Raw genomic sequence first — 49,588 nt, 5'->3', positions numbered from 1 at the left:
TAGATCGTGTCCACGATCGCCGATCGTGGACACGATCTCCCTTGATCTACACGGACTCCAACACGCCATCACCATCATGCCTTGCTCGCGCGCGCGTGAGGACACGGCCCAGCCGAGCCGCTTACTCCGCATGTCCGCTTCTCCTCAGTGCATTGCAGTAAAATCCATTAGTAATACGAATGGATTTTGGCGGGCGAGCGTTAGGCCATCCAGGTGCAATCAGCCAAGTTCGCGGTCGGCGAGTGCTCGTCTGGCGTCACCGACCACAGTCCGTGTCTTGTCCTCGAACGTGCGGATTCCATATCCTGCGCACCACTATCCCAAACGTAGTCGGCCTGTTCCGAATCGCCGGGATTGCTTTGCAACTCATAGACCTGACCGGATTGAGTCACGCCGCGCATCGTCAATAAGTCAAACTCGACGACGACAGAGCTGACGCGTCCCGCGAAGCCGGATGAGTCGGCACCTACGAAATGACACGTGTCTCCATCGACCTCAAAAAATCTCCAAAACATCAGGTCAACGCTTGGTTGCTCTTCTACTGACCCGATTGTCCGGAACGACATGCTCGCCTCCGCGGCTTTGTTTTCTCAGCCAAATCGCTTGGACACCGCCGGATGCGGGTCCAACGTAGTGCGGAAAACGGAAGCAAATACGTCTGTTTTCATTCTAGGGCAAACAGTCGAAATGGCAAGGCGATAGTTGCAGAACGCTCACTGCAAGCGTTCTGCAACCGCAGACCGACCGACCGCAATCAGGTCGTCGTAATCGATGTAGCGGTCAAGGCTCAAGCTGCCGAGCGCGAGGATGCTTTGGAGGAATTCAGGGAGGGAGATGTTTCCTTGGTCGATGTGCGAGGCCAGCGTCTTCTCGGTCAGGCTGGCGCCGAGTTGGACCATACGCAGCGTCAGGTCGTCGACCGCCACGGCAGGATGCCTAGATAACTCCGCTTCCAAAACCGCTGTAGCGCGGACCTCCCAGCTATCCGACCGGGAAATGGCTTCGAGCCATAGTCGGGGCATCTTGGAATGCGTAACATGCAGAATCTGCAGCAGCATCGACAGCTTCACTCGTCCACGCATCACACGAAGTGCAAGCGACCGCGCACTCTCAGTGACCCCCACGGTTTGCAGCGCCGTTGCGAGTTCAGCGTATCCAATCCCTTTTCGCGCGAGGATGACGCGTACGACACGCGCAGCCATATCCGCCCAACAGGTGTCGACGTGACTCACAGGGCTCCTTGCAATCGCACAATGTTGGACTAAACTAAAACGAAGTAAAAATCGCCGAATTCTTTCTACGCAGTAGATGCTTTTTACTAGCCAATCTCGGAAAAGAAGGGCGGCAACAAAACAATTCTACTGTGTTCCAGAGTCGGGACGAAAGCGAGGATGCGGTGTGAGGGTGACCCTAAGAACGTGCAGCGTCTCAGACGGCGGGACGACACTTCGGGAGACAAGAAAAGCAGGAAAATCGAGAAAGCCAAAGTGCGCGAACGAAGAGCGAGGACGAGCGAAAACTCGCGCAGAACTTGCTGAACGAAAAATGTCAGTGTACAATGTGCCCCTATTTTACCCTTAAATGCGCGTTTGTCAACAGAGGCAAGACCGGACGAAGCGCCGCGTGCACTGTCGTGTTTCCAGACCAGAAAAATGGGGTGGCGTCGCAGTCGAGATTTTGGAGGTAGTAGCGCTGAACCAACTTCGCAAATAAAAACGGGGCAAAGAGAGTACCAGTCCCTTTGCCCCGCTTCCGGCAGACCCAATAAGAGCCTCTCCGTCACTTCTTGCGTGCGTAGGGTCTCACATTGGGTTCGCATTGTCAACTCGTGTCTGCTCGTTTTGCAGGCTCAGGGGGGAATTGCTCGCCCCTGATTTTGTGTGGGACCCGTATTATGAACACGCCCCTCAGCCGTGGCGCCGACCGCGCTTACCTGTCGCGCGGTGAGCTTTGCGCCCTCGATTCGTTGAGCCTCGATACCCTGCGTCGTCGATTGCCTCATCAGACCTGCTTCGCTGAACGCGCCAACGTATTTGCCGCGAACGTGGGCTACTGCGTTTTTGAGTGCGCTCCTTCACTCTTGTCCGTCCAAGACCGGTTCGGCGTCAATGGGGGACTCGTATGAGCACCGAAATCGTGAACTCGACCGAGAGCGTTGAGGCGCCACTGCAGTTGTCCACGTACTTAGCGCAGCCAGGCGAAAATCCGGCCCTCTCGCGCGCTCCGGCGCTGAAGACGAGCGCAGAGGCGGCTGCGGCCATTCAATTCCTGCCTGACTTCTTGCCCGACAGCGGAATCGAGCCCGACAACCGCATTCTGATACCGACGAACGTTCATCGCCGTCTCTTCATGGACGTTGCGCAGTCGGTCAGGGCGAGCGCCATCGAGCGTGACCTTTCCAATCCAGCATATCGCTCCAAGGTAATTGCCGCGCACCGCTTCATCAACCATCGGCGAGACACGCATGGGCACTCGGTGCTCGCCTCGGACGTGACCATCCCAAACGTATCGACGAAAGTCCATCTGGTCGTTGTGCCAAACGGCATTGGCCAGCATGCACTCATCAGCGCCTGCCAGCGTGTCTTTCAAACAGAGAACATGCTCTTCGAGGTTCCGCTTGAGGGGCGCCCAAAAGGCATCCGGTTCGCTCGAATGGACACTATCACCGCCCCCTTTCCACCTGACGGTAACCCCGCCAAGTTTGGCCGTACGCTCGTGAAGCAAGTCTCGCCCATCTTCGACGTAAGACACGCGTTAAAAGCCATACGAGAAGACGAAGTCGGCGCGGCGGTGCAGTCCCTGCTTCTATCGTTGAACGTCGGCATGGTCATCGTCGGTCCCGTGTCGCATCACATGTCCAAATCCCGGGTGGCCGCGGGCATGTGGTCGATGCTGGGACAAATTGCAGCGGCGACAGGCATTCCATTCGTCATCGTCGGAACCGCCGGGGCTGCAATCAATCTTCTCGAACAAGGCGACGCTGAAGCGGCGCTGACATCGCGCGGGGTCTACTGCATCGACCCGTTCCCGCTCAACTCTACCAAGTGGGAGCTTACGGCCGGCTCGGTCTGGCTGAAATACTTCCGCGCGGCAGGCGCAGAGCCGTTTGCGTGGTTCACATCTGCGCTGCATGCCGTGAGCCTCGGCCGGGTCGAGCTTGCATTTAAGGTCGGGGCCTTCGTCTCCGGGACGTGGTCAACAGGCGGCAAGGTCGAGCTTTCCAAGGCGCAGTTCATTGCATACGCCTATCAGGCGCTCCTGTTGCAGCAACCGATGCTGGAAGCGGTGCGTCGCGCACAGCGCGCTGGTACTTTCACGCTCGGTCGTATCCGGTGGTTCAGCGATTGGCTCCAACTCCCTGCGGTTGTGCAGTCTGTTCTTGCTCTTGACGGCGACAACGATTCTGAGAAGGCTCGCGCCATCATGACGGCAGCCGCACTCCTGGAGAAACTGGTGAAGGACGCGAACCGCGCAATTCAACCGACTTGCACGCCGTCTGCCAAAGAGCTTCAAAAGGCGGCTACATGAGCACGTACACTTTCTTCGCAGCCGCGGAAAGCGAGAGCGCCTGTTCCATACTCAAAATGGTCGCACAAACAACAGATTCTCGAGATGCGAAGGCAGCGTACGCGTCGTTTTATCGGCACGCGTGTCCTCTCGTCAACTCGCTGCCATGTAGAGCCAGTCGGTTCTGCGCGATAACCGAAAACTCCTATGGCCCCCCAGCCGTCGTCCTGGCCGCCAACAGCCTTGCCGAGTGGCATGCCGTTGGAATGACCGCTCTGTCGCGTGAAGCCCTCATGCAAGCGCTGACCGACGGCTGGGTCCGTACTCCATGTCCTTCGTTCGATGCGCTCTGTCAATGCGGTAACCGTACGGAGCTACTGTGCCCTGAATGTGCGCGTATTGATGCCCAAGTCCTCGGCCGAGTGGCGAACCACACCGCTCATTGCATCGATTACGTAACGCGATGCGTTCACCATGACACGCTTCTGGAGTGTGGCGGTGCTGGAAGCCGCCTTGAGGCGCTACTCATACATTCTGGTTCTGAGGCTGCGCACCGGAACTCGGCGCGGTACGCACAGTTCGCGACCGAACTCACGACGCACTCATTCGATAGTCAAACCGCTTGGTCGGAAGTGACACGACTTCTCGCCGAGCGCCGCTACCTCCTTGATTCCGGCCGTTGGAATCTGGCCAGCCTGCGGCGTGACTTCCAACGGTTCTTCTCCTCTGGCTTCGAAGACCCGCGGCTCTTTCATATCACCGAAGGCGGAGACTATGTCGAATCCGCTGTCCGCAAAGCAGCGCGAGGGCGCCCCATCCATCCGACCATGATTGTTCTGCTTGCCATGTTCGGGACCGGGGCGGACCGATTGCCCGTGCGGTTGCAAAGCGCTCGACCGGTTGCGCCGGAGACGACGAAGGAGCAGTGGGAGCTCGAGGAGCACCGGTCTCAGTGGCTTTCTACGTGCGCACAAAATCCGAACGTTTCTCGCTCATCGATTCGTCGTCTCGCTCCGGCGGCGTGGGCGTGGTTGTATCGCAATGACGAAGCGTGGTTAAAGCGCAACCAGGCACCGACGATTCGTCGGCATGGAGGGAGGAGGCAGAAGGTTGCGCCGACTGCTGTCGAGACTTTCGTCTCATCAACGCAAGAAGATTATCGGGCCTCGAAACATGGCAGGCCGCCGCTTCCGTCTGCGTATCAGACCCGACTCGCGTTCGGAATGCGCGACCACGCGTTCGCTCTGCTCTCGGAGCGGCTCGGCGGGGCTGGCCCCTTCGCCCAGACTCCTGGCCGGAAACGCGTTTTCATTGCGCGCAGAGAGGCGCATGCGTTGAACGTGGTCGCTCCGGGGTCTTTCGCTCAAGCGGACACCTCTGTCGCGCGCATCGCCAACCTTCGTCCGGAAACCCTCCCCGCGCACGCCAAACGCTAACGGGCCGCAGGCCCAGCAATCGATGACAAATTTGAAACTTCCCAGCGCCTACTTCCCGATTGAAGAGGGTGAACTACTGACGAAGTATTTTTCGAGAACCAGTGCCAATGCTCATCACGATGTCCTGACCGCTGCCTGGTATGCGCCGAGTGGCCTCGACCGCTACATCGAGCCGTTCAAAGACGTAATCGGAACGTTTGAGGACCTTCGCGGCCACCACACGTTCCTGCCTTTGCAACTGAGGACGACTACCCGGGAGCAAGCCGACACAATAATCAAACACACCCGGCACAAGTACGCGGGCGGAATACTGGCACCGCTGGGAATGAATGGTCCAAATGGCGGTCGGTTTCAGGTGCTCCCCACCATGTGCCCTGAATGCGCGCAGTCGAACATAGCCCTCTGCGGTACACCATTTTGGAACCGAGCCAACATGGTGCCGGGACTGTTGTTTTGCTCCGAGCATAAGCGCCCTTTCGAGGTCGGATGCGAAGGATGCGCGGTCACACAAGACCACAACAAGCTCGTTTGGCCCGGCCAGCACTGTGGCTGCGGCCTCAGGCCACTTGAGGAAGTATCGAAGATGTCGTCTTCCCAGCAGGAGCATGAGGTGGAGCTACATCGGGTCACGAAGCTGCTGCTCAATCCGGATTACATGCCAGGTTTCACCCGCGACGCCATTGCAGAAGTCGCCCGACGTCGCAGCCAAGAACTGGGACTTATCGAAGATGACGTGATGCAGACGGAACTGGCCCACGACCACCTTTCGCAACATTCGATGAAGAGACTCTTAGAAAGGTCCGGAATTCTGTCCACCGGGGGCCTTTCATGTGACCACGTCACGGGAAAGCTTGTTTACCTAAATCCGTTGCAAAGCACTGTGCTGCTGATGGCGCTTTTCGACGATTGGAGTGACGTCGAGAACGCCGTCGAGGAAATCAATGCAGGCGACATTCAACTCAAGCCCCTGAATCCAAAGCCGGGAAAAAAGCTCCTCGAGCCGGAGCCTCTCAACTATCACACGCTTCGACAGAGGATGTATATGGAAAGGAATCGCGGGTGGTTGAGAGCGAGGGAGCAACTCAAATACATCGCGGTTCGCGAAAAAAATCCGCATCTCAATCATGCGGGGATTCGGCTCGAGGTGGGATGCCCCAGACATTGGGCGCCTACGGTCGAATCGCTGAAGGCCGCTGGAGAGAGCGTGCCAACAATCATCTTTGACCCTGAAAAGAACGAGGTGATTGACCGGCTACTATCAGAGCGAGTAGTCAGTGTCGCGCTTGAACTTGCTTACAGTAAATGCGAGAAGCGAGTTTCGGTGGACAGGCTTCTTGCCGGCACCATCCTCTCCAAAAATACGCAATACCGTCATCTCTACCCGCTGACCGACGAAGCGCTGACGAGATACACCGAGAGCCATGATGACTGGTGCGCGCGGGTCGGTCGACCGCTCTCCAAGAACGCAGCAGGAAGAGCCCGCGCGCGCGAAAAGAGCAATAGGACGAGCCCGGGTCCACGGAAGAACCAACGGCATTCGGACCAGAGCTCGGTGTCGCCCCTTGTCGACTTTCTGTTGTCCAGCGATGGAGAGCAAGACGCGTCCGAGGCGGCGCTGGGGTTTGAATGATGGAGGCGTGTCATGCGAAAACTTCCGGATGAGCAACCAGCGTTCGACCCCGCCGTCGACGTTTACGAAGAGCGTCCCCGCAAGCCTCGGGCTTCGGGATATCGTCGTCAGCCTTATATCCGTGAGACTGCGAGCACCGCGACGAAGTCTGAGGCTGAGCAGACCAATTCTGGCTGCACTCCAGAACACGCCACGCTAATCGAGCAGACCGACTTCCATATCTTCGATTTGCCACGTCCCTTCGCGATGCCTCCAGGCCTTGAGGTCGAGCCGTTCGATGAATACTGCGGATTTCGGCGAACGTGACCGCCGATTTCGGGAACGTGACCGATTCGGCGCGTTTGGCGTTGCGCGGTATCGATTGTAGGTTTCCTTGTCAGTTCTGGTCGAGTTCGGGCTCCAGGGTGTTGGGTTTGGGTAAGGCTTTTCTGAGCGATTCGCCGGTGAGCGTGATCCGGTGATGACGCTGCATGAGACGATCGAGCATTGCATCGGCGATGGTTTCGTCGCCGATCCATCCATGCCAGTGTTCAATCGGTAGCTGGCTGGTGACGATAGTGGCCTTGCCCGCCGAGCGGTCATCGATCATCTCGAGCAGATCATTTCGAACCATCGCATCAAGGGGAGCCATTCCCCAGTCGTCCAGCAGGAGGACGTCAACGCGAGCGACCTGCAGCAGCCATTTCGTGAAGCCGCCGTTGCCGTGCAGAACGCGCAGTTCCTCACTCAGGCGCGGCACCCGCAGATACAACGCCGAATGCCCGCGCCGGCAGGCGTATTGCGCGAGCGCGCAGGCAAGCCATGATTTGCCGGCGCCGGTTGGGCCGCTGATCAGCAGGCTGTAGCCCGCTTCGACCCAGTCACCGAGAGCGAGGCTTGTGAGTGAGCGCTGGTCTACGCCGCGACCGGCGCGTGTGTCGAGGTCCTCGATTGCGGCCTGCGGATACTTGAGTCGAGCCAGCTTGAGCAGTCGGGTACGGCGCCGATCATCACGCCAGATGGCTTCCCGGTCAACCAGCAGCGACAGCCGTTCCTCGAAGCTCAGACTGGCCGCGCCGGGCTGCGTCAATTGTTCTTCCAGGCCGTCAGCGAAGCCGTCAAGCTTCAAGGTGCGCAGTTGTGTCAGTGTCTGTTGCATCATCATGGCGGGTTTTCTTTATTGGTAGTAGCCGGGGCCGCGCACATGCGCGTGGCTCGGGCTGATCCAGTCGGCAGGCGTTGCTGTGGTTGCCCGGTCGCGGTTGTTGATCAGGATGTCGCGCACATGGCGGTAACGGTGCACACCGAGTTCCAGTGCCAGCACACACGCTGCTTCGAGGCGCTCGCGGCCATAACGACGTGAGAGCGAGAGCAGTCCGAGGCACGCCCGATAGCCATGTTCCGGGTGACGTTGTTCCTGTAGCAGCCGGGTGACGAGCGCGCCGGTCGCCGCGCCGATCTGCTGGCCCCAGTGAATCAACCGCTGCGGCGTCCATTCGAGATGGGCGCGGTGTGCGGCCGGCATGTGTTCGACGACGGTCGTATAGCCGCCCGCGCGGTCATTGCGGGCGTGGCTCGCGACACGGCGACCACGATGCAGGAGTTCGACAGCGCCAGCGGTGATGCGCGCATCGAGCTTGAGTCCGACCAGAGCGTGCGGCACGCTGTAGCGGTGTTTGTCGATCTCGACGTGATAGTCAATGTGAACGGTCACCGTCTTGAAGCGCGCCAGTTCATAGGGCTGGGCTGGCAGCGACTGCAATGCCGGCGCGTCCAGTTGTGCGAATGCGCTGGCACGGCATCCCGGCAGCTTCTGGAACGGGCGCTCGTTCAGATTCCTGAGCAGCGGACCGATGGCCTCATTGACCGAGTGGACCGACGCAAACCGGTGATGACGCAGGCGCGCCATGATCCAGCGTTCGACCACCTGGACCGCAACTTCTACTTTCGGTTTGTCCCTCGGGCGATATACGCGAGCAGGAAGGAATGAGGTGCCGTAATGACGCGCAAAGTCCAGCACGGTGTCGCCGGCACGAGGTTCATAGCGGTCCGGATCGGCAATCATCGCGCGCGGGTTGTCCGGCACGATGAGCTGCGGCACACCCCCATAGAAGGTCAGCGCGCGTGCGATGCCGCCCAGCCAGTCCTCCATCGTTTCGGCCGGCGTCGCGCACGCGAACGTGTAGCTCGAGGCGCCCATGGCAGCCACGAAGATATGCGCGCGGCGTCCGGTGGTCAGCGGCAAAGTGGGACCGGCAAAGTCGACAAACAGCTTCTCGCCAGCGCGGTGGATCTGACGCATCGAGCGCTTCAGTCGTTTCGTGAACGCCTTGTAATGCTCGCAGAACTGCGTGTAGCGGTAGGTCTGCCGGTCGGCGAATTCGGCCTGGTACTCCTCCCACAGCAACGTCAGTGTCACGCCCTTGCGGCGCAGTTCCTGATGGATGCGTCCGTAGTCGGGCTGGGCGTAGGCTGCCGGTCCCGCAGGCTTGCCGAGAAGCCGCCGCTCGAGTTCGGCTTCATCCATGTCGCAGGCACTCGCCCAGTCCAGCCCGGCGGCACCCGCCAGTCCGACGTACTTCGTGACCACGCCCTTGGAAATGCCCAGCGACGCGGCGATCCGGTCGTGCGAGAAGCCGCCGTCGAATTTAAGTCGTAAAACGTCCTTGATCATGCGCATGTTCATCCGGTGCGCGGGCATGCTCTCTCCGGCAAAAGCCGGCGAGCATAGCCCGCGTGGTTGATGTCATGCGCAACGCCTATCCTGCCTTCCGGTCCGCTCGGTCACGTTCCCGAAATGCCCGGTCACGTTCCCGAAATCGCCGGTCACGATCCCGAAAAGGCCGGTCACGTTCGTCCGAAATACGCAAATACGGCTGGGAGACTGGGGAGAGGTACGAATCGATACTGGAAGCACGGACGCCATCACTAGCCACGCGCGGGGTGTTGCCAAGCTTGAAAGAAAACCGGGTACTCCAGGCCCTTTCGATGGGCGAATTCACAATCCAGCTCGCGTTGATGTTCCACCCATATGTGGTCGATATTCGTGAGCAGTATCCGTACTACACCGACGAAGCGTATCTACGGGCGCTGGCCGGTGGCAAGAAGATGAACCGCTCGGACCTGCTCACGTTTGACTTGGTGCTTACGTATTGGCATCCAAAGCTTCGCACGCTGCGCTACCACGTCGTCAGCGTTAAACATGCCCGTCACGTCCTTGAGAAGAAGGATGAGGACCGGACAATCAAGGAACGTACGCTTTCCGCTGGCCGGCACTGGACGTGGGAGATGCTGCGTTCGAACGCGATTCCGAGCCGAGAACTCGGGAACTTCGCCGCGCTGTGGTCAATGGCAAAGAGCCAGAAGGTCCGCCACCTGTACGAGCCTTCTCGAAGTTTTGCAGACAACCTGATGTCCCACAGCGTTCGCGGAACCTTACACGCAGTGCTGGAGCGCCGCGCAAGCAGCATGGGCGTCAGCATGAACACGGCCGTTCATCTTTTCGTGTCGGCCGTGTCGCACGGATTCGTCACGTTGGACCACTCCAAGCGCGTTGACGCGCGACTCTCGATTCCGCTCGCTTAAACCTCTTCATTCAGGCCGGCGCTTCAGCCGGCCGTGCTTCAAGGAGAAACTCATGCGCTCGCATATCATGCCTCCCGCGGCGAAGGAGAGCTCGCCCGTTCCTCCGCCTCGCATCATTACGGACGAAGCTTTCGCAGCGCGCATCATTGAAAGCTACCATCGGCGAGCTTGGCCCTCCGGGCTGGTTCCGATGAAACTGTTTGCCCGCAGACGAGATAACGGGGGTTTCTTCTATCGGGCGGTAACGTGGGACGCGCACAATCGCCACCTCTACGTGCTCCGACTGGTGGCCGGAAGCGGAAGCAGCACGCTCTATGGCGGTGGGCATTGGGAACGCTGGAATCTCGATGACGCTGATGACCCATTGAGCGACGTCTATTCCATCTCCGACATCTTCACGCCAGATGAAATCCAAAAAGAGTCCATTCCTGTCTCCGAGGCGAGCTTGGTTGGCCTTGAGCGTCGGAAGTCTATCGTCAAGGCTTATTCGGATGTCACGGTCGACTACAACGGTGCGCCGAAGGACATGTTCAATCCGTTCATCTTGAGCGACCCGACCGCCAGGGCGGAGGCGCTGCGTCACGTCTGGCAGAACATGGGACAGCAACCAGGTTATCAGACCACAATCCTCGAGTATTTCCACAGACACTGCGCTTACGGTGGCGTACCGCGCGCACTGATTAAACGAACCTCGCTTAGAGGTGGGGGAGGCAAACAGCGCACAGCGGTAAACACCCGTCGCCCCGGCCCGAGAACGCGGTTGGAAAAAATCGCTGACGACAAGACCGAGTATTTGGGGCATCCACGGATGATGCGCAAAACACATGTGCGTCCGGCAGACTTCGCCAAGTTCGTCGTGGCTATCGAAAAATACTACATCGGCGAAAGGATGACGCTCATCAATACGTACAGCGCGATGGTGAGCGACCAGTATGGGAAGTATCCCGAGCGCTTGATTCCCCGTTGGAAGCAGTTCCTCTACCACGTCAACACATACATCCTCGCAGCGACCGACGCCAAGCGAAGACAACTCGGCCGTCGGCTTTCGCGAAAGTATCTATCCTCGAAGTCTGGGCAGGCGACACACCTGACTCTGGACATGAGTCTCGAAATCGTTGACGTTGATGGCTTCGTTGCCAAGGTACCTGTTGCTGCGCTTGTTGCCGGCAAGATTGAACCCATCTTCGTGACCATCATTTTCGCGGTTTCCCGGCGAACGGGAGCTGTGGTCGGGTATGAAATCGCGATGGAAGGAGAGGACAATGAATCATTCCGGCGATGCATAGCCTCCATCTATATTGACAAAGCCAAACGTGCACGCGAACTCGGCCTTCGCGACGTCAATGACTTGGTGCACGGTTCAATCGATGGTGTCTTCGTCGATAACGGCGCGGGTGCAAGCGACGCTGTTATCGCCACGGCGTGCAAGGAGATGCATCTCATCATGTATTTGGCGCCCCCGGCAGCAGGCGAAAAAAAGGGAACCGGTGAGAGCCTGAACGGCATCATGTTGCGGTTGATGTCAGAAGCTCCCGGTGCCTACACGCGGCAACAAGCCTTGCTTTCGAAAGACCTTCGAGACCGCGCAAGAAAGGAAAAGCCCATCACGGTCGAGCAATTGGAAGAGTTGGTCTTGGTGGCTATCCAGCACGTCAACCGCTTTTCGAAGAAGCGCCATCTGCGAAGCGAAACCATGCGCATGAACGGCTGCCACCATATCAATCCGACTACTCTCTGGGGGTACCACCAGGCCGCACGCATCGGCGACCAAAAGGTCGAACTGACCGAGCAGGAGGCTTGGGAAAAGTTTATCCCGTGGTGTCCCGGTACAGTTCGCGGCGGGAAGGTTGGTTACCTCTCGAAACGGTGGAGGTCTGATGAACTCGATGACCACTACGATGACTTTATGGCTTCTCGGGCTAGCAAGTCAGAGCAGATGAAAATCGAGTACAAGCGTGTCGGAGTTCATGCAGCGACGCTACAGTGGCGGGACAATCGCGGCAACCGCGGGGAGTTGGGACTTGTGCGGGAAGACGAGTTCATGGTCGAAAAAGTCACTTGGAAAGCTCTTGAGCTTCGTAACTGGGATGACGCTGCACTCGCGGTAGAGGATGAGGTTGAGCAAGGTAGGCATCGCCACAAGGCAAACACTCTCACCAACAAGGCGCAGAAGAAGGTGGACGACCACCAGCGGCGCTCGAACAAGGCGCTCGATACGGTCCTCGAAGCCGAGACGATTCGCGGAGCTCGCAAGAACGCGAAGGTGAGGCAGGATAGGAAGCGCTTTGCTAGAGCGGAGGGTTCGACAGCGAATGTTGACGAGGCACAGGAGCAGTTCGAGGCTGTGAAGTCGGAAGTGTTCCTCACCGAAGATGGCACGGTCGTCGTCGACGCTGATTTCGACGATGAATACGATGCAATTTTGGCCGCACATTTGCGCGCCGCGTCGCAGCGCCTTGGCGCGTAGGCGTCGCGCCCTGCTTCTCTAAGCGGGGCCGCGCGCCCGTACTCCAGTGAGCTTCTCAACGCTTACCGCAGGGCCGGGGCCGTTCGACCGCACGCTTCCGACGCGGCCGGCGGGCTTCCGGGGAGGCACCGTTGGGCCCCTACCGATAAGTCGTCGCCTGAACTGTGACGGCATTTTGGGCAGTCCTTCGCCTCGCGATGTCAAAAATATTTAGCAAGCAATTGTTTTTAAACGATATTTTTCATCTCGAACAAAAAAATTTGCGCGCCGAAGTCACGCCGCCCTATAATTATAAATAGCGCTCTGTGACAAGGAATGAGCAATGCGTGACCACGTACTTGAACTGCTGTCTAGTGAGGGGCCGCAGTTGAGCGGCCAGCTTGCTGTCGGCCTTGAAAAATGGCTGGGCATCACGCCGGCGGCAGCGAGAAAGAAAGTCGAACGACGAAGCAAGTCGGTACGCGAGCTGAAACTGCCGTTCGCGCGCAAGGCAAAGTTCCTGTATACGGCGGCGCAATACGGGAGCGATAAATTCTGGAGGCGATTAGCCGAGGCGCTCGAGGAAGGTAACGGTGCATATGCGCGAGTGATTCGAGCTCTCAGAGCGCGTGGCGGCCTTCTTCCGCTGGCACACCTCGCATCTGCGGCAGGTATCTCGTCCGGCGACCGCCAAATCTCCTTCGAACGTGTTTGGCAGGACCTTGTGGCCACTGAGCTGTTTCAGACCATCGAGGTACCTGGTTTAGGCGAGTGCTTTGCTTTCGCGAAGAAGGACGCCTCTCTTGAAGAACTGCTCCCTGAAGTCCGCGCTCGACTGATTGCTGAGACCGTGCTGCTCCAGTCTGTTCAGGACTGGGCGGCAAGACTTGCGTTCGGTAGCTACGGGACATTTAAGCAGCGGAGCAACCAACAGGGTGCCGCACCTACTGTCTCCATTTTTCAGTGGGATTTGACGGCGCCGTCATATGTCAGTGCACTGGCAACTTGGAGTAACGGTCGCCCGAATCCCGGTTTCATGGTTTTGGACGTGCTCTTGAGGGAGGAGGTCGGGTTGAGCGACCTCCTGCCGTTCATCTACAAGTGCAAAACGCTACGCCAGGTGCATAAAACTCGCACCCTGCAATTCTTCGTCGCCCACCAATACAGCCGCGAAGCCCTCGACGCAATCCGCCGCGAAGGAATCATCCCCGCGACAACAGAGTCGTTGTTCGGTACCGACGTGGCCCGTGCGCTGATGGAATTGACCGCCACGCTTGCGCAAGTAGCAACACAAGCAATCGACCCCGAGAAGTTCTCTAGGTTGTTCGAAAAGCTCGGCAAGGTCGAGGGTGCAGCCGGCACGCTCCGCGGGGCGCTGTTCGAATTCGTCGTCGCAGATGTTATGCGAAGGTCGGTGGCCGGCGCTAGCATCGACATGAACAAGATTTATCGCAAGGACGGCAAAGACATTGCGGAAGTCGACGTCCGGGTAGTTGTGCCACGCCAGGAGATTCGATTCATTGAATGCAAAGGGCTAATACCTGGCAACCTATTGCCAGACAACGAAATTGAGGCCTGGCTGACCAAGCGCATCCCGAACGTCCGGAAACAGACGAACGATAATCCGGAGTTCCAGAATCTCAAGCTCACCTTCGAACTCTGGCTCACTGGAGAGCTTTCTGCGGAAGCTCAAAGAAGAATCGCGGAAGTGCAGGCGACCGTGCGCCCGAACCTCTACACCGTTAAAGTCATGCTCGCTCGAGACATCGAAGAGTCGGTGAAGAGATTCCCGGACCTTCAAGGGGTCGTGAAGCAGCACTTCCTGGAGCATCCGACGGCGGCGCCGATTGATGTTATCAATCCGGTTTCGAAGCGGAAGATTTCTCAGGCCGCGGCCAGGTTTTCACACCTCGCGCATAGCGATTATGGAAGCGAGCCCACCGGCGCTGACCAAAGCGCAGCCTGACGAGCCCGTGCTTAAGCATAACTATTCGAACTGCGCCAACTGAGCGAATTTTTTCGGGTGCAACGTGGGCTCATTCTCGGTCGCGGTGTTGGAGGCGTGAAGTGCCATTGATTTATAAGGATTTTTCGAATCCTTAAGGACAATTAGCGCCTTTAAGGGCAATTGTTAGAACCTGCCACTTTTCACCGCTTTCACCAGCCTCGTCAATTCGCAGCCCGCGGCATCATCCTAAGCCGGCGCGAACACCACCGCCCCAACTCCGTCGATGTGCGTGAAGCTGCGAAAGAAGCGATACGTCTCCTCTCCCACCGTCATCTGATTCTTACCGGGATGCGTGGATTCGAGTATGCGGTCGGCCACGGTGGTGGCAATTGAACCGTGAACGGTCAACGGCGTTTCCTCATCGGACGGATCGCCGACGTAGATTGAACAGACGTCGCTGCCGTGCCGCATCATGACGAGGCATTTGCCCTTGTCGAGCGAAAGTTCGAGATAGCCGGCCAGGGCCTGCACCCACTCCTGGGCCATGTCCTGCGGTGGGTGATTCAAATTCGAAGCGGTAGCCATCGTGCGGTTCCCCCGTCAAAAGCGCTTGTCCTGAACCGAAGCTCGCCGCCGAGAGCGTCTCAAAGGCGTAGCCGTGTTTCCACTATAAGCGCCCGCGCCTCGATATGTTAGGTAGCACGCGATTCCCGTTCGGCCGCCGTTAAAAGCGGCTCAAAGCGCCTCGTGGCAAAGCGCCATCATCCGCTGCACCATGGTGCTGGCGCCGTTGAGTTCCATCTCATTGGTGAACAATGCGTTTACGCTGGATAACCGCACCGCGACGCCGGCTTCGAGCAAGTCCTGGCTGGCGATCTTCAGCGCGAGTTGACCGATCAGCACGCGGTCGAGCCAATGCATCCTCAGCCCGTTCTTGCCAAGCCATTGACGGCAGCATTGCACGACATGGTCGACGCGCCATTCCTGAGTCAGGGCATACGAAGCCGCTGCAATCGCGACGAGGAAACACAGCAGGTCGGGACGCGCGCTGTCGGGCTCGGTGAATTCAGGTTTGTTCATGGATCGGCCTGCCTGCTGTCGTGACTCAACGTCCACACGTATGGGCGCGAGCATGAGAATCAACACCGTTGCGGATCGGACCTGTGCTGCTGATCGGGCCCTGTCTGCATTAAACAAAGACGATACGTTACACGGGGAAACCTAAAGTTGCTCGCGCATGCATGCGGATTCTTGCCGCAGGCACGCTTTGGTAAACCGGCGTTACTGATCTGGCACTGCTGTTGCACCCGTCGCGCAAGGCGTCTTTTATACTGCGAACCGTCCTTGTCCGTCATCCGGCGTGTGGCGTGATCGTCACAGAGACATCGCCCGCGCCTTTTGCACACGAGTTACTTACACATGAAAGCAAGTCGCACCAGGTTCGCCCTCATCAGCGCCGCGTTGGCACTCGCCACCATCGGCAACGCCAATGCGGCGGGTTGTATCAAAGGCGCGGTGGTGGGCGGTGTCGCCGGTCATTACGCTGGACATCACGCGGTAGTGGGGGCGGTGGGCGGCTGCATCGTCGGCCGGCATCTGGCCAAACAGCACGCGCAACAAGCCCGGCAGGTCCAGCAGCAGGCAGCCATGCATCAGCAGATGCAGGCGCAGTAAGCGATTCGGCTCATGCACGACGCGGATTTGACAATGCTCTGAGGAATTTGTGCCGTTTTTTTAGGCATCGGTATAATGCGGGTCTTCTCCTCTCGATCGGTCATCGTTCCATGAGCCGCTTTCTCTGTCTGATCATGCTGTCGCTGGGCCTGGTGCAGATTGCAGCGGCGGATGAAAACGATCACGACCGCATCTCCAGTTATCTGACGCAGAAATTCGGCGTCGCCCGCGCGAAAGCAGAGCAGATCTCGGACGCCGTGCAGTCCGCCGCGGCCAAGTATTCGCTGCCGCCGGCGCTGCTGCTGGCCATCATTTCGATCGAATCGCGCTTCAAGGAAAAGGCCAAGGGGCCGCGCGGCGCGACCGGTCTGATGCAGGTGGTGCCCGCCGCTCATCGCGGCCTGCTGAGGAACGTCAAGGACCTCACCGAGCCCACCGCCAACATCGAAGCGGGCTCCGCCATTCTGCACGGGTATATGCAGTCGGCCGGCGGCGATCTGAATCTGGCGCTGAAGAGTTACGGCGGCTCGCTCGCTTACGCGCAAAAGGTGAGCATGCGGGTCGAGACCTTCACGCCGGTGGTGGCGAGGCCTGACAACGCGCCCTCCGCCGCCGCGCAAGCCGCAGCCTGTGACGACGCCCATGCCGCCACCGACTGCGCAGCGCCGGCCAACGGCGCTCGCTCGTTCTACGTGCCGGCGGCGAGTGCTGCGGCTGGCTCGGCCTCGCCTGGGTTGTCGGCGGCTACGGCGGCTACGGCGGCTGCGCCGGCACCCTGACGGCAGCGCGGCAGGCCGGCACCCATCGGGCCGCGCGTAGCCCTTTGCTCGGTTAGTCCATGTCACGCTGACAAAGACCCTACAAAGCTATTTGTTTCAAGGCGTTATGTCGCGCGCGCGGGTTTTCGCTCCAGCGTCGCAACCGCTCTACAATGCATGCCATTCGACGTTAAGTAGTTCGCCTCCCAGAATCATGCGTACCTCATTTTTTAAAGCCACGGCAGCGTCGCTGTCCGGATTGCTCGTGCTCGCCGCCTGTTCGAGCGCGCCCCAGCCCAAGTTTCAGCAGGAACAGTTCGATACCGGCGCGAGCCCCTTCGCCCGCAATTTCAACGCGAGCACCACCGACACCTGCGAAGCCGCCCGCCGCGCCCTGCTAAGCCAGGGCTACATGACGACGCTGACGCATTCGGACACGGTCGACGGCACGAAGAACTTCCAGCCCAGCGGCGATTCGCACGTGGTGGTGGAGTTTCACGTCGTCTGTACGCCGGGCGAAGAAACCGCCGACACGAGCATCGTCTACGTGAACGCGGTGCAGAACGGCTTTGCGCTGAAGAAGAGCGACACGTCGGCGAGTGTCGGTTTGAGCGTGCTCGGCTCGGTATCGTTGCCGATCCGTTCGAATAACGACGAAATGGTGAAAATCTCCAGCGAGACGATTCCGTCTGGCACCTTCTACGATCGATTCTTCGGGCTGGTCGATCATTATCTGCAAACCGTCGTGCGGACCATGCCGGTCAAGCCGACCGACGTCATCAGCACGCCGCTTCCCGTCCCCGCCGCGCCGGTGCCGGTGGCCGCGCCGATTCCCGTGGTGCCGGCGCCCAGGCTGGCGACCACGCCGGTGGTGGCGCCGCCGGCGAGCGCGTTGAGCGTGCCGGCGTTGATGCCGGCTGCGCCCGTTGCGCCGCTGGCGCCCGCCGCAGCGGACGAGCTGGGTCATCCGGCCATCGCGGCGCAGCCTGCCAGCGCGCCCAGCGTCAGCCCGTAACCGGACGCCGCCGCGTCATTCGCCCGTTTCCTGCCGGCTTCCCGCGCCACCCGCCTTAAAGTTATCCGCCGCGAGGCCGTTTAACAGATGTCGGAGAGGCGCGGTCGCGGCTTCATTGCGGCCCGTTGCGGTCGCCAGCGCACATACTGCATCGCGTCAATACGCGCACATTGGTATCCATCAGTGCGGGCATTTGGCGACGCGACTTTGAGCATTTGTGTTGCTATTTAGTCAAAAACTACCCAGCAGTGCGCCGGCGAGGCATAGAGTTAAAGTGATTTCTGAAGTTACTTGTGCGGTGCGGGGGTGTGCGATGAAACGCAGAACGGCTCGACAGCTTGTCCGTCTTCTCTCAGACATCAGACATTCGGCTCATTGCAGTACGTTGCGGGCCGCGGCGACCAACCGCGCCATGGAGCTGGCAGAAGACGAAGCCGACGAGGCGTCCGCTTCGGAAAGTACCGACGACACGCGTGACGTCGCTCAGGACGAACGCATGTGGAGAGGATCATGAGAACCGCCAGCGAGCAGTCTTTGCGCTTTCTCGTCGAAAAGTGGCTGGCGCCGGGGCCGTCGATTCCCGTTCGCGTCACCGAATTCAGCCGCACCCGGATGGGCCGCCGACGTTACGTGCGGGTCGAGACCGCGCTCGCCGCCGGCGCGCGCAGCCTGTTCTTCTTCCGCCACGACGACGGCTGCTGGTGCGTATTTCCGCCCACCGCGGATAGCCGCAGCGTGGTGCGGGAAAGCGTGAGCGCGGAGTTATCGATGGCGGGAATGCAGTAAGTCCCCACCACAATCACGCGCCTCTGGCATCCGAAGGCCGCGTCGCCCGCGGCATCAGGCGTTCGCCGCGAGGCCGCGCTTGATGACTTCGGTCAGCAGGCCGGTCATGCCGTCAGGGTGATCTGCTGCCTTTTCCTTCAGTTCGTTGACGAGATCGGCGTTGAGCTTGCAGGCAAACGGCACCAGGCCTTGCGCCTGATCGAGCTTGCGTTGTTCGCGGCGATCCAGCACCGGCGCGGCCGCCGAGGCCTTGCCGAAGCGGTCGGCGGTCGCCAGCTTCATCGAATTGGTCAGTTTCAGGGCCTTGTTCTTTTCAAGGTCGGTTTTTTTCATCGCCATACGGAATTGCCTCTGCTTGATAGGTAATCCCGCATTGTACGCATCGCGCCGCCTAGTCAGCCAAGGGCGCCCTCCGGCGGCTCGAAACGCCACTTCACGCTGTGTTTCGAGCGGCGCGGCGCCGTGTCCCGTGTCGCCATGACTGCACATGTCACAGGGCTGTGCTTTACTGCCGGTTTCCTGAAAGAGTGGAGCAAGAGATGGACATCGGTTTTATCGGTCTTGGCGAGATGGGCGCGGCGATGGTGCAGAACCTCCTGAAAGCCGGCCATTCGGTGCGGGTCTGGAACCGCTCGCTGCAACGCGCCGAGGCGCTGGCCGCGGCGGGAGCCAAGGTGGTGGAATCGCCGGCCGAAGCCTTCGCTGGCGACGCCGTCTTGTCGATGCTCGCCGACGACGCGGCGCTGCGCGCGGTCATCGACGCCTCGTTGCTCGAGCACGCGGCGCGCGGGCTGATTCACGTCAACATGGCGACGATCTCCGTTGCGCTGGCCGAGGAACTGGCCCACGCGCACGCCTTGCGCGGACTGCATTACGTGGCGGCGCCGGTGCTCGGTCGCCCGGATGTCGCGGCGGCGGGCAAGCTGACCATCGTGGCCGGCGGCCCGGCTGAGGCGATCGACCGCGTGCAGCCGCTGTTCGACGCCATTGGGCAGAAGACATGGCGTATCGGTTCGCTGCCGCAACAGGCGAACGTGATGAAGCTCGCGGCCAATTTCATGATCGGCTCGGCGGTGGAGACCTTCGGCGAGGCGGCGAGCCTTGTGACGGCGCATGGCGTCGCGGCGCAGGATTTCCTCGATGTGGTCACGGCCGGCCTGTTCCCGGGTCCGGTCTATCAGGGTTACGGCAAGATGATTGCGGATCAGCGCTATGAACCGGCGCTGTTCAAGGCGCGGCTGGGTCTCAAGGACGTGCGCCTCGCGCTGGCCGCCGCCGACGCGGTCTCGGCGCCGATGCCGGTAGCGAGCGTCGTGCGCGATAGCCTGATCGAAGCGATTGCCCACGGCGACGGCGAGAAAGACTTCGCGGTGCTGGGGCAGGTGTCGGCGCGCCGCGCCGGGCGCTGAGCATCAGCGCGAGAAAATGCGCCGTCAATCGTAGTGTCGCGTAAACGCAACATTGAGGGTCAACCCTAATTTCGATGTTGCGTCGCACCAAACGGTTTGCTAGTATTTGTCTTGTCTCCTCCATGTCTCCTCTGATATGGATTCAGCCCGCCCATATAGGCGGGCTTTTTTTCGTCCTGCGTTTCCTTTCCTGAACGCCGTCGCGACGCACGCGGCGTGTCATTCCCTCAGAACCGGTACGACACGGCGAGGAACGAGATGATCGGATCGGCCTTCAGTTCCGCCTTGCTCACGGCCAGCTCCGTGCCGTCGGCGGCCTTGACGATCACCGAAGAGGTGGTCTTCAGCGGGATATACGTCACCGAAGCAAGCAGGCCCCAGTGATTCGTGATGTTGTACTCCGCGCCCGCATTGAACACCGGTTGCCACGACGACGACGCCTTCGCGGACACCTGCGTCTTGCCCGGCTTGCCCGCGCCCGCCGCCAGCACGGAGCCGAGATTGTTCTGCGTCGAGCTGACGAAGTTCGGATTCAGCTGGATGTCGGAGAACCAGTTGTACGACACGCCGAGGCCGACGAAGGGCCTGAATTTCGCATCCGGCTTGTTGAAGTAATACTGCAGGATCGCCGCCGGGCTCCACTGGCGCACGCTCTTGATGATCGGATTGCTCGACGGATCGCCGAGATTCTGGCTGCCGAGCGCGCCGGCCGGGCCGGGCGGCATGATCGTGCCGTGCCCGTAGACCTTGAATACCGGCGGCACACCTGCAACCGACGTAATCGCGATGTGGTCGGTCAGGAAGTGGCTGAACACGAGACCGACCGTGTCGGCGTTGTTGGTCGAGAGTCCCGTGCCGCCGGAGGTGAACGAGTTCGGCAGACGCAGCGGCGTGTTGATCGGCGTCGGCGCGACATGGGTGGTCAGCGCCGAACTCGAGTCTTGCGGTGCGACGTGGAACCAGCCGAGCACGGCCACATTGTCGCCTGCCTGCTGCGCGTGGACGCTGAGCGGCAGGTACGCGGCCAGCGCCGCGATAAGTATTCTTTTCATGACGTTCCTCCTGGGCGGGTGCTCCTGCTACGCGCGGCGGCGGGGTGTCGTCCCGCGTGGCCGTCGCGCTCCGGGCGGACCCCGGCCGCTGCAAGTGCTGCAGCCGGGGAGCGGGCGCCTCGTTACGTGGTGATCAGCTCAGGTGAGTCCATTACTGGACGAACGCGCCGATCGTGAAGTAGGGCGATGCCGGCGTCGTCAGATCGAGGTAGCCGAACACGCCGCCGGTGAAGATCATCTTTCCGGTCGGTGTGGTCCCCGTCGATGCGCCCACGTGAGTCGTCGTCACTTCACCAGGGATCGCCTCGGTGAAGTCGAGATTCAGCGCCGTCGCGAGCGACGCCTGCGACGCGTTGAACGGATCGAGCAGCGTGGCCTGCGTGCCCTCGAGCGCCGTCGTGCGGTAGTCGAACTGGCTATCGACGCCGATGTACTCGCCGTTCTGCGAGTTCACCGCGACCGTCGACTGCGGCGCGAGAATCGAGATGCCCGATTCGTCGTCCGCGAGCAGCGCCGTCGGATTGGCGACGCCGGTGCGCACCAGGATCGGCACGAGCTGGCCGCGCAACTGGCCGACGATCATGAAGCCCTTCGCGGCCGGCGTGGTGGCGAGCGTCGCCTTGGCCTGTCCCTGGAAGTTGTCGGTTTCGAACGCGCCGCTGCCGTCGGCCGACTGCACGAGGTTGGTCCCCGGCTGCTGGCACTTGCCGGCGTTAATGCCGCTGTTGTCGCACTCGGTCCAGGTGCCGTCGGCGTTGATGGTGATCTTCGCGTCCACCGAAACCGGCAGGAAGTTCTGCGACGGTATCTGGTGATAGCCGAGCTGGTTATAGGTGCCCGCGAGGCTGGCAATGTTCGTTTCAATCGACGAGAAGCCGATGAACGGGTAGTACGGGAACGTCGTATCAGGCACGGCGCCCACGCCGAGCACGCCGCCGAACTGGATCTGCGCGCCGGGGATCGTGCCGCCCGCCACGCCTTCGCCGATAAAGACGCGCGCCGGCCGGCTCGGGTCGAGGCTCGCGCCGTTCAACCGGTACGCGCACTGATTGAGCTTGGCGGTCGGCAGTTCGGTCTCCTGAGTGATCGTGCCGCTGACGGTGGTGCCCGCGCGCGTCGGTGTCACCGTGCCGGTGGTGGCCGGAACCGGCGATTCGACATAGGTGATCTGCCAGGTCATTTTGGTGGTATCGAGTTGCAGCTTGGCGAGTTCGCCGTCGCCGCCGCCGCCCGTGTAGACCGTGCTGTAGTCAAGCGTCGTGGGACACAATGCCGTCGGCGGCGGGGCCGGCGGCGTGTTGCCGCCGCCACCGCATGCCGTCACCAGCGGCGCTGTCAAAACCAGTGCCGCAACGAATTTCCAATTCATACCGCCCCCTCCAGAATGTTCTCGTTTTCGATGGCCGGTTTCCCGCCGGCCATCCCTCGCTTTCGCTGTTGCCACTTTCCGATTCCGTCGCGATTCCGCTTCGAGCCGCTTACTTGCTGACCTGGGCGCCCACGCCGAAGTACGGGCTTTGCGCCGTCCCTGTGATGGCTGAAGTCGAGGCCACGCCGCTGTTTTCCTCACCCTGAATGAGGATCGCGTACAGGCCGCCCGTGGCGATCGCGAAGCCGGTAGCGGTGCCGCCGCTAGTCGTCTGGGCGGTGACGCCCACGAGGCCCGGCGTCGCCGTGAGACCGTAGGTCAGGCTGAAGCCGTCCTCGGCGCTCGAGGTTTGCGGATTGACGAACGTGCCGGTCCCGCCGTTGATCAGCGTGGCGGTGTAGTTGAAGTTCGAATCCGCGCCGACATAGCCGCCGTCGAAGCCGCCCGAGGCGAGCGCGGTGGCTTGCGCGAGCACGGCGATGCCGGATTCGTCGTCCACCTGCAGCGCGCCGATATCGACGTTGCCGGTGCGCACGACGATCGGGATGGTCGCGCCGTTCAACTGGCCGAGGATCATGTGCGCCACGCCCGATTTGCCGGTGGGCAAGGTCGGAGTAATGATCTGCGGCGGCGAGGTGCTGTCGAAATAGCCGTTGGCGTTGAGCGTGTACGGATTGCCCGTGGTCAGACAGCCGCCGCTGCTCGCCGAGAAGCCTGCGGTGCTTTGCGAGGACGTGCAGGCGCCGGTCGAGTCGAAGGTCTCGTAGGTGTTGGTGCCGGCCGTTGCATAGTTGCCCGAATTACCCGAAGGCGTCAGGTGGTAGAGCAGGCCGTTGTAAGTGCCGGGCAGTTTGCTGATGTCCGTGGTCGTGCTGGCGAAGCCGAGGAACGGGTAGAAGTCGAAGTGACGGTTATCCACCTTACCGATGCCGGTGCCGAGGCCAAGGATGGACACGCCACTGAACTGGATCGTCGCACCCGGAATGCCGCCGCCCGCGACGCCCTGGCCCACGAAGATGGTCGGCGGATTGGCGGAGTTGAAGTCGGCCGTGGTGCTGTAGGTGCCGTTAGGTCCGGAGCCGGTGCCGGGTGTCAGCACGAAGGCGCAGCGCGTTTGCTCGGCGGTCGGCAAAGTGCCCGCGGGCGGGTGCACGACCGCGCCCGTGATCTGCACGCCCGCGCGGCTCGGGCTCACCGTTCCTGTCGCAAGCGGAACCGGGGATTCGAGCCACGACAGCGTGTACGTCATCGCCGTGGCGTTGATGTTCAGGCTCACCACTTCGCCGCTGCCGGCGCCGCCCAGATAGGTGCTATTGCCGATGTCCGCCGTCGCCGGACAGAGCGAGGCCACCGTGCCCTGAGGCGGTGGACCTTCACCGGTGCAACTCGATCCCGAACATTGCGGCGCGCTGATCGGACCTGGATTGCTGGCATCGCCGCCGCCGCAGGCGATTAACAAAGGCGTCGCGATAAGGGCCAATGCGAGGCCCTTGTTTATGGCATCCCACATGCTGCTGTCTCCCTTTCGTGTAATTGTGCGAAGTAATTTCGCTGTACGCTTCAGGACTGTCAATTGATAGAACCGTCTAAAAAGAGCGATTCAAACAGCCGCAGAAACGCACGACTCTTGCCGCTGCGAGTTTCGCGAGTCTTTTAAACAAAAAACGATTTTTGGGCGCTGGGAGCGGTAGCGTTGCTTCGCCGCACACGCTTGCCAGTCAAGCCTTGGAGCAAAATGGCTCTATCATCTTGGAGCGACCGTTCGCTAAAGAATCGGGTGTTTCCCCAGGCGGAAATCTGTGCATGCCGCACCCCCGGCGCTGCACGATTTACCGATTTATGAATAACGGCGAGCGCGGGTTTAAAAGTAATCGGGATTAATACTAATTAGGTATGCGGAATGAAATTTTTGAATCGGGTATTTGAAACGAAAAAAAGCCGGTTTATGAAACTGGCTTTTTGTCTGGGTGGCGGCGCAACGCTGCCGGACGCAAGGAGTTTAGCGTTTTAATCCGCTTTCTTCGTCGGCGCCGATGGCGAGATTCATGCACTGAATGGCCGCGCCCGATGCGCCCTTGCCGAGATTGTCGAGACGCGCGACGGTGACGAAACGCTCTTCGTTGCCGAACACGAACAGGTCGACACGGTTGGTGTCGTTGTTCGCCTGGACGTCGAAGAAGCCGCCGTCGAGATTGGCCTCGGCGTCGAACGGCGCGACACGCACGAAGGCTTCGCCGGCGTAGTACTCGGAGAACAGCGCGAGCACGTCTTGCGGCGTGGCCTTCTTTGCGAGTTGGCTCGGCGAGAAGTACGTGGTGACGGCCAGACCCTTGTAGAAGTCGCCGACGATCGGCGTGAACAGCGGCGCTGACCGCAAGCCAGTGTGCGCCGCCATCTCGGGCAAATGCTTGTGCGTGAGACCGAGCGCGTAGGGACGCGGACTCTTCAGCCGCTCGTTGCCGCCGGCTTCGTAGTCGGCAATCATTTTCTTGCCGCCGCCGCTGTAGCCGGTGATGGAATAGCTGTGCGCGGCGAACTCCGGCGTCACCACGCCGGCTTCGACGAGCGGACGCATGGCCAGCACGAACGCCGATGCGTGGCAGCCCGGTACGGCGATGCGCTTCGCGGTGCGCAGACGTTCGCGCTGCGAGCGGGCCAGTTCCGGCAGGCCATACGCCCAGTCGGCGCTGGTGCGAAACGCGGTGCTCGCGTCGATCAGCACGGTGTGGTCGTTGGCGACGAGCGAGGCCGACTCGCGCGAGGCGACATCCGGCAGGCACAGGAACGTCACGTCCGACGCATTGATGAGACGACGACGCTCCTCGATGTCCTTACGCTTCGCCTCTTCGATACGCAGGATCTCTACGTCGGCGCGTTGCGACAGGTATTCGAAAATCTTCAGGCCGGTCGTACCTTCCTGTCCGTCGACAAATACTTTCGTGCTCATCTCAATCTCACTGGCTACGGGATTACGGAGGCGCCAGAGTGCGCCGGAACGTCATTTTAAGACCGGATGGCGGCACGCGTGCGCAAACATCGTCGAAAAACGACGTTGCGCCGCGTAAATGACATTGAGATGACGGTTTTATGCGGCAGAAGCCATCCGTTGACGGCGGGTTGCGGCGGCTTGGCCGCGGGTCGCTGGCGGCTTGGTGCCGCCAGAGGCCGGTTTTCAGCGTCCGGCGGTCCAGCGTGCCGTCACCGCCGCAATGCGCGCGCCGAACAGCTTCGCCGTTTCCAGATCGCCGGGCGGCGGCGCTTCATCCGGCGTGGCGTCCGCCGGCGATTGCGTGAGCAGGCCGGTGAAGCCGCCCACATAGTTCAGGTCGTTGCGCGTCGCCGCCTTGGTGTTGGACGGCATCATGCCGACGCCCGCCCAGATCATGCTGTGCTGCATGGCCAACGTCACCATGTACTGGATGGTGGAGAACTTGTCGCCGTTCATCGTCGCGGAATTGGTGAAACCGGCCGCGATCTTGTCCCTCCATTTCTGGCCGAACCACGGCTTCGAGCTCGCGTCCGCGAATTTCTTGAAGTCCGCGGAAGGACCGCCCATGTAGGTCGGCGCGCCGAAGACGATGGCGTCGGCGGCGTCGAGCTCGGCCCAGCCGGCATCGTCCAGCTCGCCCACGGCGATCAGTTGCGCCTGCGCGCCGGCTTCGAGCATGCCGGCGAGCACGGCTTCCGCTGCCTTCTTCGTATGGCCGTAGCCGCTGTGATACACGATGACGATCTTCGACATGACATCCTCCATGAGGGTTTGAGCACAGACGTGAGACGGGCGGCGGCGCCGCCAGGTGAACCCTAGCGCGCGTAGGTGACAACCATCCGCGCGCTGCCGAGCGTTGCGGTGCCGATTTCATGATCGAACATCAACGCGGGCCGCCCCTGGCCGAGCCGAAGATCGGTCGTGCCGAGGGCATACACGGTGACGACGTAGCGATGCGGTTTGCCGGCCGGCGGGCATGGGCCGCCATAGCCGTCGATGTCGAAGTCGTTGCGCGCCTCGACCGCGCCGATCTTCTTCAGATAACCCGAGGCGCTGGCATTTTCCGGCAAGTGGTCGACGCTCGCGGGGATCTGCGCCACCGCCCAGTGCCACCAGCCAGGGCCGGGCGCATCGGGATCGAAGATGGTGACGGCGAAACTGCGCGTGCCTTGCGGCGCGTCATGCCACGACAATTGCGGCGAGCGGTTGACGCCCTTGCAATCGTCCTGATCGAAGACCTGGGCGGCGTTGACGGGACCGCCGTCATGAAAGCTCGTGCTCGTCAGCGCGAAAGGGCCTTCGGCGAGTGCTCGCGGCCCGTGCGCGGCGACGAGCGCGAGGCTGAGCAGCGCCCAGGCGAGAGACGGTGTTCGGGAACGGGGTGAAGCAAGCGGAACGACCAGGCAACGCGAGCGCATGTGCCGATTCTCCAGTGTCATGAACGTTCATCCTCACGTTCATTATTGTCCCTAATTTGTGTCCCGAGGTCGAATCAAGTCTATCATTGGCTCCCCTCAGGCTCGCTCTGACGGGCCGAGGCGGTGTGAAATCAGCTATAGTCGGATGAGTTGCGCGCGTGGGCCGGGTCGCGTGCAAGTTCACAAATTTAAAACCTGGGGCCTAGAATTCAAGAATGATGCATGGCTGAAGTTTCGGAGAGCGTGTTATCAGGCAAAGGGAGAGCAATGCCAGGTCCAGTCAGGGTCGTCGTGGCCGATGATCATCCGGTGATACTGTTCGGCGCAGAGCATGCGCTGTTGAAGTTTCCCGGCATTCAGGTGGTCGCGCGCGCACGCCAGTCAACGGAGCTTATCAAGGTGTTGCAGACGGTCCCCTGCGACGTTTTGGTCACCGACCTCGCGATGCCGGGCGGCCAATATGGCGATGGTTTGCCATTGATCGGCTACCTGCGTCGTAATTTCCCCACTCTGCCGATCGTCGTATTGACGATGCTGGAGAATGCTGCATTGCTCAAGCGTCTGAGCGAGCTTGGCGTCATATCTGTCGTCAACAAATCGGACGACCTGAGCCATATCGGTCTCGCGGTTCAACACGTGAGCCGCAATCTCGAATACATGAGCCCGTCGGTCAAGGCCGCGCTCGACACGCTGCGTATGAACGCGGGCGGCAAGAGCGACGAGGTCATGCTGTCCAAGCGCGAACTGGAAGTAGTGAGGCTCTTCGTGTCGGGCATGACCATCAAGGAAATCGCAGAACAGTTGAACCGCAGCATCAAGACCATCAGCACACAGAAGAACACGGCAATGCGCAAGCTCGGGATCGAGCGCGATTCCGAACTGTTTCAGTACGCGCAAAGCAATGGCCTATTGAATCTGTCTTCGTATTCGGCAGAGGAGCCGGGCGAGTTGCCCTGACGTTGAGGCTGACATTGCCGGAGTAACTGCCGAATACAAAAAGGGCTGCCTGTCGTGAAGACAGGCAGCCCTTTTTAACGACTTTTCAGCCTGAGGCTTACTGCGGCGATGCCGTCGCGCCGCCGTGCGCCGCCGACCATTCGGCCGGTGCGTGCAGGAATTTTTCGACTTCGTCGAGCGTCTTGGTGTCGAAGTAGCCCTTTTCCTTGGCGATGCGCAGCACGTCCCACCAGGTGGCGAGCGCGTGCAGATCCACGTCGATGTCTTTCAGCACCGACACGCTTTCCTTGAAGATGTTGTAGTGGAACAGCACGAAGCAGTGGTTCACCGTCGCGCCGGCGGTGCGCAGCGCGTTGATGAAGTTGATCTTGCTGCGGCTGTCGGTGGTCAGGTCTTCCACCAGCAGCACGCGTTGGCCTTCCGTCAACAGACCTTCGATCTGCGCGTTGCGGCCGAAACCCTTCGGCTTCTTGCGCACGTACTGCATCGGCACCATCAGGCGGTCGGACAGCCACGCCGCGAAGGGTATGCCGGCGGTCTCACCGCCGGCAACCGCGTCGATCTGCTCGTAGCCGACGTCGCGCAGGATGGTGGCCTCGGCCATTTCCATCAGGCCGCGACGCACGCGCGGATACGAGATCAGCTTGCGGCAGTCGATATACACCGGGCTCGCCCAGCCGGACGTGAAGATGTACGGTTTTTCCGCGTTGAAGTGAACTGCTTGCACTTCCAGCAGCATCTTGGCGGTCGTGTCGGAGATCGTCTGGCGATCGAAGCCTGTCATGGGCGGATCCTTGGATGAGAGCGGGGAGGGCGCGGGCGCGGAGGCCCGGTGGCGCAGCAAGCGGGATGTTCCGCGCCCGATGGGCGGAACACGCGGCCGGTCAGTGGAGTACAGGCCGGTTTTGCTACGCGCGTAGGCCGACATTTTACCCGATTCGGACCTTTCCGAGGAGGCTGTCGTGCGTGGAACCCGTAACGACGGCTAAAGCGGCGGTGAAGGGGATGCCGCCGGCCCTCCGGTTCCGGGCCTCCGACTGACACGGCGACAGAGGCCGCCGCCGCGCAAGCCTTTTTGGCTGGCTTGTGGCGCGGGCGGGCGCCGATTACACTCACGCGAATTTTCAGGGCCGGGCGGCCCCGGCGCCGATCTCCTCAGCGTGGCCGCGCCCTACGGGATGCTTTCGATGACTGTCGCCTCTACTTCCCCATCCTCCCGCGCGAGCGCGCAGCGTGGCTATGCCGGCCGCGCCCTGCTGGCGGCGGTGCTCGGCTACGCGATGGACGGCTTCGATCTGCTGATCCTCGGCTTCATGCTGCCGGTGATCGCCGCCGACCTGCACCTGTCGTCCGCGCAGGCCGGCTCGCTGGTGACGTGGACGCTGATCGGCGCGGTGGCGGGCGGTATCGTCTTCGGCGTGTTGAGCGACTATTTCGGCCGGGTGCGGATGCTCACCTGGACGATCCTCGTCTTCGCGGTGTTCACCGGCCTGTGCGCGCTGGCGCAGGGCTATCCGGATCTGCTGGCTTACCGGACCGTCGCTGGCCTTGGACTGGGTGGGGAATTCGGCATTGGCATGACGCTCGTCGCCGAGGCCTGGCCGGCCGCGCAGCGGGCGCGCGTGTCGTCGTATGTGGGGCTCGGCTGGCAAGCGGGTGTTCTGGCCGCCGCGCTGTTGACGCCGCTGCTGCTGCCGGTGATCGGCTGGCGCGGCATGTTCGCGCTGGGGCTGGTGCCGGCGGTGGTGTCGTTCGTGGTGCGGCGGCGTGTCGAAGAACCGGCGCTGTTCGTCGAACGGGCGGAGCATGCGCGACACGCGCGGCACGCGGGACAACAAGACGCCGCACGCACCTCGCCGCTCAAACGCCTCATTGCGGATGCGCGCACCACGCGCTCGAGCATCGGCGTGGCGATTCTCTGCTCGGTGCAAAACTTCGGCTACTACGGCCTGATGATCTGGCTGCCCAGCTACCTGTCCAAGACCTTCGGCTATTCGCTGACCAGATCCGGTTTGTGGACTTCGGTGACCGTGCTGGGCATGGCGCTCGGCATCTGGCTCTTCGGCGTCGCGGCCGATCGTTTCGGCCGCAAGCCGACCTTCCTGTTCTATCAGATCGGCGCGGTGGTGATGGTGTTCGTCTACGCCCATCTGACGACGCCGTTCGCGCTCCTGATCGGCGGCGCGGTGATGGGCGTGTTCGTCAACGGCATGATCGGCGGATACGGCGCGCTGATTTCCGAGTTGTATCCCACCGAGGCGCGCGCCACCGCGCAAAACGTCCTGTTCAACATCGGCCGTGCAGTGGGCGGTTTCGGGCCGGTCGCGGTCGGCGCGCTGGCGGCGCGCTATTCGTTCGGCGCGGCGCTCGCGTTGCTTGCGTCCATCTATCTGCTCGACATCGTAGCCACGTTGTTTCTGATCCCCGAACGTCGCGGCGCCGCACTCGACTGAGTGATTCGCCGTCCGGTTTTATCGACCGCGGGCGCGAAGCAAAAATACTACGAATAAGCCCCGTCGCATGACGCGCCGCAGCACCCCGGCGACGCCCGCTTGCGCGCGATCAACCCATTGTTTCGCCGACGGTTCGCGGCGCCGAAGGGCACGCGTAACGGCCCATGCGGGGTGTACACTAAGTCCCCCCGTAAAAGCTCTGCATCGTCTTGCCAACCGCTCAGGTTCGACGCTGCGCCTAACCGGCGCGGGCGAAAACCGCTGCAGTCGATGACCCATTCGATCCATGCGAGCGAGGCACACGGCGAGCCGGGCCGGGCCCGATCACTCACGTCTCGCAGGCCAAAAAATGGACGAACAACTGAAGCAAAGCGCTCTCGCGTATCACCAGAATCCGAAGCCCGGCAAGATCTCGGTCACGCCGACCAAACCGCTGTCGAACCAGCTTGATTTGTCGCTCGCCTACTCGCCGGGCGTCGCCGCCGCCTGCATGGCGATCTACGACGAACCGCTCGACGCGCAGAAATACACCTCGCGCGGCAACCTCGTCGGCGTGGTCACCAACGGCACGGCGGTGCTCGGTCTCGGCAACATCGGGCCGCTCGCCGCCAAACCGGTGATGGAAGGCAAGGGGTGTCTGTTCAAGAAGTTCGCCGGCATCGACGTGTTCGACATCGAACTCGCCGGGACCGATCCGGACAAGCTGGTGGAAGCCATCGCGATGCTCGAACCCACGCTCGGCGGCATCAATCTCGAAGACATCAAGGCGCCGGAATGCTTCTACATTGAGAAGAAGCTGCGCGAGCGCATGAAAATTCCGGTCTTCCACGATGATCAGCACGGCACCGCGATCATCGCCTCGGCGGCGATTCTCAACGGCCTGAAGGTGGTCGGCAAAAAGCTCGAAGAAGTGAAGCTCGTCTGCTCGGGCGCGGGCGCGGCGGCGATTGCCTGTCTGGATCTGCTGGTGCACCTGGGGTTGTCGAAGAAGAATGTGCTCGTCACCGATTCGAAGGGCGTCATCTACGAAGGCCGTGGCAATCTCGATCCGTCGAAGCAACGTTACGCGGCGAATACCGATGCGCGCAGCCTGGGCGACGCGATTCGTGGCGCCGATGTGTTCCTCGGCTGTTCCAGCGCCGGCGTGCTGAAGGCGGAGATGGTGGCGGAAATGGGCACGCAGCCGCTGATTCTGGCTCTGGCCAATCCGGAGCCGGAGATCCGCCCGGAAGAAGCCAGGCGTGTGCGTCCGGACGCGATTATCGCGACGGGCCGTTCGGACTATCCGAACCAGGTCAACAACGTGCTGTGCTTCCCGTTCATCTTCCGTGGCGCGCTCGACGTGGGCGCGACCACCATCACGGAAGAGATGAATCTCGCGTGCGTGCGCGCCATCGCGGAACTGGCCGAGGAAACCGATCAGGGCGACGAGGTGGCGAAGGCCTACGAAGGCCACACGCTCGAATTCGGCCCGGAATATCTGATTCCGAAGCCGTTCGATCCGCGCCTGATCATCAAGATCGCGCCGGCCGTCGCGCAGGCCGCGATGGATTCGGGCGTGGCGACCCGTCCGATCAAGGACATGGACGCCTATCGCGAAGAGCTCGGCACCACGGTCTACCGCACCGGCATGGTGATGCGGCCGGTGTTCGCTGCGGCGAAATCGGCGCCGGCGCGCATCGTGTTTGCCGAAGGTGAAGACGAGCGTGTGCTGCGCGCCGCGCAATTCGTGCTGCTGGAGAAGATCGCGAGGCCGATTCTCGTCGGCCGGCCGTCTGTCATCGAGATGCGTCTGAAGAAGATGGGCTCGAAGCTGAAATGCGGCGAAGACTTCGAGATCGTCAATCCGGAAGACGATCCGCGCTATCAGAAGTGCTGGCAGGAATACCACGAGATCGGCGCGCGCGAAGGCGTCACGCCGGAAGTCGCGAAGGCGGCGCTGCGCAAGTTCAACACGCTGATCGGCGCGATCCTCGTGCGGCTGGGCGACGCGGATGGCATGATCTGCGGCATGATCGACACCTATCAGAGCCATCTGAAGTTCGTCGACCAGGTGCTCGGCAAGGCGGAAAACGTGCAGAACCTGGCGGCGATGAATCTGCTGATGCTGCCGGGCCGCAACCTGTTCATCTGCGACACGTATGTCAACGAGGTGCCGAGCGCCGTGCAACTCGCCGACATGACGGTGCTGGCCGCCCAGGAGATCGAGAAGTTCGGCATTACGCCGAAGGTCGCGCTGCTATCGAACTCGAACTTCGGCAGCGTGCCGTCGGCTTCGTCGCAACGCATGGCGCAGGCGCGTGCGTTGATCGTGCAGCGCGCGCCCGACCTCGAAATCGACGGCGAGATGCATGGCGATGCCGCGCTCTCGGAGATGGTCCGCAAGGCGGCTTTCCCCGGCACGAAGCTGACGGGCGAGGCGAATCTGCTGATCATGCCCAACGTGGAAGCCGCGAATATCACGTACAACCTGCTGAAGATGATCGGCGGCGAAGGCGTGACGGTAGGGCCGTTCCTGCTCGGTTCGGAAAAGCCGGTGCATATCCTGACGCCGGCGGCGACCGTGCGCCGCATCATCAACATGACGGCGGTGGCTTCGGCCAATGCGCGGGTGAAGGCTCGAGCGGAGTAAGCGCCGCGCGCAAAAAAGGCGGCTGTCCTTCTGGGCAGCCGCCTTTTCTATATGCGGAAGACGCCTCGCGAGGTCTTCCGCCGCCTCTCACTCAGGCCGCGTGTTGCGCCTCGCTGCCTTCCGGCGAGCGCCAGCGAGCCAGCAAGCCTTGCCACTTCACGCGCACGCCCTTCAGATTATTTTCCTTGACGTGCCCATAGCCGCGGATGCCGTCGGGCAAGTTCGCCAGTTCGAGCGCCAGCGCGTGGTTTTGCGCATTCAACCCGCCGATCAGCTCGCGCACCAGCGCCTCGTATTCGCCGATCAGCGCCCGTTCGGTGCGACGTTCTTCCGTCTTGCCGAACACGTCGAACGCGGTGCCGCGCAGGAACTTGAGCTTCGCCAGCACGCGCATGGCGCTGAGGATCCACGGTCCGTACTTCTTCTTGATCAGGTGACCGTGCGCGTCCTTCTTCGAGAAAGCCGGCGGCGCGAGATGGAGATTGACCTTCCAGTCGCCTTCGAAACTCGCCTTCAGCTTTTCGATGAATGCGGGATCGGCGTACAGGCGCGCCACCTCGTACTCGTCCTTGTAGGCCATCAGCTTGTGCAGGTTCTTCGCCACGGCTTCGGTCAACGGTAACTGGGCTTCGCCCGTGTCGAGCGCCGCTTCGGCAACCCGCACCTGCGCCACGAGTTCGCGGTAGCGGGCCGCATAGGCGTCGTTCTGCCACGCGCTGAGGTAGGCGGCGCGCTTGTCGATCAGCGTGTCGAGCGCCTTCGGCGTGTGCAGCGCGATGATCTTGCTGGTGGCGGTTTCGGCGGCCGAGGCGCCGCTGCGTCCCTGCGATTGCGCGAGCTTGCGCACCGACGCCAGATCATGCGCGGCGCGGCGGCCCCATTCGAAGGCCGCACGATTCTTCTCGACCTGTACCGCGTTCAGTTCGATGGCCCGCATCAGCGATTCGTACATCAGCGGCACCCAGCCCTTTTGCCACGCGTAGCCGAGCACGAACGGGTTCGTATAGATGGCGTCGCCGAGCAGCGCCACGGCGAAATGATTGGCGTCGATCGCGTCGACACCGGTATCGCCTGCGCCCAGCCGCACGTCCGATTCCGCGTCGGCGCCGGGGAATTGCCAGTTCGGGTTCTTGATGAAGGCGGCAGTCGGCGTATGCGCGCTGTTCAGCACGACGCGCGTGCGTCCGACCTGCATGCGCGAGACGCACTCGTCGCTGGCCGTGACGATGGCGTCGCAGCCGATCACGAGACTCGCCTCGCCCATGGCGATGCGGGTGGCGTGGATGTCGGCGGGCTGCTTCGCGATCTGCACGTGGCTCATTACCGCGCCGCCCTTCTGCGCGAGGCCGGTCACGTCCAGCACCGTCACGCCCTTGCTTTCCAGATGAGCGGCCATGCCGAGCAGCGCGCCGATCGTCACGACGCCCGTGCCGCCCACGCCGGTGACCAGCACGCCATACGGCCGCTCGATCGACGGCAGTTCCGGCGAAGGCACCGGCGGCAGCGCCTCGCTGCTCGCACCGGAGGACGCCTTGGGCTTCTTCAGTTGTCCGCCTTCAACCGAGACGAAACTCGGGCAGAAGCCGTTCACGCACGAAAAGTCCTTGTTGCAGGTGGACTGATTGATCTGGCGCTTGGTGCCGTACTCGGTATCCAGCGGTTCGACCGAAAGGCAATTGGACTTCACCGAGCAATCGCCGCAACCTTCGCAGACGGCTTCGTTGATCACCACGCGGCGCGCCGGGTCCGGATAGGTGCCGCGTTTGCGGCGACGGCGTTTTTCGGTGGCGCAGGTCTGGTCGTAGATCAGGATCGAAGTGCCGTTGATCTCACGCAGCACGCGCTGCACTTCGTCCAGCTGATCGCGGTGATGAATCGTGATGCCGGGCGCGAGGCCGACGTTGGCGTGGTACTTGTCCGGCTCGTCGGTGACGATGACGATTTTTGCCGCGCCTTCGGCGGCGAGCTGATGGGTGATCTGCGGCACGGTCAGCACGCCGTCGACCGGCTGGCCGCCCGTCATCGCGACCGCGTCGTTATAGAGAATCTTGTAGGTGATGTTGGCTTTCGAGGCGATCGCCGCCCGAATTGCCAGCAGTCCCGAGTGGAAATAGGTGCCGTCGCCGAGGTTGGCGAACACGTGCTTGTCGTTGGTGAACGGCGCCTGGCCGATCCATGCGACGCCTTCGCCGCCCATCTGGCTGAAGGTGCTGGTGCTGCGGTCCATCCACACGGTCATGTAGTGGCAGCCGATGCCGGCCATCGCCCGCGAGCCTTCCGGCACGTTGGTCGACGTGTTGTGCGGGCAGCCCGAGCAAAACCACGGCTTGCGTTCGACTTCCACGCGCGGCCGGGCCAGCGCTTTTTCCTTTGCTTCGATCACGGCGATCCGCGAGGCGATGCGCGCGCGCACGTCCGATGGCAGGTCGAACTTGTCGAGACGCGTGGCGATGGCCTTGGCGATGATCGCCGGCGACAACTCGTAATGCGCCGGCAGCAGCCAATTGCCCATCGGCACCGACCATTCGCCACCCGCGCCGTCTTTTTCGTCGAACTTGCCGAACACGCGCGGACGTTGCGCGTCCGGCCAGTTGTACAGTTCTTCCTTGATGGCGTATTCGAGAATCTGCCGTTTTTCCTCGACCACCAGAATTTCTTCGAGGCCGCGCGCAAAGGCATGCGCGCCTTGCGCTTCGAGCGGCCACACGCAGCCCACCTTGTAGAGGCGAATGCCGATGCGCGAGCAGGTTTCGTCGTCGAGGCCGAGATCGGTCAGCGCCTGGCGCACGTCGAGATAGGCCTTGCCGGCCGTCATGATGCCGAAGCGCGCGTGCGGCGCATCGATCTCGACGCGGTCCAGCTTGTTGGCGCGCACATAGGCGAGCGCGGCGTACCACTTGTAATCGAGCAGACGCGCTTCCTGAACCAGCGGCGGATCGGGCCAGCGGATATTCAGGCCGCCATCGGGCATGGCGAAATCGTCCGGCAGAATGATTTGCGTGCGATGCGGATCGATATCCACCGAGGCCGACGATTCCACCACGTCGGTCACGCATTTCATCGCCACCCACAGGCCGGAATAGCGGCTCATGGCCCAGCCGTGCAGGCCGAAATCGAGATATTCCTGCACGTTCGACGGGAACAGCACCGGCAGGCCACAGGCCTTGAACATGTGCTCGGACTGGTGCGCGAGGGTCGACGACTTGGCGGCGTGGTCATCGCCGGCCAGCACGAGGACGCCGCCATGCTGCGACGAACCGGCGGAATTGCCGTGCTTGAAGACGTCGCCGGAGCGGTCGACGCCCGGACCCTTGCCGTACCACATCGAGAACACGCCATCGAATTTGGCGTTCGGATACAGATTGACCTGCTGCGAGCCCCACACGGCGGTGGCGGCGAGGTCTTCGTTGACGCCCGGCTGGAACACGACCTGGCGTGCGGCGAGATGCTGCTTCGCCTTCCACAGCGACTGGTCGAGTCCGCCAAGCGGGGAGCCGCGATAGCCGGAAATGAAACCGGCGGTGTTCAGCCCTGCGGCTTTGTCACGTTCCTGCTGCAGCATCGGCAGACGGACGAGCGCCTGAATTCCGCTCATGTACGCGCGGCCGCGTTCGAGCGTGTACTTGTCGTCGAGCGTGACGGAATTTAGCGCGGCTTCGAGCGAGGCTCGCTGACCAGCGTCTAGCGGGGCATTCATTATGTGTACTCCTCCACCCTGTTTGGGATCACCAAAACTCGTTGGCCGCGGCATCTTGTGGTTGCCTCGGCCGGGGTCGCAATATTGACGTGTTTTAAGTGATGGTAGCACCGGGAGAAACCCGACGCATGGCGTCGAAAGTGCTGTCAGACAGCGCTTTTGGCTTTAAGACGCGTGACGCCGCTGTGACATCGCTGCATCAAATTGAAAACTTTGCATGTCTTGTGTAACAAGCTGTAAAAGATTCAAATGCGCGGAACCTGTCTTGAAAAGCCGGTCTAACCACCCACCTGTGCACGTGGCTACGTAACGCTCCGCGCTTGGCGGAGCTTCACGACAACAGGCAGCTAGAAAAGGAGTACGCATGAACAGCAGAAATATCCAGACCTTCCTGATGGTTTCGGCCGCCTTCTTTGCCATGAGCGCCCCGGTTCGCTCGGGCAACGGCGCGAGAACACTTGCCAACGCGGTCGCCCACACGTCGCAGATCGCACCGGTGAGTCTCGCTTCGGAACGCATCACCTTGTCCGGCGAGTCCGGCGAGTCCGACGAGGACGAGCAGGCTTCCTGATTTCCTGATTTCTGGACGGGTCGCTGAGGCGATGCGTTCGGGTATCTTCAATCATTATTTCTTGCCGTGGCCTGCGGATGGGGTGTGAGGGCGGCGGTGCAAACAACGAAGGGCGAGGATCTTGCGATCCCCGCCCTTTTTTATTGGATGCGTCTGGCGCGGCCCGCGCCGCGCTCGGCTTCCGGAATGTGCGACTTCCAGGTCGAGGCTTACGCCTTGTCCTGCACGACGCCCCGGCGAATCTGGTCCAGCTCGATCGATTCGAACAGCGCCTTGAAATTGCCTTCGCCGAAGCCCTGATTGCCCTTGCGCTGAATGATCTCGAAAAAGATCGGGCCAATCTGGTTTTCGGTGAAGATCTGCAGCAGCAGATCGTCGGGCGCGCCGTCGATCAGGATCTTGCGTTTGCGCAATTCGTCGAGCGGCTCGCCGTGATTCGGCACGCGGCGGTTGACCAGCTCGTAGTAAGTGTCGATGGTATCGAGCAGCGAGATGTTCGAGGCGCGCAGTCCGTCGACGGTGCGGTAGATGTCGTCGGTGCCGAGCGCGATGTGCTGAATGCCTTCACCGCGATACGCGTCGAGATATTCCTGGATCTGGCCGGCCGTCTCCGAGCCTTCCTCGTTGATCGGAATGCGGATCTTGCCGCAAGCCGAAGTCATCGCCTTCGACTTCACGCCCGTCACCTTGCCTTCAATGTCGAAGTAACGCACCTCGCGGAAGTTGAACAGGCGCTCGTAAAACTCCGCCCATTCCTGCATGCGGCCGCGATGGACGTTGTGCGTCAGGTGATCGATATAGGTGAGGCCGTGGCCGACCGGATTCGGGTTGGCGCCGGGAATCGGCACGAAGTCGACGTCATAGATGCTGATATCGCCGATGCTGTTCGGCTCCGCGCCGTTCTTGCCGCGCCAGCGGTCGACGAAATAGATCAGCGAATCGCCGATGCCTTTGATCGCCGGGATGTTCAGCTCCATCGGGCCGGTCTTGTTGTCGAAGCCCCAGGCGCCTTTTTCCAGCGCCTGCTGATAGGCCTTGGCGGCGTCCTGCACGCGAAAGGCGATCGCGCAGATCGACGGGCCATGCAGGCGCGTGAAGCGTTGCGCGAATGAATCCGGTTCGCCGTTGACGATAAAGTTGATCTCGCCCTGGCGATACAGCGTCACATCCTTATGGCGATGGCGCGCGATCGCGGTAAAGCCCATCTGTTCGAACAGCTTGCCGAGCGCCTTGGGATCGGGCGCGGTGTATTCGATGAACTCGAAGCCGTCGGTGCCGACGGGGTTGTCCCAGGTTTTGACCTGCATGGTGATGTCCTCGTGGGTCGCGCACGCTGCGCGATCGATCCGGCAAGTGTAAAGGCCGATCTGCGACGAAAACTTGCGAACTTAATCGCACGTGAGTAGGCTGGCGCTACTTTGTGGCGCAACCACCGGGATGAGTGGCAGAAAATGGCTAATATTGAGATGGATGCGATCGACCGGCGGATTCTTGCCATCCTGCAGGAGAACGGCAGGCTGTCGAATCAGGAGATTGCCGAGCGGGTGAACCTGTCGCCGAGTCCCTGTCTGCGGCGCATTCGGCGGCTGGAGGAAAGCGGGGTGATCCGCGGCTATGTTGCATTGCTCGATCCGCAGCAACTCGGGCTGGATCTATTGGCTTACGTGAATGTGCGGCTGGAAAAGCGTGGCGGTCCGTCGCTCAGCCCATCTGGCGATGTCACGCCGCTGCGCGCGGGCGCGACGCATGCCGATCTGTTTCGCGCCGCCGTGCAAACCTGGCCGGAGGTGGTCGCCTGCCACGCGATGACGGGCGAGATGGATTATCTGTTACGCGTGCAGGTGGAGGATATGGCGCACTTTTCGCGCTTTGTGCAGGACCGCCTGCTGCACCATCCGTCAGTGATCGACGTGAAGTCGAGCTTTTCGCTCGAGACCTTCAAGGAGACGACGGCGTTGCCGATCCTGTGAGCGCCGCAGACTGGCTGCGGTTTCGCTCAGGCTTCCTTCAGGCAGCCACGGGCGCCGGCATGAACGATTCGAAAATCTTCGATGCCTGACGCGCCTGGCGCTTCAAGGCGTAGTCGAACACGGCGGCCTGCTCCTGCAGCATTTCGGCAATGATGCTCGATTGATCGGCCGGCGGCAGCGTCAGATAGGCGTCGGCTTCGCCGTAAGCGTACTCGATCTTCATGCCGGCCTTCTTGGCGATGTGCATCATCGTGGAATTGCGCGACAGGCAATGCATATACAGCGTGCTGACGTGCGTATTGCGGCTGCGGATGGCGGCGCGCTCGAACAGCCGGCTGCCGATCCCTTGGCCACGCGCGGATTCCAGCACCGACACGCCGAATTCGGCGGTGCGCTTGTCGCCCTCCGCGGTCAGATAGGCGAGGTGGCCGACGCCCACCAGTTGCAGCTGGTTGTCGAACACGCCGAACACGGTGTCGCGGCTGAAGTCGATGGCGCGCACGTAGTTTTCGATGACGTGGTTCGGCACGATCTGGCCAAAGCGCAATAGACGGTCGTCCTCGCCGAGAGCGAGGAAGTGCGTCATGAGGCGTTCGCGGTCGATGGCGGTGAGTTCCCGGACCAGAGCGTGCGCGCGACCGCCCGCTTGCAACAGGCGATCGGATGTGACGATCGGCTCAGCGGCGCGAGTAGAGGGCGTGGTCATGGTTGGGTTCTCCTGTTGATCGGGCGGCATGGTGCGCCGCAAGATCAATTCTATCGGAAACGTTATCCCATAACTAGGGAAAACCCGTATGTCAATTCGACACGCTGCTCTAGTCTGTTGCGGACCTGTTTTTATGTAGCTGATTTTTAATGGTTATTTATCGCTAATATCGGGACAGCGCGCGTGTCGCTCGGAAGCAACTCCTTCTTCAGATGAATGCTGCCCCGCAATAAGTTGACGCCTATTCAGGCATCCTCAGCCCATGGTCGACCATCTGCACCACCTGTTCGGCGAACTCCCCGTAACCCATCCGGCCGCCGGGTTTCAGCCACGTAAAGGTCCAGTTGATCATGCCGAATACCATCATCGTCAGCGCTGTCTGGTTGTCGCGGGTGGCGCGTTCCGGATAGGCGCGCGTCAACTGGCGGGCAAACGCCGCTACCACGTCGCGCTGGCGGTTCAGGATAATTTCGCGCTGCGCGTCGACGAGGTATTTGACGTCGTTCAGCAGCGCGACGTGCCGGCTGTGCGAGTTCTCATACTCTGAGAGAAAGGCGCGGATCAGTTCGGCAAAGGTCTCGCGCTCGCTCAAGCCGCGCCGCTGGCTCGCGCCTTCCACCTCCGCGATGATCAGCATCAGCCGCTTGGTGTAGCGGTCGAGCAGGTCGAACAGGATCGCTTCCTTGCTGGCGTAATAGTGATACAGACGCGCCTTGGAGGTGCCGCTCGCGGCGGCCAGGTCGGCCATCGAGGTACTCGGATAGCTCGTCTGGGCGAACTTGGCGGCGGCCAGTTCGAGAATCTGATCGCGCTGGGTTTCGTGGTCGGGGGCGCGGGTGCGGGCCATGTCCTTGGAATCCTTCGCTTGATTTAGCTTGAGCAGGTGGAAAGGGCCGTGCGCAATTCGAGCGCCGGCCATCCTGAGCCGTCGCCGCGCAGGCTGACGCGGCCGCTCGCGGCCAGCTCGCGAAAGCGCCAGAGCACGAGGCTGTCGCTGACGAGAAAGCCCAGGTCCGTCATCATCAATTGCGCTGCGATGCGGCCGGCGGGTTGCCAGGCGTCGCTGGCGCGTTCGAGGATCAGCGCGTCGAGTTCGCCGAACGTGCCGCTGGTGAACGTGTTGTCGCGCCAGCGGCGGGTTTCGCCGTTCGCCTGCTTGACCTCCTGCCATTCGAGCGCGAGGCGGCTGATGCGTAACACCGAAATGGGCGCGACGTCCGGCAAGCGCGTCAGCAAGGCGCCCGGGGCGAACATCCCCACTGACGTCGCGCGGTCCGCGCGGTGATGGGCGGCGGCGTTCGGGTCGGTCAAGTCGCGAATCGACAGACGGACTTCGTTCAGGCGCTGCGGACTATTGCGCAGGTGGTAGCAGACCCGGCGCAAGGTCAGCTGGTCGGCCGAGCTTTCGCCGTGCCAGACGACGACTTGCGTGTCGGCCGCTTCGATCTGTTCCAGCATCGCCGCCTGATCGTTGAATTCGCGCAGCAAATCGCGCGGCGGGTCGTCGTGCGGGCTGCCGTCCATCACACGTTGCCAGAACTCGGCGCGCATTGCGGGCGTATCGTCGACGCCGCGCAACGGGCCCACCGCCAGGTCGTCGCGCAATGCCTCGACGGGTTCGGCGCGGCCGGCCTGTTGCAGGGCGGTGCGCAGGGAATCGGCGGCGACGTCGCCGTTGGTCAGGTGGATCGTGCTCATGGACAGCTCGCAGACAAATCAGTCACAAAAGGGCCGCTTGGCGAGCGGAACCGGTCCCGATCGCGAGCGGCCCTTAGTGTAAGCGGATCGCGGGTGAGCTGAAAGCGTTCAGGCGCGTATCGTGGCCGATGAATGCCCGGAGGTTGATCAACGTTCGTCGTAGCTGACCACAACCCGCTCGCTCACGGGGTGGCATTGGCAGGTCAGCACGAAACCGTCGCGAATCTCGTGTTCTTCGAGCGTGTAGTTCTTGTCCATCCGCACCTCGCCTTCCAGCACTTTGGCGCGGCAGGTGCAGCACACGCCGCCCTTGCACGCGTAGGGCAGCGCGAGGCCGGCCTTCAGGCCGACGTCCAACACGCTCACGCCCTGGTAAGGCAGGCGCAGCTTGCGCTTCTTGCCGTCAAGGACAATTTCCAGTTCCGCCGCCGGCGTGTCTTCGCTGATTTCGACCGGCGCCACGCCTGCCTGCGGCAGCGGCGAGCCGAAGCGTTCGACGTGCACGCTGGCCGGCGGCACGCCCGCGGCCTTGAGGGCGGCCTCGGCGGCGTCCATCATCGGCGCGGGGCCGCAGATGAAGGCTTCGTCGATGGTCTCGGCGGGCACTAGGCTCTCGATGAAAGCCGCGCACTTTTGCTGATCCAGCACGCCGTTGAACAACTCGACGTCCTGCAGATCGTCCGACAGCACGTGATACAGCGCGAAGCGGTTCATGAAGCGGTTTTTCAGGTCTTCCAGTTCTTCGGCGAACATGATCTGGTCGACGCTGCGATTGCCGTAGATCAGCGTGAACGTGCTGCGCGGCTCGACTTCGAGCGTGGTCTTGATGATGGCAAGTACCGGCGTGATGCCCGAACCGCCTGAAAAGGCGACGTATTGCTGGCCCTGCTCCGCGTTCAGATGGGTGAAGAAGCGGCCGTCGGGCGTCATGACGTCGATCGTATGACCGGGCTGCAGGGTGTCGAAGGCGAAATTCGAGAAGCGGCCGCCCCGCACGCGCTTGATGCCGACGCGCAGCTCGCCGTCGCGGTCGTAATCGGTGACGCCGACGCAGATCGAATAGGAGCGGCGTGTCTCCTCGCCGTCGATGTGCGTCTTTAGCGTCACGAACTGCCCTTGCGTGAAGCGATAGTGCTCGCGCAGCTCGGCAGGCACTTCGAAGGCGACCGAGACCGCGTCGGCCGTTTCGGGCCGGACTTCGCGGATGCGCAGAGAGTGGAATTGCGGCGTGGCCATATCAGTAAGGTTTGAAATAGTCGAAGGGTTCGCGGCAGTCGAGGCAGCGGTACAGCGCCTTGCAGGCCGTCGAGCCGAATTGCGCGAGACGTTCGGTATGGGCCGAGCCGCAATGCGGACAGCCCGGCGCCACAAGCGTCCGGGGCGCGAAGCGGATCACTTTTTCGCCGGGGCCGTCGCTCGCACAGTTGCCGGTGGGCGGCGCGATGCCGTAGGCGCGCAGCTTCTCGCGTGCGTCGGCGGTCATCCAGTCGGTGGTCCAGGCGGGCGCGAGCACGGTGATGACGCGATAGGGCGCGAGGCGCGCGGCTTCCAGGGCGTGCTCGACGTCTTCGGCAATTTGCGACATCGCCGGGCAGCCCGAATAGGTGGGCGTGATGACCACTTCGAGCACGCCATCGCCGGCGCGGCGGACGTCGCGCAGAATACCGAGTTCACGAATCGACACCACCGGAATCTCCGGATCGGGCACGCTTTCGAGCACGGACCACGCGCGTTCCAGCGCGGGATCCATGGCGGCGGGAAGGGTCGTGGTCATGGCGACGTGCGCCGCTTACCAGCTCGCGCCGGGATGTTGGCGCGCGAGGCTCTGCATTTCGGCGAGCACGTAGCCCATGTGCTCCGAATGCTCGCCGTGCTTGCCGGTGCTGACGTGCTTTACCGGTTCCGGCAACGTGAGCGTGGCTTCGTCGAGCGCGGCGCGCACATCTTCTTGCCAGGCGGCTTGCAGGCTGGCCGTCAACGGACCGATGCCCGCGGCGGCAATGCGTTCTTCCACGGCGTCCACGCTGAAGAACTCGCGGGTGTAGGGCATCAGATAGTCGAGCGCGGCTTGCGCGCGGCGATGCGATTCGTCCGTGCCGTCACCCATTCGCACCAGCCATTCTCCCGCGTGATGCACGTGATAGCGGGTTTCCTTGATCGACTTCGCGGCAATCGCGGCGAGTTGTTCGTCGGCGGAAGCGGTGAGGGCCGTCCACACATGCGCCATCAACGACGAGTACAGAAAGTTGCGCGTGATCGTGACCGCGTAGTCCTTGTCCGCCTGCGCGGTGCCGGCAAGCGGCCCGTAATGCGGCAACTCGGCCAGCGTGTAGTTGGAGAACTCGCGCTCGGTGCGGAAATAGGCGTAGTCGTCTTCGCTTCGGGTGACGCCCGTCAGCGCGTGTTCGAGCGTCGCGGCGTGCGTGTAGAGCAGACGCGCCTGGCCGATCAGGTCGAGGCTCATGTTGGCGAGCGCGATGTCCTCTTCGAGGATCGGGCCGTGGCCGCACCACTCGGCGTTGCGCTGCCCGAGGATCAGCGCGGTGTCGGCGAGGCGCAGGACGTAGGAGAGGTGTTGGGGCGTGATGTCCATGACGCGCTTACATGTGGTTGACTTCGTCGGGGAGCGTGTAGAACGTCGGATGGCGGTAGATCTTGTCGCCGGCCGGTTCGAACAGCTCGGCCTTGTCCTGCGGGTCGGACGCCGTGATTGCCGACGACGGCACTACCCAGATGCTCACGCCTTCCTGGCGGCGCGTGTAGACGTCGCGCGCCATACGCAGCGCCATGGGCGCGTCGGCCGCGTGCAGGCTGCCGCAATGCTTGTGGTCGAGGCCTTGCTTGCTGCGCACGAACACTTCCCAGATCGGCCATTCCTTGTTCACTGACTTATCCATTCCCGAATCTCCTGAATTTTTTGCGGCGGCGGCCGGCTGGCTTCTGTGGATGGCAGCCAGTTTCCGGCTTCGCACGCATTGGCGTGCGTGGGTTGAGCGGCGCGGCGCTTATGCCGCTTCCTGTTGCGCGCGTTGGCGCTGCTTTTCGGCGTGAGCGAGGGCGGCTTCGCGGACCCAGGCGCCGTCGTTATGGGCTTTCACGCGGGTGGCGAGACGCTCGCGGTTGCAGGGGCCGTCGCCGTTGACGACGCGCCAGAATTCTTCCCAGTCGATGTCGCCATAGTCGTAATGGCCGCGCGCCTCGTTCCACTTCAGGTCGACGTCCGGCAGCGTGACGCCGAGCACTTTTGCCTGATCCACCGTGGCGTCGACGAACTTCTGGCGCAGATCGTCATTGGAAATGCGCTTGATGCCCCACTTCGACGACTGGTTGCTGTGGATCGAATCCTTGTCGCTCGGGCCGAACATCATCAGCACCGGCCACCACCAGCGGTTCACCGCCTGCTGGACCATCTCGCGCTGCGCGTGGGTGCCCTTCATCATGGAAAGCAGCGCGTCGAACCCTTGGCGCTGGTGAAACGACTCTTCCTTGCAGATGCGGATCATGGCGCGGGCATACGGCCCGTAAGTGCAGCGACACAGCGGAATCTGGTTCATGATTGCCGCGCCGTCGACCAGCCAGCCAATCACGCCGACATCCGCCCACGTAGGCGTCGGGTAATTGAAAATGCTCGAATATTTGGCTTTGCCGGCGTGCAGGGCGTCGATCAGTTGGTCGCGCGACACCGCCAACGTTTCTGCCGCGCTATATAGATAGAGCCCGTGGCCGGCCTCGTCCTGCACTTTGGCGAGCAGAATGGCTTTGCGTTTGAGGCTCGGCGCGCGCGTGATCCAGTTGCCTTCCGGCAGCATGCCCACGATTTCCGAGTGCGCGTGCTGCGAAATCTGCCGCACCAGCGTTTTGCGATACGCCTCGGGCATCCAGTCCTGCGGCTCGATTTTGCCGTCGGCCGCCATGACCGCGTCGAAACGAGTCTGCTCGGGCGAACTGGCGGCCGTGTCGAGCGGGGCGACGTGGCCGGGAATGTCGAGTGATTGCGTGTACATGGCGAACGCTCTCGTCCGAAGTTATCTGTGTTTCGCAGTATAAACCAACCGACCGGTCGGTTAATGATTTTTTTGACGATGACGCAAGGTGGTTTCAGGCGCCGCAGATAAGGTAGGGTGGAGACCGGCGGCGGCGCGTGCCGGGGTGGTTCGATACGAGGGTGGAACAGAGATGACGGAACGGATTTTTTTGCGACATCCGGTGAAGGATGAGACGGTCGAGGTGAAAGCCGGCTTCAGTTGGCCGGCGTTTCTGCTCGGTTTCGTGTGGGCCCTGATGAAACGGATGTGGCTGGTCGGCATGCTGATGCTGGCGGCGGATCTGGCGATCGGCCTGATCGGTTTCGCGGGCGACGCGGCGGATGTCATCAGCCTCGTGCTGAGCATCCTGTTCGCGATTTACTGCGGGATGCGCGGCAACCAGTGGCATCTGCGCGACCTGGAGCGGCGGGGCTATGTAGTGTTGCCGCAGGTCTGAAAAGGCTGGGCCAGTTCAGGCGTTTTCGCCTGAAATGCGTGCCGCTAGTGTGACGATCTCAGCCGTTGCCGCCCCTCGCCGGACGCAGAACCTATAAAATCGCGGATTGGCTGCGATTGTGCGCCCTCAGCATCCCCGGTCCCCATGTTACGTTTAAGCGAAATCAAACTCCCGCTCGATCACCCCGAGAGCGCGCTCGAAGCCGCGATTCACGCGCGCCTCGCCGAACTCGGCGTGCCGGTCGACGGGCTCGTCCACTACACCGTGTTCCGGCGCGCGCACGACGCCCGCAAGCGCGCCGACATCAAGCTGACGTATATCGTCGACGTCGAGGTGAAGGACGAAGCGGCCGCTTTGCAGCGTATCGGCAGCGTGCCGCATTGCGCGGTGACGCCGGACATGACGTACCGCTTCGTCACCCGGGCGCCCGAGCATTTCAGCGGGCCGCGTCCGGTTGTGATCGGCATGGGCCCCTGCGGGCTGTTTGCGGGGCTGATTCTCGCGCAGATGGGCTTTCGCCCCATCATTCTCGAACGCGGCAAGGCCGTGCGCGAACGTACCAAGGACACCTTCGGCCTGTGGCGCAAGTCGGTGCTCAATCCGGAATCCAACGTGCAGTTCGGCGAAGGTGGCGCCGGTACGTTCTCCGACGGCAAGCTGTATAGCCAGATCAAGGACCCGCATCATTACGGCCGCAAGGTGCTCGATGAGTTCGTCAAGGCGGGCGCGCCGGAAGACATCCTGTATCTGAGCCGGCCGCACATCGGCACTTTCCGGCTCGTCAGCATGGTGGAGAAGATGCGCGCCACCATCCACGAACTCGGCGGGGAAGTACGGTTTGAGACGCGCGTCGAAGATATTGAGATCGAGCAGGGTAAGGTGCGGGCGCTGCAACTCTCCAATGGCGAGACGCTGCCGTGCAATCACGTCGTGCTGGCGGTCGGACATAGCGCGCGCGATACCTTCGAAATGCTGCATAAGCGCGGCGTCTATATTGAAGCGAAGCCGTTTTCGCTCGGATTTCGTATCGAGCATCCGCAAGGGCTGATCGACCGCAGCCGGTTTGGCAAATTCGCGGGTCACAAGCAACTCGGCGCCGCGGATTACAAGGTGGTGCATCACTGCAGCAACGGCCGCGCGGTGTACAGCTTCTGCATGTGCCCGGGCGGCACGGTGGTCGCGGCCACCTCGGAGCCGGGCCGCGTGGTGACCAATGGCATGAGCCAATACTCGCGGGCCGAGCGCAATGCGAATGCGGGCATCGTCGTGGGCATCACGCCGGACGATTACCCGGGCGGCCCGCTCGCCGGCATTGCCTTCCAGCGCAAATGGGAAGAGCGCGCGTTCGAACTGGGCGGCAGCAACTATTGCGCGCCGGGGCAGCGGGTGGGTGACTTCATCGCGGGGCGGCCGTCTACCTCACTGGGTTCGGTCGTGCCCTCGTACAAGCCAGGCGTGACGCCGACCGATCTCAGCACCGCCTTGCCTGACTACGTGATCGAAGCCATTCGGGAAGCGCTGCCGCAACTGGACCGAAAGATTGCCGGATTCGCGATGGATGACGCGGTACTGACCGGCGTCGAGACGCGCACCTCGTCGCCGATCCGGATTCGCCGCAAGGACGACTATCAGAGCATGAACGTCGAGGGTCTCTATCCGGCGGGCGAGGGTGCGGGATATGCCGGCGGTATCTATTCCGCGGCCATCGACGGCATTGAAGTTGCGCAGGCGCTGGCTCTGAGCATGATGGCGGGGCGCGCGGACTGAGGGCGCAGGCGGGTCGCAGGGATTGACTGCGGCCGGTTGGGCGCCACCCGGCGTGGTCGATCGTGCACAATGGGCGCTTTGCCTTCAGCCCACTTCCCCGAATGACCCTGCGTACTCTGGCCGCTGCGTGCGGCGCCGTCTTGTTTGCCCAATTCGCCGTTTCACCGGCAGCCATTGCCGCCGACGCGCCTTCGCGCTGGGTTTCCGCGTGGGGAACGGCGCTTCAGTCCATCCCGCAGCAAGCCGATTTGCCGCCGCTTTATCGCGCGCCTGATGTCGCTGGCCGGACGGTTCGGCAAATCGTCTACCCGACGCTCTCGGGCAATAGCGTGCGGATTCATCTCAGTAACGAATACGGAAGGACGCCGCTCGTGGTGGCGGCGATGCGCATTGCGCGCTCGGCGGGCGGGGCTTCGCAAGCCAGCGCCGGGGCGGCGGTGACCTTTGGCGGCAAGGAAACGGCGACGGTTCCGCCTGGCGCCCAACTGGATAGCGACCCGGTTCCTTTCGAAATTGTCGCGGGGGCGCCTTATGCGATCAGCTCTTATATGGGGGGCGAACAGCGCCTCGTCGCCTGGCACCGGGTGTCGAGCCAGGTCAATTACGTTTCTGCTGCTGTTGGCAACCACACCGGCGACACCGCGCCGGAGGCGTTTCGGCAGCGCTTCACGCAGTTCGCGTGGGTGGCGGGCGTGTCGGTCGAGGCGCCGTCCGCGGCCACGGTCGCGGCGATCGGCGATTCGATCACCGATGGCATGCGTTCGAGCCTGAACGCGAATCGGCGCTGGCCAGACGCTTTGGCACGCCGGCTCGCGCAGCAGGGCGACCGGTCGACCGCGGTCGTCAATCTCGGGATTAGCGGCAACCGTTTGCTCAGCGACTCGCCTTGTTACGGCGACGCGCTCGTCAAGCGATTCGGCCGGGACGTGCTGGAGCGCCCGGGCGTGAAGACGGCGATTTTGCTGATCGGCATCAACGACATCAATTTCTCGTCGACGCCGTCGCGACGCGGGCTGGATTGCGACTACCCGCATACGTCTGTGACGGCGGCGGATCTGATCGCTGGCTATCAGCGCGTGATTGCCGAGGCGCATGGCCACGGCGTGCGGATATTCGGCGCGACGCTCACGCCGGCTTCACTGCCGCCGCAGCGTGAAAGCATCCGGTTGGCGGTCAATCAGTGGATTCGCTCGACCCGCGCGCTGGACGGCGTGGTCGATTTCGATGCGGCGCTGCGCGATCCGGCTCGGCCCGACCGCCTGCGGCACGGCTTCGATAGTGGCGACAACATCCATCCAAGCGATGCCGGTTACACGGCAATGGCCGAAGCGATTCCGCTGGACGCCGTAGTGAATTCGACTCGGAAATGACCTGTCCATAAAATATTTCGGTCAAACCCTTGTCATATGGCTGACGCTCACCTACTATTCGGCTCCTCGTTTGCGAACGAGGAGCCGCTGCGAGAACCAGTGGCCGTGACGTCAACCGGGTTTTAAGCGAAAGCAAAAAATGGGGTTGACGAAGCGAAAAAAGTTCTTCATAATCTCGTTTCTCTGCTGCTGATGCAGCGACGCAGAACGAAGCGGTGCCGGGTGGTGAGGTTGGTAACCCGGTGCGGTTTTGGTGGTGAATGCGGACTCGATCTTTAAAAATT

General features: G+C 61.9%; 44 protein-coding genes. 20 read left to right on the top strand and 24 right to left on the bottom strand.

Going from position 1 to position 49,588, the window contains the following annotated elements:
• Positions 1–200: 200 nt before the first annotated feature.
• The gene (locus FQ755_RS24020) at positions 201–566 is read right to left on the bottom strand and encodes a hypothetical protein (protein ID WP_144157515.1); all 366 of its coding nucleotides are present in this window, start codon (positions 564–566) and stop codon (positions 201–203) included.
• A 147-nt stretch (positions 567–713) separates the two neighbouring features.
• Positions 714–1,232, bottom strand: a complete 519-nt coding sequence (locus FQ755_RS24015; protein WP_144157514.1) for a DUF6471 domain-containing protein — start codon at positions 1,230–1,232, stop codon at positions 714–716.
• Between the two features lie 889 nt (positions 1,233–2,121).
• On the opposite strand from FQ755_RS24015, the gene FQ755_RS24010 reads away from it, so the two are divergent.
• The 4 genes from FQ755_RS24010 to FQ755_RS23995 all read left to right on the top strand — a co-directional run bounded on the left by FQ755_RS24010 (position 2,122) and on the right by FQ755_RS23995 (position 6,879).
• Entirely contained in the window at positions 2,122–3,528 is a 1,407-nt protein-coding gene (locus FQ755_RS24010) for a hypothetical protein (RefSeq protein ID WP_144157513.1), read from the top strand.
• 611 nt (positions 3,529–4,139) lie between these two features.
• Entirely contained in the window at positions 4,140–4,943 is an 804-nt protein-coding gene (locus tag FQ755_RS37590) for a TnsD family Tn7-like transposition protein (protein ID WP_186308646.1), read from the top strand.
• Between the two features lie 31 nt (positions 4,944–4,974).
• Positions 4,975–6,573: a hypothetical protein gene (locus tag FQ755_RS24000; protein WP_144157511.1), complete on the top strand. Its 1,599-nt coding sequence runs from the start codon at positions 4,975–4,977 to the stop codon at positions 6,571–6,573.
• A gap of 12 nt (positions 6,574–6,585) precedes the next feature.
• Positions 6,586–6,879: a hypothetical protein gene (locus FQ755_RS23995; protein WP_144157510.1), complete on the top strand. Its 294-nt coding sequence runs from the start codon at positions 6,586–6,588 to the stop codon at positions 6,877–6,879.
• Positions 6,880–6,949: 70 nt separating this feature from the next.
• On the opposite strand, the gene istB is transcribed toward FQ755_RS23995, so the two are convergent.
• Positions 6,950–7,717 (bottom strand): IS21-like element helper ATPase IstB, encoded by a 768-nt coding sequence (gene istB, locus FQ755_RS23990; RefSeq protein ID WP_144157509.1) that lies wholly within the window; start codon positions 7,715–7,717, stop codon positions 6,950–6,952.
• A gap of 12 nt (positions 7,718–7,729) precedes the next feature.
• On the bottom strand, positions 7,730–9,253 hold the full coding sequence (gene istA, locus FQ755_RS23985; RefSeq protein WP_144157508.1) for an IS21 family transposase: 1,524 nt from the start codon (positions 9,251–9,253) through the stop codon (positions 7,730–7,732).
• A 287-nt stretch (positions 9,254–9,540) separates the two neighbouring features.
• Here istA and FQ755_RS23975 point away from each other — a divergent pair, with 287 nt between their 5' ends.
• The 3 genes from FQ755_RS23975 to FQ755_RS23965 all read left to right on the top strand — a co-directional run bounded on the left by FQ755_RS23975 (position 9,541) and on the right by FQ755_RS23965 (position 14,549).
• Positions 9,541–10,137, top strand: a complete 597-nt coding sequence (locus FQ755_RS23975; protein WP_144157506.1) for a TnsA endonuclease N-terminal domain-containing protein — start codon at positions 9,541–9,543, stop codon at positions 10,135–10,137.
• Between the two features lie 52 nt (positions 10,138–10,189).
• Entirely contained in the window at positions 10,190–12,604 is a 2,415-nt protein-coding gene (locus tag FQ755_RS23970; RefSeq protein ID WP_144157505.1) for a hypothetical protein, read from the top strand.
• A 322-nt stretch (positions 12,605–12,926) separates the two neighbouring features.
• The gene (locus FQ755_RS23965; RefSeq protein ID WP_144157504.1) at positions 12,927–14,549 is read left to right on the top strand and encodes a hypothetical protein; all 1,623 of its coding nucleotides are present in this window, start codon (positions 12,927–12,929) and stop codon (positions 14,547–14,549) included.
• Between the two features lie 228 nt (positions 14,550–14,777).
• Here FQ755_RS23965 and FQ755_RS23960 read toward each other — a convergent pair whose 3' ends face one another.
• On the bottom strand, positions 14,778–15,116 hold the full coding sequence (locus FQ755_RS23960) for a hypothetical protein (protein WP_260858825.1): 339 nt from the start codon (positions 15,114–15,116) through the stop codon (positions 14,778–14,780).
• Positions 15,117–15,266: 150 nt separating this feature from the next.
• Positions 15,267–15,611: a hypothetical protein gene (locus FQ755_RS23955; protein WP_144157503.1), complete on the bottom strand. Its 345-nt coding sequence runs from the start codon at positions 15,609–15,611 to the stop codon at positions 15,267–15,269.
• A gap of 339 nt (positions 15,612–15,950) precedes the next feature.
• Between FQ755_RS23955 and FQ755_RS23950 the strand changes: the two genes are divergently transcribed.
• The 4 genes from FQ755_RS23950 to FQ755_RS23935 all read left to right on the top strand — a co-directional run bounded on the left by FQ755_RS23950 (position 15,951) and on the right by FQ755_RS23935 (position 18,764).
• Positions 15,951–16,205 (top strand): hypothetical protein, encoded by a 255-nt coding sequence (locus FQ755_RS23950; protein WP_144157502.1) that lies wholly within the window; start codon positions 15,951–15,953, stop codon positions 16,203–16,205.
• Between the two features lie 110 nt (positions 16,206–16,315).
• Positions 16,316–16,984: a lytic transglycosylase domain-containing protein gene (locus FQ755_RS23945; RefSeq protein ID WP_144157501.1), complete on the top strand. Its 669-nt coding sequence runs from the start codon at positions 16,316–16,318 to the stop codon at positions 16,982–16,984.
• A 193-nt stretch (positions 16,985–17,177) separates the two neighbouring features.
• The gene (locus FQ755_RS23940) at positions 17,178–17,978 is read left to right on the top strand and encodes a DUF2242 domain-containing protein (RefSeq protein WP_144157500.1); all 801 of its coding nucleotides are present in this window, start codon (positions 17,178–17,180) and stop codon (positions 17,976–17,978) included.
• Between the two features lie 510 nt (positions 17,979–18,488).
• Entirely contained in the window at positions 18,489–18,764 is a 276-nt protein-coding gene (locus FQ755_RS23935) for a hypothetical protein (protein ID WP_144157499.1), read from the top strand.
• A gap of 54 nt (positions 18,765–18,818) precedes the next feature.
• Here the strand turns inward: FQ755_RS23935 and FQ755_RS23930 are convergent, their stop codons facing one another.
• Entirely contained in the window at positions 18,819–19,103 is a 285-nt protein-coding gene (locus FQ755_RS23930) for a hypothetical protein (protein ID WP_144157498.1), read from the bottom strand.
• Between the two features lie 161 nt (positions 19,104–19,264).
• Between FQ755_RS23930 and FQ755_RS23925 the strand changes: the two genes are divergently transcribed.
• Positions 19,265–20,173, top strand: coding sequence for an NAD(P)-dependent oxidoreductase (locus tag FQ755_RS23925; protein WP_409937573.1), 909 nt, complete (start codon positions 19,265–19,267; stop codon positions 20,171–20,173).
• Between the two features lie 227 nt (positions 20,174–20,400).
• Here FQ755_RS23925 and FQ755_RS23920 read toward each other — a convergent pair whose 3' ends face one another.
• The 6 genes from FQ755_RS23920 to FQ755_RS23895 form a co-directional block, all read right to left on the bottom strand.
• Entirely contained in the window at positions 20,401–21,225 is an 825-nt protein-coding gene (locus FQ755_RS23920) for an OmpW/AlkL family protein (RefSeq protein WP_144157496.1), read from the bottom strand.
• Between the two features lie 151 nt (positions 21,226–21,376).
• Entirely contained in the window at positions 21,377–22,594 is a 1,218-nt protein-coding gene (locus tag FQ755_RS23915) for a DUF2957 domain-containing protein (RefSeq protein WP_144157495.1), read from the bottom strand.
• 109 nt (positions 22,595–22,703) lie between these two features.
• Positions 22,704–24,104, bottom strand: a complete 1,401-nt coding sequence (locus FQ755_RS23910; protein ID WP_144157494.1) for a DUF2957 domain-containing protein — start codon at positions 24,102–24,104, stop codon at positions 22,704–22,706.
• 489 nt (positions 24,105–24,593) lie between these two features.
• Positions 24,594–25,541, bottom strand: a complete 948-nt coding sequence (gene argC, locus FQ755_RS23905) for an N-acetyl-gamma-glutamyl-phosphate reductase (RefSeq protein ID WP_144157493.1) — start codon at positions 25,539–25,541, stop codon at positions 24,594–24,596.
• Positions 25,542–25,766: 225 nt separating this feature from the next.
• Positions 25,767–26,336 (bottom strand): flavodoxin family protein, encoded by a 570-nt coding sequence (locus FQ755_RS23900; protein ID WP_144157492.1) that lies wholly within the window; start codon positions 26,334–26,336, stop codon positions 25,767–25,769.
• Positions 26,337–26,398: 62 nt separating this feature from the next.
• Positions 26,399–27,001, bottom strand: coding sequence for a YbhB/YbcL family Raf kinase inhibitor-like protein (locus FQ755_RS23895; protein ID WP_144157516.1), 603 nt, complete (start codon positions 26,999–27,001; stop codon positions 26,399–26,401).
• 267 nt (positions 27,002–27,268) lie between these two features.
• Here FQ755_RS23895 and FQ755_RS23890 point away from each other — a divergent pair, with 267 nt between their 5' ends.
• A complete protein-coding gene (locus FQ755_RS23890; protein WP_144157491.1) occupies positions 27,269–27,958 on the top strand; it encodes a response regulator in 690 nt (229 codons plus the stop codon).
• Positions 27,959–28,055: 97 nt separating this feature from the next.
• Here the strand turns inward: FQ755_RS23890 and FQ755_RS23885 are convergent, their stop codons facing one another.
• Positions 28,056–28,742, bottom strand: a complete 687-nt coding sequence (locus FQ755_RS23885; RefSeq protein ID WP_074262733.1) for an orotate phosphoribosyltransferase — start codon at positions 28,740–28,742, stop codon at positions 28,056–28,058.
• A 403-nt stretch (positions 28,743–29,145) separates the two neighbouring features.
• Here FQ755_RS23885 and FQ755_RS23880 point away from each other — a divergent pair, with 403 nt between their 5' ends.
• Both FQ755_RS23880 and FQ755_RS23875 read left to right on the top strand, forming a co-directional pair.
• Positions 29,146–30,411: an MFS transporter gene (locus FQ755_RS23880; RefSeq protein WP_144157490.1), complete on the top strand. Its 1,266-nt coding sequence runs from the start codon at positions 29,146–29,148 to the stop codon at positions 30,409–30,411.
• Positions 30,412–30,760: 349 nt separating this feature from the next.
• The gene (locus FQ755_RS23875; protein ID WP_144157489.1) at positions 30,761–33,043 is read left to right on the top strand and encodes an NADP-dependent malic enzyme; all 2,283 of its coding nucleotides are present in this window, start codon (positions 30,761–30,763) and stop codon (positions 33,041–33,043) included.
• Positions 33,044–33,134: 91 nt separating this feature from the next.
• Here FQ755_RS23875 and FQ755_RS23870 read toward each other — a convergent pair whose 3' ends face one another.
• Positions 33,135–36,740 carry an indolepyruvate ferredoxin oxidoreductase family protein gene (locus FQ755_RS23870; RefSeq protein WP_144157488.1) on the bottom strand — a complete coding sequence of 1,202 codons (3,606 nt, stop codon included), beginning with the start codon at positions 36,738–36,740 and terminating at the stop codon, positions 33,135–33,137.
• Positions 36,741–37,104: 364 nt separating this feature from the next.
• Here FQ755_RS23870 and FQ755_RS23865 point away from each other — a divergent pair, with 364 nt between their 5' ends.
• Complete coding sequence (locus tag FQ755_RS23865) at positions 37,105–37,311, top strand: hypothetical protein (RefSeq protein WP_144157487.1); 207 nt, start codon at positions 37,105–37,107, stop codon at positions 37,309–37,311.
• Positions 37,312–37,520: 209 nt separating this feature from the next.
• Here the strand turns inward: FQ755_RS23865 and hppD are convergent, their stop codons facing one another.
• Positions 37,521–38,618 carry a 4-hydroxyphenylpyruvate dioxygenase gene (gene hppD / locus FQ755_RS23860; RefSeq protein ID WP_144157486.1) on the bottom strand — a complete coding sequence of 366 codons (1,098 nt, stop codon included), beginning with the start codon at positions 38,616–38,618 and terminating at the stop codon, positions 37,521–37,523.
• Positions 38,619–38,762: 144 nt separating this feature from the next.
• On the opposite strand from hppD, the gene FQ755_RS23855 reads away from it, so the two are divergent.
• Positions 38,763–39,281, top strand: a complete 519-nt coding sequence (locus tag FQ755_RS23855) for an Lrp/AsnC family transcriptional regulator (RefSeq protein ID WP_144157485.1) — start codon at positions 38,763–38,765, stop codon at positions 39,279–39,281.
• A 37-nt stretch (positions 39,282–39,318) separates the two neighbouring features.
• Here the strand turns inward: FQ755_RS23855 and FQ755_RS23850 are convergent, their stop codons facing one another.
• The 8 genes from FQ755_RS23850 to paaA form a co-directional block, all read right to left on the bottom strand.
• Positions 39,319–39,987 (bottom strand): GNAT family N-acetyltransferase, encoded by a 669-nt coding sequence (locus tag FQ755_RS23850; protein ID WP_144157484.1) that lies wholly within the window; start codon positions 39,985–39,987, stop codon positions 39,319–39,321.
• Between the two features lie 241 nt (positions 39,988–40,228).
• A complete protein-coding gene (locus FQ755_RS23845) occupies positions 40,229–40,834 on the bottom strand; it encodes a TetR/AcrR family transcriptional regulator (RefSeq protein WP_144157483.1) in 606 nt (201 codons plus the stop codon).
• A gap of 23 nt (positions 40,835–40,857) precedes the next feature.
• Positions 40,858–41,685, bottom strand: coding sequence for a DUF1835 domain-containing protein (locus tag FQ755_RS23840; RefSeq protein WP_144157482.1), 828 nt, complete (start codon positions 41,683–41,685; stop codon positions 40,858–40,860).
• A 147-nt stretch (positions 41,686–41,832) separates the two neighbouring features.
• The gene (paaE, locus tag FQ755_RS23835; protein WP_144157481.1) at positions 41,833–42,921 is read right to left on the bottom strand and encodes a 1,2-phenylacetyl-CoA epoxidase subunit PaaE; all 1,089 of its coding nucleotides are present in this window, start codon (positions 42,919–42,921) and stop codon (positions 41,833–41,835) included.
• A 1-nt stretch (position 42,922) separates the two neighbouring features.
• Positions 42,923–43,459 carry a 1,2-phenylacetyl-CoA epoxidase subunit PaaD gene (gene paaD / locus FQ755_RS23830; RefSeq protein ID WP_144157480.1) on the bottom strand — a complete coding sequence of 179 codons (537 nt, stop codon included), beginning with the start codon at positions 43,457–43,459 and terminating at the stop codon, positions 42,923–42,925.
• 15 nt (positions 43,460–43,474) lie between these two features.
• A complete protein-coding gene (gene paaC, locus FQ755_RS23825; protein WP_144157479.1) occupies positions 43,475–44,278 on the bottom strand; it encodes a 1,2-phenylacetyl-CoA epoxidase subunit PaaC in 804 nt (267 codons plus the stop codon).
• 7 nt (positions 44,279–44,285) lie between these two features.
• Positions 44,286–44,582 carry a 1,2-phenylacetyl-CoA epoxidase subunit PaaB gene (gene paaB, locus FQ755_RS23820; RefSeq protein ID WP_409937568.1) on the bottom strand — a complete coding sequence of 99 codons (297 nt, stop codon included), beginning with the start codon at positions 44,580–44,582 and terminating at the stop codon, positions 44,286–44,288.
• A gap of 108 nt (positions 44,583–44,690) precedes the next feature.
• Positions 44,691–45,689: a 1,2-phenylacetyl-CoA epoxidase subunit PaaA gene (paaA, locus tag FQ755_RS23815; protein WP_144157478.1), complete on the bottom strand. Its 999-nt coding sequence runs from the start codon at positions 45,687–45,689 to the stop codon at positions 44,691–44,693.
• A 172-nt stretch (positions 45,690–45,861) separates the two neighbouring features.
• On the opposite strand from paaA, the gene FQ755_RS23810 reads away from it, so the two are divergent.
• The 3 genes from FQ755_RS23810 to FQ755_RS23800 all read left to right on the top strand — a co-directional run bounded on the left by FQ755_RS23810 (position 45,862) and on the right by FQ755_RS23800 (position 49,304).
• The gene (locus FQ755_RS23810) at positions 45,862–46,167 is read left to right on the top strand and encodes a DUF2628 domain-containing protein (protein ID WP_144157477.1); all 306 of its coding nucleotides are present in this window, start codon (positions 45,862–45,864) and stop codon (positions 46,165–46,167) included.
• Between the two features lie 144 nt (positions 46,168–46,311).
• Complete coding sequence (locus FQ755_RS23805) at positions 46,312–47,934, top strand: NAD(P)/FAD-dependent oxidoreductase (protein ID WP_144157476.1); 1,623 nt, start codon at positions 46,312–46,314, stop codon at positions 47,932–47,934.
• Positions 47,935–48,035: 101 nt separating this feature from the next.
• Positions 48,036–49,304, top strand: coding sequence for an SGNH/GDSL hydrolase family protein (locus FQ755_RS23800; RefSeq protein WP_144157475.1), 1,269 nt, complete (start codon positions 48,036–48,038; stop codon positions 49,302–49,304).
• The last annotated feature ends 284 nt before the right edge of the window (positions 49,305–49,588 follow it).

Origin of the sequence: Paraburkholderia sp. BCC1885 (genome assembly GCF_900996235.1) — a bacterium.
Lineage (GTDB): Bacteria > Pseudomonadota > Gammaproteobacteria > Burkholderiales > Burkholderiaceae > Paraburkholderia.
The sequence above is the reverse complement of the archived record's forward strand: the minus strand, read 5'-3'. Positions and strand labels throughout refer to the sequence as shown.

Excerpts from the sequence above, each read along its gene's own strand:
- FQ755_RS24020 (WP_144157515.1), bottom strand. The coding sequence starts at position 566 with ATGTCGTTCCGGACAATCGGGTCAGTAGAAGAGCAACCAAGCGTTGAC.
- FQ755_RS24010 (WP_144157513.1), top strand. The coding sequence starts at position 2,122 with ATGAGCACCGAAATCGTGAACTCGACCGAGAGCGTTGAGGCGCCACTG.
- FQ755_RS23995 (WP_144157510.1), top strand. The coding sequence starts at position 6,586 with ATGCGAAAACTTCCGGATGAGCAACCAGCGTTCGACCCCGCCGTCGAC.
- istB (WP_144157509.1), bottom strand. The coding sequence starts at position 7,717 with ATGATGATGCAACAGACACTGACACAACTGCGCACCTTGAAGCTTGAC.
- istA (WP_144157508.1), bottom strand. The coding sequence starts at position 9,253 with ATGCCCGCGCACCGGATGAACATGCGCATGATCAAGGACGTTTTACGA.
- FQ755_RS23975 (WP_144157506.1), top strand. The coding sequence starts at position 9,541 with ATGGGCGAATTCACAATCCAGCTCGCGTTGATGTTCCACCCATATGTG.
- FQ755_RS23970 (WP_144157505.1), top strand. The coding sequence starts at position 10,190 with ATGCGCTCGCATATCATGCCTCCCGCGGCGAAGGAGAGCTCGCCCGTT.
- FQ755_RS23965 (WP_144157504.1), top strand. The coding sequence starts at position 12,927 with ATGCGTGACCACGTACTTGAACTGCTGTCTAGTGAGGGGCCGCAGTTG.
- FQ755_RS23960 (WP_260858825.1), bottom strand. The coding sequence starts at position 15,116 with ATGGCTACCGCTTCGAATTTGAATCACCCACCGCAGGACATGGCCCAG.
- FQ755_RS23955 (WP_144157503.1), bottom strand. The coding sequence starts at position 15,611 with ATGAACAAACCTGAATTCACCGAGCCCGACAGCGCGCGTCCCGACCTG.
- FQ755_RS23950 (WP_144157502.1), top strand. The coding sequence starts at position 15,951 with ATGAAAGCAAGTCGCACCAGGTTCGCCCTCATCAGCGCCGCGTTGGCA.
- FQ755_RS23945 (WP_144157501.1), top strand. The coding sequence starts at position 16,316 with ATGAGCCGCTTTCTCTGTCTGATCATGCTGTCGCTGGGCCTGGTGCAG.
- FQ755_RS23940 (WP_144157500.1), top strand. The coding sequence starts at position 17,178 with ATGCGTACCTCATTTTTTAAAGCCACGGCAGCGTCGCTGTCCGGATTG.
- FQ755_RS23935 (WP_144157499.1), top strand. The coding sequence starts at position 18,489 with ATGAGAACCGCCAGCGAGCAGTCTTTGCGCTTTCTCGTCGAAAAGTGG.
- FQ755_RS23930 (WP_144157498.1), bottom strand. The coding sequence starts at position 19,103 with ATGGCGATGAAAAAAACCGACCTTGAAAAGAACAAGGCCCTGAAACTG.
- FQ755_RS23920 (WP_144157496.1), bottom strand. The coding sequence starts at position 21,225 with ATGAAAAGAATACTTATCGCGGCGCTGGCCGCGTACCTGCCGCTCAGC.
- FQ755_RS23915 (WP_144157495.1), bottom strand. The coding sequence starts at position 22,594 with ATGAATTGGAAATTCGTTGCGGCACTGGTTTTGACAGCGCCGCTGGTG.
- FQ755_RS23910 (WP_144157494.1), bottom strand. The coding sequence starts at position 24,104 with ATGTGGGATGCCATAAACAAGGGCCTCGCATTGGCCCTTATCGCGACG.
- argC (WP_144157493.1), bottom strand. The coding sequence starts at position 25,541 with ATGAGCACGAAAGTATTTGTCGACGGACAGGAAGGTACGACCGGCCTG.
- FQ755_RS23900 (WP_144157492.1), bottom strand. The coding sequence starts at position 26,336 with ATGTCGAAGATCGTCATCGTGTATCACAGCGGCTACGGCCATACGAAG.
- FQ755_RS23895 (WP_144157516.1), bottom strand. The coding sequence starts at position 27,001 with ATGCGCTCGCGTTGCCTGGTCGTTCCGCTTGCTTCACCCCGTTCCCGA.
- FQ755_RS23890 (WP_144157491.1), top strand. The coding sequence starts at position 27,269 with ATGCCAGGTCCAGTCAGGGTCGTCGTGGCCGATGATCATCCGGTGATA.
- FQ755_RS23885 (WP_074262733.1), bottom strand. The coding sequence starts at position 28,742 with ATGACAGGCTTCGATCGCCAGACGATCTCCGACACGACCGCCAAGATG.
- FQ755_RS23880 (WP_144157490.1), top strand. The coding sequence starts at position 29,146 with ATGACTGTCGCCTCTACTTCCCCATCCTCCCGCGCGAGCGCGCAGCGT.
- FQ755_RS23875 (WP_144157489.1), top strand. The coding sequence starts at position 30,761 with ATGGACGAACAACTGAAGCAAAGCGCTCTCGCGTATCACCAGAATCCG.
- FQ755_RS23870 (WP_144157488.1), bottom strand. The coding sequence starts at position 36,740 with ATGAATGCCCCGCTAGACGCTGGTCAGCGAGCCTCGCTCGAAGCCGCG.
- FQ755_RS23865 (WP_144157487.1), top strand. The coding sequence starts at position 37,105 with ATGAACAGCAGAAATATCCAGACCTTCCTGATGGTTTCGGCCGCCTTC.
- hppD (WP_144157486.1), bottom strand. The coding sequence starts at position 38,618 with ATGCAGGTCAAAACCTGGGACAACCCCGTCGGCACCGACGGCTTCGAG.
- FQ755_RS23855 (WP_144157485.1), top strand. The coding sequence starts at position 38,763 with ATGGCTAATATTGAGATGGATGCGATCGACCGGCGGATTCTTGCCATC.
- FQ755_RS23850 (WP_144157484.1), bottom strand. The coding sequence starts at position 39,987 with ATGACCACGCCCTCTACTCGCGCCGCTGAGCCGATCGTCACATCCGAT.
- FQ755_RS23845 (WP_144157483.1), bottom strand. The coding sequence starts at position 40,834 with ATGGCCCGCACCCGCGCCCCCGACCACGAAACCCAGCGCGATCAGATT.
- FQ755_RS23840 (WP_144157482.1), bottom strand. The coding sequence starts at position 41,685 with ATGAGCACGATCCACCTGACCAACGGCGACGTCGCCGCCGATTCCCTG.
- paaE (WP_144157481.1), bottom strand. The coding sequence starts at position 42,921 with ATGGCCACGCCGCAATTCCACTCTCTGCGCATCCGCGAAGTCCGGCCC.
- paaD (WP_144157480.1), bottom strand. The coding sequence starts at position 43,459 with ATGACCACGACCCTTCCCGCCGCCATGGATCCCGCGCTGGAACGCGCG.
- paaC (WP_144157479.1), bottom strand. The coding sequence starts at position 44,278 with ATGGACATCACGCCCCAACACCTCTCCTACGTCCTGCGCCTCGCCGAC.
- paaB (WP_409937568.1), bottom strand. The coding sequence starts at position 44,582 with ATGGATAAGTCAGTGAACAAGGAATGGCCGATCTGGGAAGTGTTCGTG.
- paaA (WP_144157478.1), bottom strand. The coding sequence starts at position 45,689 with ATGTACACGCAATCACTCGACATTCCCGGCCACGTCGCCCCGCTCGAC.
- FQ755_RS23810 (WP_144157477.1), top strand. The coding sequence starts at position 45,862 with ATGACGGAACGGATTTTTTTGCGACATCCGGTGAAGGATGAGACGGTC.
- FQ755_RS23805 (WP_144157476.1), top strand. The coding sequence starts at position 46,312 with ATGTTACGTTTAAGCGAAATCAAACTCCCGCTCGATCACCCCGAGAGC.
- FQ755_RS23800 (WP_144157475.1), top strand. The coding sequence starts at position 48,036 with ATGACCCTGCGTACTCTGGCCGCTGCGTGCGGCGCCGTCTTGTTTGCC.